The sequence below is a fragment of the Streptomyces sp. NPDC059852 genome, from assembly GCF_042731455.1.
GTDB lineage: Bacteria > Actinomycetota > Actinomycetes > Streptomycetales > Streptomycetaceae > Streptomyces.
Genome location: NZ_JBHWJK010000020.1, coordinates 55822 through 111036, shown reverse-complemented (window position 1 = coordinate 111036; position 55215 = coordinate 55822). Strand labels below are relative to the sequence as shown.

General features: G+C 74.3%; 54 protein-coding genes (1 of these 54 only partly in view). 35 read left to right on the top strand and 19 right to left on the bottom strand.

Features of this window, described 5'->3' with window-relative positions:
- Positions 1 to 85, bottom strand: partial view of a DUF6098 family protein gene (locus ACFV46_RS24380; protein WP_385499655.1) — the start only. Its footprint begins 392 nt before the window's first position; the window shows 85 of its 477 coding nt (coding positions 1-85); the start codon lies at positions 83 to 85; the stop codon falls past the left edge of the window.
- A gap of 161 nt (positions 86 to 246) precedes the next feature.
- Here ACFV46_RS24380 and ACFV46_RS24375 point away from each other — a divergent pair, with 161 nt between their 5' ends.
- The 3 genes from ACFV46_RS24375 (at position 247) to ACFV46_RS24365 (ending at position 4163) form a co-directional block, all read left to right on the top strand.
- A complete protein-coding gene (locus ACFV46_RS24375; protein WP_385499653.1) occupies positions 247 to 1299 on the top strand; it encodes a Ku protein in 1053 nt (350 codons plus the stop codon).
- Positions 1300 to 1446: 147 nt separating this feature from the next.
- Positions 1447 to 2442: an esterase/lipase family protein gene (locus ACFV46_RS24370; RefSeq protein ID WP_385499652.1), complete on the top strand. Its 996-nt coding sequence runs from the start codon at positions 1447 to 1449 to the stop codon at positions 2440 to 2442.
- 284 nt (positions 2443 to 2726) lie between these two features.
- A complete protein-coding gene (locus tag ACFV46_RS24365; RefSeq protein WP_385499650.1) occupies positions 2727 to 4163 on the top strand; it encodes an APC family permease in 1437 nt (478 codons plus the stop codon).
- A gap of 34 nt (positions 4164 to 4197) precedes the next feature.
- On the opposite strand, the gene ACFV46_RS24360 is transcribed toward ACFV46_RS24365, so the two are convergent.
- On the bottom strand, positions 4198 to 4887 hold the full coding sequence (locus tag ACFV46_RS24360; RefSeq protein ID WP_385499649.1) for a DUF4328 domain-containing protein: 690 nt from the start codon (positions 4885 to 4887) through the stop codon (positions 4198 to 4200).
- Positions 4888 to 5023: 136 nt separating this feature from the next.
- On the bottom strand, positions 5024 to 5938 hold the full coding sequence (locus ACFV46_RS24355; RefSeq protein WP_376728152.1) for a YhjD/YihY/BrkB family envelope integrity protein: 915 nt from the start codon (positions 5936 to 5938) through the stop codon (positions 5024 to 5026).
- Between the two features lie 134 nt (positions 5939 to 6072).
- On the opposite strand from ACFV46_RS24355, the gene ACFV46_RS24350 reads away from it, so the two are divergent.
- Positions 6073 to 6810, top strand: coding sequence for a GAP family protein (locus tag ACFV46_RS24350; protein WP_361933916.1), 738 nt, complete (start codon positions 6073 to 6075; stop codon positions 6808 to 6810).
- Between the two features lie 97 nt (positions 6811 to 6907).
- Positions 6908 to 8746 carry a glycoside hydrolase family 15 protein gene (locus ACFV46_RS24345; protein ID WP_385499647.1) on the top strand — a complete coding sequence of 613 codons (1839 nt, stop codon included), beginning with the start codon at positions 6908 to 6910 and terminating at the stop codon, positions 8744 to 8746.
- 16 nt (positions 8747 to 8762) lie between these two features.
- On the opposite strand, the gene ACFV46_RS24340 is transcribed toward ACFV46_RS24345, so the two are convergent.
- The 4 genes from ACFV46_RS24340 to ACFV46_RS24325 form a co-directional block, all read right to left on the bottom strand.
- Positions 8763 to 9602 carry an SDR family oxidoreductase gene (locus ACFV46_RS24340; RefSeq protein ID WP_385499646.1) on the bottom strand — a complete coding sequence of 280 codons (840 nt, stop codon included), beginning with the start codon at positions 9600 to 9602 and terminating at the stop codon, positions 8763 to 8765.
- Between the two features lie 353 nt (positions 9603 to 9955).
- Complete coding sequence (locus tag ACFV46_RS24335) at positions 9956 to 11275, bottom strand: chloride channel protein (protein WP_385499687.1); 1320 nt, start codon at positions 11273 to 11275, stop codon at positions 9956 to 9958.
- Between the two features lie 80 nt (positions 11276 to 11355).
- The gene (locus ACFV46_RS24330; protein ID WP_361933926.1) at positions 11356 to 11652 is read right to left on the bottom strand and encodes an SHOCT domain-containing protein; all 297 of its coding nucleotides are present in this window, start codon (positions 11650 to 11652) and stop codon (positions 11356 to 11358) included.
- 51 nt (positions 11653 to 11703) lie between these two features.
- Positions 11704 to 12168 carry a DUF6325 family protein gene (locus tag ACFV46_RS24325; protein WP_361933928.1) on the bottom strand — a complete coding sequence of 155 codons (465 nt, stop codon included), beginning with the start codon at positions 12166 to 12168 and terminating at the stop codon, positions 11704 to 11706.
- 226 nt (positions 12169 to 12394) lie between these two features.
- On the opposite strand from ACFV46_RS24325, the gene ACFV46_RS24320 reads away from it, so the two are divergent.
- Genes ACFV46_RS24320 through ACFV46_RS24310 form a run of 3 tightly spaced genes read left to right on the top strand, consistent with a single transcriptional unit; the run spans position 12395 to position 14013 of the window.
- Positions 12395 to 12634: a DUF2945 domain-containing protein gene (locus ACFV46_RS24320; RefSeq protein WP_361933931.1), complete on the top strand. Its 240-nt coding sequence runs from the start codon at positions 12395 to 12397 to the stop codon at positions 12632 to 12634.
- 10 nt (positions 12635 to 12644) lie between these two features.
- The gene (locus tag ACFV46_RS24315; protein ID WP_385499645.1) at positions 12645 to 13124 is read left to right on the top strand and encodes an MSMEG_6728 family protein; all 480 of its coding nucleotides are present in this window, start codon (positions 12645 to 12647) and stop codon (positions 13122 to 13124) included.
- 28 nt (positions 13125 to 13152) lie between these two features.
- Positions 13153 to 14013, top strand: coding sequence for an oxygenase MpaB family protein (locus ACFV46_RS24310; RefSeq protein WP_385499643.1), 861 nt, complete (start codon positions 13153 to 13155; stop codon positions 14011 to 14013).
- A gap of 166 nt (positions 14014 to 14179) precedes the next feature.
- On the opposite strand, the gene ACFV46_RS24305 is transcribed toward ACFV46_RS24310, so the two are convergent.
- Positions 14180 to 15070: a PfkB family carbohydrate kinase gene (locus tag ACFV46_RS24305; RefSeq protein WP_385499641.1), complete on the bottom strand. Its 891-nt coding sequence runs from the start codon at positions 15068 to 15070 to the stop codon at positions 14180 to 14182.
- Positions 15071 to 15271: 201 nt separating this feature from the next.
- Between ACFV46_RS24305 and ACFV46_RS24300 the strand changes: the two genes are divergently transcribed.
- The 6 genes from ACFV46_RS24300 (at position 15272) to ACFV46_RS24275 (ending at position 23394) form a co-directional block, all read left to right on the top strand.
- Entirely contained in the window at positions 15272 to 16990 is a 1719-nt protein-coding gene (locus ACFV46_RS24300; RefSeq protein ID WP_385499640.1) for a SpoIIE family protein phosphatase, read from the top strand.
- A gap of 104 nt (positions 16991 to 17094) precedes the next feature.
- Positions 17095 to 17811: a FadR/GntR family transcriptional regulator gene (locus ACFV46_RS24295; protein WP_385499639.1), complete on the top strand. Its 717-nt coding sequence runs from the start codon at positions 17095 to 17097 to the stop codon at positions 17809 to 17811.
- Positions 17808 to 19205 carry a hypothetical protein gene (locus ACFV46_RS24290; protein WP_385499638.1) on the top strand — a complete coding sequence of 466 codons (1398 nt, stop codon included), beginning with the start codon at positions 17808 to 17810 and terminating at the stop codon, positions 19203 to 19205. Before ACFV46_RS24295 ends, ACFV46_RS24290 begins: the two co-directional genes overlap by 4 nt.
- Positions 19202 to 21058, top strand: a complete 1857-nt coding sequence (locus ACFV46_RS24285) for a GMC family oxidoreductase N-terminal domain-containing protein (protein WP_385499636.1) — start codon at positions 19202 to 19204, stop codon at positions 21056 to 21058. Before ACFV46_RS24290 ends, ACFV46_RS24285 begins: the two co-directional genes overlap by 4 nt.
- 156 nt (positions 21059 to 21214) lie before the next feature.
- On the top strand, positions 21215 to 22420 hold the full coding sequence (locus tag ACFV46_RS24280; protein ID WP_385499635.1) for a glycoside hydrolase family 64 protein: 1206 nt from the start codon (positions 21215 to 21217) through the stop codon (positions 22418 to 22420).
- Positions 22421 to 22599: 179 nt separating this feature from the next.
- Entirely contained in the window at positions 22600 to 23394 is a 795-nt protein-coding gene (locus ACFV46_RS24275) for an SDR family NAD(P)-dependent oxidoreductase (RefSeq protein ID WP_385499632.1), read from the top strand.
- Positions 23395 to 23505: 111 nt separating this feature from the next.
- Here ACFV46_RS24275 and ACFV46_RS24270 read toward each other — a convergent pair whose 3' ends face one another.
- Entirely contained in the window at positions 23506 to 24015 is a 510-nt protein-coding gene (locus ACFV46_RS24270) for a CGNR zinc finger domain-containing protein (protein WP_385499631.1), read from the bottom strand.
- Positions 24016 to 24166: 151 nt separating this feature from the next.
- Between ACFV46_RS24270 and ACFV46_RS24265 the strand changes: the two genes are divergently transcribed.
- From ACFV46_RS24265 to ACFV46_RS24255, 3 genes are read left to right on the top strand one after another with little or no spacing between them, the layout of a single operon-like run.
- The gene (locus ACFV46_RS24265; protein ID WP_385499630.1) at positions 24167 to 25036 is read left to right on the top strand and encodes an alpha/beta fold hydrolase; all 870 of its coding nucleotides are present in this window, start codon (positions 24167 to 24169) and stop codon (positions 25034 to 25036) included.
- Positions 25037 to 25083: 47 nt separating this feature from the next.
- Complete coding sequence (locus ACFV46_RS24260) at positions 25084 to 25968, top strand: pyridoxamine 5'-phosphate oxidase family protein (RefSeq protein ID WP_385499629.1); 885 nt, start codon at positions 25084 to 25086, stop codon at positions 25966 to 25968.
- Positions 25969 to 26023: 55 nt separating this feature from the next.
- Positions 26024 to 27748 carry an MOSC domain-containing protein gene (locus tag ACFV46_RS24255; protein WP_385499627.1) on the top strand — a complete coding sequence of 575 codons (1725 nt, stop codon included), beginning with the start codon at positions 26024 to 26026 and terminating at the stop codon, positions 27746 to 27748.
- Between the two features lies 1 nt (position 27749).
- Here the strand turns inward: ACFV46_RS24255 and ACFV46_RS24250 are convergent, their stop codons facing one another.
- Positions 27750 to 28247 carry a MarR family transcriptional regulator gene (locus tag ACFV46_RS24250; protein WP_361933967.1) on the bottom strand — a complete coding sequence of 166 codons (498 nt, stop codon included), beginning with the start codon at positions 28245 to 28247 and terminating at the stop codon, positions 27750 to 27752.
- A gap of 74 nt (positions 28248 to 28321) precedes the next feature.
- On the opposite strand from ACFV46_RS24250, the gene ACFV46_RS24245 reads away from it, so the two are divergent.
- The 3 genes from ACFV46_RS24245 to ACFV46_RS24235 all read left to right on the top strand — a co-directional run bounded on the left by ACFV46_RS24245 (position 28322) and on the right by ACFV46_RS24235 (position 32235).
- Entirely contained in the window at positions 28322 to 30430 is a 2109-nt protein-coding gene (locus tag ACFV46_RS24245; RefSeq protein ID WP_385499626.1) for an MMPL family transporter, read from the top strand.
- A gap of 155 nt (positions 30431 to 30585) precedes the next feature.
- A complete protein-coding gene (locus ACFV46_RS24240; RefSeq protein ID WP_385499625.1) occupies positions 30586 to 31413 on the top strand; it encodes a class I SAM-dependent methyltransferase in 828 nt (275 codons plus the stop codon).
- A 39-nt stretch (positions 31414 to 31452) separates the two neighbouring features.
- Positions 31453 to 32235 (top strand): sulfite exporter TauE/SafE family protein, encoded by a 783-nt coding sequence (locus ACFV46_RS24235; protein WP_385499623.1) that lies wholly within the window; start codon positions 31453 to 31455, stop codon positions 32233 to 32235.
- 53 nt (positions 32236 to 32288) lie between these two features.
- Here the strand turns inward: ACFV46_RS24235 and ACFV46_RS24230 are convergent, their stop codons facing one another.
- The 4 genes from ACFV46_RS24230 to ACFV46_RS24215 all read right to left on the bottom strand — a co-directional run bounded on the left by ACFV46_RS24230 (position 32289) and on the right by ACFV46_RS24215 (position 35326).
- Positions 32289 to 33122: a DUF1684 domain-containing protein gene (locus ACFV46_RS24230; RefSeq protein ID WP_361933977.1), complete on the bottom strand. Its 834-nt coding sequence runs from the start codon at positions 33120 to 33122 to the stop codon at positions 32289 to 32291.
- Positions 33119 to 33271, bottom strand: coding sequence for a hypothetical protein (locus ACFV46_RS24225; protein WP_385499621.1), 153 nt, complete (start codon positions 33269 to 33271; stop codon positions 33119 to 33121). The genes ACFV46_RS24230 and ACFV46_RS24225 overlap by 4 nt, the downstream gene beginning before the upstream one ends.
- 346 nt (positions 33272 to 33617) lie before the next feature.
- On the bottom strand, positions 33618 to 34562 hold the full coding sequence (locus ACFV46_RS24220) for an amidohydrolase family protein (protein WP_376728173.1): 945 nt from the start codon (positions 34560 to 34562) through the stop codon (positions 33618 to 33620).
- Positions 34563 to 34621: 59 nt separating this feature from the next.
- Positions 34622 to 35326: a DNA alkylation repair protein gene (locus ACFV46_RS24215; protein ID WP_385499620.1), complete on the bottom strand. Its 705-nt coding sequence runs from the start codon at positions 35324 to 35326 to the stop codon at positions 34622 to 34624.
- 128 nt (positions 35327 to 35454) lie between these two features.
- Between ACFV46_RS24215 and ACFV46_RS24210 the strand changes: the two genes are divergently transcribed.
- Genes ACFV46_RS24210 through ACFV46_RS24195 form a run of 4 tightly spaced genes read left to right on the top strand, consistent with a single transcriptional unit; the run spans position 35455 to position 39023 of the window.
- A complete protein-coding gene (locus ACFV46_RS24210) occupies positions 35455 to 35958 on the top strand; it encodes an SRPBCC family protein (RefSeq protein ID WP_385499619.1) in 504 nt (167 codons plus the stop codon).
- Positions 35951 to 37570: a phytoene desaturase family protein gene (locus ACFV46_RS24205; protein ID WP_385499617.1), complete on the top strand. Its 1620-nt coding sequence runs from the start codon at positions 35951 to 35953 to the stop codon at positions 37568 to 37570. The genes ACFV46_RS24210 and ACFV46_RS24205 overlap by 8 nt, the downstream gene beginning before the upstream one ends.
- Before the next feature lie 53 nt (positions 37571 to 37623).
- Positions 37624 to 38085: a hypothetical protein gene (locus tag ACFV46_RS24200; RefSeq protein WP_385499616.1), complete on the top strand. Its 462-nt coding sequence runs from the start codon at positions 37624 to 37626 to the stop codon at positions 38083 to 38085.
- Positions 38086 to 38141: 56 nt separating this feature from the next.
- Entirely contained in the window at positions 38142 to 39023 is an 882-nt protein-coding gene (locus ACFV46_RS24195) for an SDR family oxidoreductase (RefSeq protein ID WP_385499615.1), read from the top strand.
- A gap of 27 nt (positions 39024 to 39050) precedes the next feature.
- On the opposite strand, the gene ACFV46_RS24190 is transcribed toward ACFV46_RS24195, so the two are convergent.
- Together ACFV46_RS24190 and ACFV46_RS24185 are read right to left on the bottom strand one after the other, a co-directional pair.
- Complete coding sequence (locus ACFV46_RS24190) at positions 39051 to 40178, bottom strand: hypothetical protein (protein ID WP_385499614.1); 1128 nt, start codon at positions 40176 to 40178, stop codon at positions 39051 to 39053.
- Between the two features lie 115 nt (positions 40179 to 40293).
- Positions 40294 to 40695 carry a VOC family protein gene (locus ACFV46_RS24185; RefSeq protein ID WP_385499612.1) on the bottom strand — a complete coding sequence of 134 codons (402 nt, stop codon included), beginning with the start codon at positions 40693 to 40695 and terminating at the stop codon, positions 40294 to 40296.
- Between the two features lie 95 nt (positions 40696 to 40790).
- Here ACFV46_RS24185 and ACFV46_RS24180 point away from each other — a divergent pair, with 95 nt between their 5' ends.
- Entirely contained in the window at positions 40791 to 41795 is a 1005-nt protein-coding gene (locus tag ACFV46_RS24180) for a helix-turn-helix transcriptional regulator (protein WP_385499610.1), read from the top strand.
- 279 nt (positions 41796 to 42074) lie between these two features.
- Here the strand turns inward: ACFV46_RS24180 and ACFV46_RS24175 are convergent, their stop codons facing one another.
- The 3 genes from ACFV46_RS24175 to ACFV46_RS24165 form a co-directional block, all read right to left on the bottom strand.
- The gene (locus tag ACFV46_RS24175) at positions 42075 to 42506 is read right to left on the bottom strand and encodes a hypothetical protein (protein WP_361937360.1); all 432 of its coding nucleotides are present in this window, start codon (positions 42504 to 42506) and stop codon (positions 42075 to 42077) included.
- Positions 42507 to 42534: 28 nt separating this feature from the next.
- Positions 42535 to 43374, bottom strand: a complete 840-nt coding sequence (locus ACFV46_RS24170; RefSeq protein ID WP_385499608.1) for a DUF1206 domain-containing protein — start codon at positions 43372 to 43374, stop codon at positions 42535 to 42537.
- 183 nt (positions 43375 to 43557) lie between these two features.
- Positions 43558 to 44202, bottom strand: coding sequence for a dihydrofolate reductase family protein (locus ACFV46_RS24165; RefSeq protein WP_361937364.1), 645 nt, complete (start codon positions 44200 to 44202; stop codon positions 43558 to 43560).
- 254 nt (positions 44203 to 44456) lie between these two features.
- On the opposite strand from ACFV46_RS24165, the gene ACFV46_RS24160 reads away from it, so the two are divergent.
- The 10 genes from ACFV46_RS24160 to ACFV46_RS24115 all read left to right on the top strand — a co-directional run bounded on the left by ACFV46_RS24160 (position 44457) and on the right by ACFV46_RS24115 (position 55187).
- A complete protein-coding gene (locus tag ACFV46_RS24160) occupies positions 44457 to 45368 on the top strand; it encodes an alpha/beta hydrolase (protein ID WP_385499607.1) in 912 nt (303 codons plus the stop codon).
- A 210-nt stretch (positions 45369 to 45578) separates the two neighbouring features.
- Entirely contained in the window at positions 45579 to 47102 is a 1524-nt protein-coding gene (locus ACFV46_RS24155; RefSeq protein ID WP_385499606.1) for a LuxR C-terminal-related transcriptional regulator, read from the top strand.
- Between the two features lie 216 nt (positions 47103 to 47318).
- The gene (locus ACFV46_RS24150) at positions 47319 to 48620 is read left to right on the top strand and encodes a helix-turn-helix domain-containing protein (RefSeq protein ID WP_361934212.1); all 1302 of its coding nucleotides are present in this window, start codon (positions 47319 to 47321) and stop codon (positions 48618 to 48620) included.
- 98 nt (positions 48621 to 48718) lie between these two features.
- A complete protein-coding gene (locus ACFV46_RS24145) occupies positions 48719 to 49285 on the top strand; it encodes an SHOCT domain-containing protein (RefSeq protein ID WP_385499604.1) in 567 nt (188 codons plus the stop codon).
- A 191-nt stretch (positions 49286 to 49476) separates the two neighbouring features.
- The gene (locus ACFV46_RS24140) at positions 49477 to 50295 is read left to right on the top strand and encodes an ABC transporter ATP-binding protein (protein ID WP_385499603.1); all 819 of its coding nucleotides are present in this window, start codon (positions 49477 to 49479) and stop codon (positions 50293 to 50295) included.
- Positions 50292 to 51092, top strand: coding sequence for an ABC transporter ATP-binding protein (locus ACFV46_RS24135; RefSeq protein WP_361934221.1), 801 nt, complete (start codon positions 50292 to 50294; stop codon positions 51090 to 51092). Before ACFV46_RS24140 ends, ACFV46_RS24135 begins: the two co-directional genes overlap by 4 nt.
- Positions 51089 to 51988 carry a branched-chain amino acid ABC transporter permease gene (locus ACFV46_RS24130; protein WP_376728184.1) on the top strand — a complete coding sequence of 300 codons (900 nt, stop codon included), beginning with the start codon at positions 51089 to 51091 and terminating at the stop codon, positions 51986 to 51988. Before ACFV46_RS24135 ends, ACFV46_RS24130 begins: the two co-directional genes overlap by 4 nt.
- A 22-nt stretch (positions 51989 to 52010) precedes the next feature.
- Positions 52011 to 53123, top strand: coding sequence for a branched-chain amino acid ABC transporter permease (locus tag ACFV46_RS24125; protein WP_385499685.1), 1113 nt, complete (start codon positions 52011 to 52013; stop codon positions 53121 to 53123).
- Positions 53120 to 54412: an ABC transporter substrate-binding protein gene (locus ACFV46_RS24120; protein ID WP_361934226.1), complete on the top strand. Its 1293-nt coding sequence runs from the start codon at positions 53120 to 53122 to the stop codon at positions 54410 to 54412. The genes ACFV46_RS24125 and ACFV46_RS24120 overlap by 4 nt, the downstream gene beginning before the upstream one ends.
- Before the next feature lie 97 nt (positions 54413 to 54509).
- The gene (locus tag ACFV46_RS24115) at positions 54510 to 55187 is read left to right on the top strand and encodes an adenosylcobinamide amidohydrolase (RefSeq protein WP_385499602.1); all 678 of its coding nucleotides are present in this window, start codon (positions 54510 to 54512) and stop codon (positions 55185 to 55187) included.
- Positions 55188 to 55215 lie beyond the last annotated feature (28 nt).

The window sequence follows — 55215 nt, the reverse complement described above, 5'->3', positions numbered from 1 at the left end:
GGGTGGCGACCAGCTCGGCCAGCTCGTCCAGCGTCCCGAAGGTCGTCATTCCCGAGGTGTCCGTGCCGGGTGTCGCTCGTGCCATGGACACCAGGTTTCCAGTCCCGGCGGGGTTCACCCCTCCCGGCGCGTCCGGGGCGCCGGGTTCCACCGGTCGGCCCCCGGCCGGTGCGGCTCGCCGCGCGCGTCCGCCGCACGGGTGCCAGCGTGGAGGGCGACAGCGGACGACGACGGAGCGGACTGGTCATGGCACGGGCGATCTGGACAGGTGTGATCACGTTCGGACTGGTCAGCGTGCCGGTCGGTCTCTACACCGCCACCCAGGACCACACGATCCACTTCCACCAGCTCCAGCGCGGCACCTCCGACCGCATCCGCAACCGCCGCGTGAACCAGCGCACCGGCGAGGAGGTGTCCGGCGACGACATCGTCAAGGGCTTCGAGGTCGCCGACGGCGAGTACGTCGTCGTCGAGCCGGACGAGCTGGACGAGATCGCGCCGGGCCGCAGCCGCGCCATCGAGATCTCCGACTTCGTCGACCTGGACGAGATCGAGCCGGTGTACTTCGCCCGCCCCTACTACCTCGCCCCGCGCGGCGAGGAGCACCTCAAGGTGTACGAACTCCTGCGCGCCGCCCTGGAGAGGGCCAACCGGGCCGGGGTCGCCACCTTCGTGATGCGGGGCAAGCAGTACCTCACCGCGCTGCGGGCCGAGGAGAAGGTGCTGATGCTCCAGACCCTGCACTGGGCGGACGAGGTGCGCGACCCCACCCGCGAGCTGCCGCAGCTCCCGGAGCGGCGGGCCGGCGGCGGCAAGGAACTCGACATGGCGCTCCAGCTGGTCGACGCCCTGAGCGGCCCGTGGGATCCGTCCCGCTACCACGACACGTACGAGGAGAAGGTGCGCGAGCTGGTCCGGGCCAAGGCGGAGGGACAGGAGATCGCCCCGGCCGAGGAACCGCCGACCGCCACCAACGTCGTCGACCTCATGGAGGTCCTCCAGGGCAGCATCGACCGCGCCCGCTCCGGCCGCAAGGAGCGCGGCGGAGAGCGGGACGGCGAGCGAGGCGGTGCACGGCGCGCCAGGAAGTCCCCGCCCCGGTCCGCTGCCAAGCCGAAGAGCTCGGCACGCAAGACCTCCGCCGCCCCGAAGAAGAGCGAACTGCGCGAGCTCAGCAAGGCCGAGCTGTACGAACGGGCCACCGAGCGGGAGATCCCCGGCCGGTCCCGGATGAGCCGCCAGGAGCTGATCGACGCCCTCGCCGGAGGCGGCCGCCGGCGCAAGAAGGCGGCGGCCTGACCCGAGCCCCCGGCACCGGCTGGGCCGCCCGGATGAAAAGCGCCTGCTCCATCGGAGGGTGCCGTGGGCGGCCCCGCCACCCGACGCCCCGGCGGCCCCCGATGATCTTCGCGTCGGCACTGGGCCGGCCAGGGACAAGGAGTGACGATGGCCGACCGGACGCTTTCCCGGAGCCGTGCGAACAGGCCGAACGGGCGCCGGGCCGCACTGTGCGCGTCGGCCGCACTGTCCCTGGCCCTGACGCTGACGGGCACGGCCACCGCGTCCACCGAGCCCGCGCCCGCGCCCCCCGCGCTCGACCTCGCCACGGCGGTGGCGTACGGGCTCGTCCACCCGGAGGCGGCTCCCGCCGGGGCCGACGACTGGACGTGCCGCCCCTCGCGGACGCATCCCCGTCCCGTCGTCCTCCTGCACGGCTCGGCGGCGAACGCCTACAACAACTGGAGCATGCTGGCGCCCTACCTGAAGAGCCTCGGGTACTGCGTCTTCGCCCCCAACTACGGCGGCACGCCCGGCAATCCGTTCAAGGCCACCGGCCCCGTGCCGACGTCGGCACGGCAGATCGCCCGGTACGTCGACCGCGTCCTGAAGGCCACCGGCGCCCGCAAGGTCGACCTCGTCGGGCACTCGCAGGGCGGCGGCCCCACCCCGCGCTGGTATCTGCGGTTCGAGGGCGGCACCGACCCGGCGCACCCCAAGCGCGGCAAGGTGCGCCGGCTGATCGCCCTGGCCCCGTCCAACCACGGCGGGAACCTCTCCGGCGTCGGCACGGTGACCGGCCGGCTGGGCCTCGACCCGGCCATGTCCACGCTGGTCGGCCAGGCGTGGTCGGACCAGATGGTGGGCTCAGAGGTGAACCGCAGGCTCGACCGGGACGGCGACACCCAGCCCGGCGTCTCCTACACCGTGGTCTCCACCCGGTACGACCTCTTCGCCACGCCCTACCGCAACAACTTCCTGACGGCCGGTCCGGGCGCCACCGTGCGCAACATCCTGATCCAGGACGTCTGCCCGCAGGACGTCTCGGACCATCTGTCGCTCGCCTACGACACCAACGCCGCGCAGCTCGTACGGAACGCCCTCGACCCGGCGCACGCCCGGCCCGTCCGATGCGGCCTCACCCTGCCCCTGCTGGGCGGCTGACCCCGGGGCCGTGTCACGGGCACTCACCCGGATGTACTAAGCTGCTCCCAGAGCCGGTCACCGCAACTCGCGGTCTCCGACCCTGCGTTGGTGGTCCAAGGAAAGACGCCCCGCTTCCTGCGGGGAGATGCAGGTGCAAGGCCTGCCCGGCGCTCCGAGACGAGGCCCGTCCGCATGACGCGGACGGGCCTCGGCGTTTCCCGTGACGCACATGCGGCGCATGGATCAGGGCAGTAGTCGTCATCAGTGAGGGCCCCGGCCACCACCACGACGAGGAGTACGCCATGACATCCACGGGACAGAAGGATTCACCCGCCATGGACGCGGACGGCGAGCCCGCGCTCAAACGGGTCATGGGTCCCGGTCTGCTGCTGCTGTTCATCGTCGGGGACATCCTGGGCACCGGCATCTACGCCCTGACGGGACAGGTCGCCGGGGAGGTCGGGGGAGCGGCCTGGCTGCCGTTCGTCATCGCGTTCACCGTGGCCCTGATCACCGCGTGCTCCTATCTGGAGCTGGTCACCAAGTACCCCGAGGCCGCGGGCGCCGCCCTGTACGTGCACAAGGCGTTCCGCAAGCACTTCCTGACGTTCCTGGTGTGCTTCGCCGTGATGTGCTCCGGCATCACCTCGGCGTCGGCGGCTTCCAGAGCCTTCGCGGCCAACCTGGTCACCGGGTTCGGCCTCGACGGCGGCGACGGACTGATCCTCGCCATCGCCCTCGGCTTCATGGGGCTGGTGCTGCTCGTCAACCTGCGGGGCGTCAGCGAAAGCCTCAAGGTCAACGTGTTCCTGACGGCCGTCGAGCTGTCGGGTCTGCTGCTCGTCGTCCTGATCAGCGGCTGGTTCATCGCCGGGGGGAACGCCGACTTCTCCCGCGTCGTCGCCTTCGAGACCGCCTCCGACAAGAACGTCTTCCTCGCCGTCAGCACCGCCACCTCGCTGGCGTTCTTCGCGATGGTCGGCTTCGAGGACTCGGTCAACATGGCGGAGGAGACCAGGGAACCGTCCCGCATCTTCCCCCGCATGATGTTCACCGGGCTCGGCGTCACCGGCCTGATCTACGTCCTGGTGTCCGTGTGCGCGGTCGCGGTCGTGCCCGTCGGCCGCCTCGCCGACAGCGAGACGCCGCTCGCCACCGTCGTGCAGACCGCGGCTCCCGACTTCCCCATCTCCGATCTGCTGCCGTTCATCTCCATGTTCGCCGTGGCCAACTCGGCGCTGATCAACATGATGATGGCGAGCCGGCTGCTGTACGGGATGAGCCGCAAGGGCGTCCTGCCGCCGTTCCTGGCCAAGGTGCACGCGGTGCGCCGCACCCCGCAGGCCGCGATCCTGTTCACCACGGTCATCGCCTTCGGCCTGATCACGTTCGTCTCGCTGAACCCGGACAGCCCGGTCGTCGCCCTGCTCGGCGGCACGACGTCGCTGCTGCTGCTCACCGTCTTCGCCGGTGTGCACGTGGCGGTCCTGGTGCTCCGCAAGGACAGGGTCGACACCCCGCACTTCCGGGCCGGCCGTGTGCTGCCCGTCGTGGGGGCGGTCGCCTGCCTGTACCTGGTGCTGCCGTGGTCGTCCGGACGCCCCGGCGACGAGTACCGCATCGCTGGCGTGCTGCTGCTGGTCGGCGTCGCCCTGTGGGCCGTCGCCTGGTTCACCCGCGACCGCACCTCCGCCCCCGCCCCCGCCCCCGACGACACGGAACACGAGACGCAGCCCTGACCACCGGCGGGCCGGGCGGGCACGCGCGCCCGGCTCAGCCCGCGAACGGTCCACGGGCCGCCTTGAACCGCTGCATCGCCGTCAGCCGGACCGCGACGTACGCGGCGGCCACCGCGGCACCGGCGTTCAGGAGATCGGCCGCGATGTACTGCGCCACGGCCTCCCGCACCTCGGTGACGCCGTCGCTGTCGGCGTACTCCGACGAGGCGTACCGGCCGAGCAGCGTCCCGCCGACGAACAGCCCCCACCACAGGTTCACCGGCCACAACGACGTCCGTCGCGACTCCCCCTCCTGCGGCAGGGGTGCCGCCGCGCCCCACATGTCGACGGCGACGCGATACGGCATCCAGAGGTTCGCCAGCGGGATCAGCCAGCCCCCGATGGCCCATCCCCGGCCGTTGCGGAAGGCGTCGGGCGCCAGCACGCCCAGGTCCCGTCGCATCAGGTAGAACCAGACGACGAAGACGACCATGCCGGGCAGGGTCACCATCCCCTGGAGGTCACCGGCCCGCTCGTACAGCGTGTACGCGCCGTCGAGCGCCCGCGCGGGGTCGGTCCCGGTCAGCGTGCGGATCCGGAGACCGGCGAAGACCGCGAACAGATCGGTCAGCGCGACGCCCGCCAACAGCACGCAGACAACCGCCATGAGCACCTGCGACGCGGGCCGCACGCCGCCGGGCAGACGGGTGCCCGGCGGCGGAAGCGGATCAGAGGAAACGGACATGACGACGACCCCCCACGGGCGACGAGTGGAAACGGCCCGCGGAAGATCGCGTGCGGAGGAACCATAGGCGAGGACGACCGCCCCGTCCACGCGGCCGACGGCGGCCGCGCACGGGCCGCCCGCCGCCCCGCGCGCGTCACTGCGGCGCGGATGCGTCGGGTGCCGTCGGGAGCGGACCCAACCGGCCGCGCAGGAACGGCTCCTGGGACAGGACGGCCCCCACGCTCAGGGCGATCGCCACGGCGACGCACACCACGATCAGCCAGGACAGCATGACGAAGACCGAGCCGACCGAACCGTAGTCGGCGAGCGCCCGGTTGAGCGCCCGCGGCATGTAGAAGTGCGCGGTCACCGACAGGCCGCTCACCGCGACCGCCGTGATGACGGCACCCGGCAGCAGCGGCTTCCACGGTACGGCGCCGCCCAGCAGCAGATGCTGCGTCCACCACCACAGCAGGGCTTGCATCAGCAGCACGATCGGGAACCCCAACGTCGCCCCGAGCCCGAACCCGTTCTGCAGCAGTCCCTGTACGACGAGCGCGGCCAGCCACAGCGCGATCCAGGCCAGCCACCGCCACGGCGCCACCTTCGTCCGCGAGCGCGGCATGACCCAGGCCCTGCGGCACAGCCGCTGCACGGCCCGGCTCACCGCGGTGGCCGACAACAGCACCATCAGACCGCCCACCACACCCGTCGCCTGGCGCAGATCCTCCGACGGCGGGTGGAACGTCTGCTCCACGTCGGTCTTGGCCTGCCCGGTCAGCCCGAACATCGTGGTGATGGACGTCGTCACCTGCTCCTGCACCGACTCCGGCGCGTACGCGCTCAGCACGAACAGCAGCGGCACGGCCGTCAGGAAGCACTGCGCGGCGATCCGGGTGGCCGAGTCGAAGACGTTCACCGACACCAGGCGGTCCACGATCCCGGTGATCACCGGGAACCGGCGCTCCAGCCGCGCGTGGACGGCCTTCGCCCACACGGTCGACGCCCGGGCACGCTCACGCCACCAGGCGGCGCGCAGCGGTGACGCCCGACGCCGGCGAGTCTTCATCGAGCCGCTCCTTCCCACGTACAGAGTGCGCGAGGACGCGGTACCCGGCACCCCGTCGGCCGCCCCGCGTGAGCGCTCGCGCGAAGATGCGGGCGGCCGACGCGCGTGCGTACGCTCGAGCCGTACCGTGCCCGATGGGATCGCCCATGGTCCTCGACCTGATGCTCGTCGCCCTCGCCATCACGCTCGATCCCCTCCCGCTGATGGCGTTCGTCCTCGTGGTGGCGTCGGCCAGGGGCGTACGCACCGGGCTCGCCTTCATCGCCGGATGGATGGCGTGCTTCGTCGCCGTCCTGGTCCTCGTCCTGACCCTGACCGGCGGCAGACCGCCGGAACCGCGCTCACCGCCGTCCACGGCCGGCCTCGCCGTCAAACTCGCCATCGGGGTCGCGCTGGTCGCCTACGGCGTGCGCAGGCACCTGCTGCGCCGCCGCGGCGGCGAGGCGGAGGTGGACGGGCGCCGTGACCGTACGGCCCGCACGCCCTCCGGCGAGGACGCCTCCGCACACCCGGGCGGCGGCTCGTCGTCGTTCCTCGGCTCCCGGCTGGAACGGGGCGCCGTCTGGCCCGCCGCCGTCCTCGCCGTACTGCTCCAGCCGTGGGGCCTGGTCGCCGCCGGAGCCGTGACCGTGGTGGACGCCGACGGCGACCACACCTCGACGTGGTTCGTCCTCGTCGCGTTCTGCCTCCTGGCCACCGCCAGTCTGCTCGTCGTCGAGACGTACATCGCGGTCCGCCCGGAACGGGCCCGGCGGCGGCTGCTGGCGATGCGCACCTGGATGGCGGACCACGCCCATCAGGCGATCGTCGCCGGCAGCGTCCTCATCGGCCTGTACCTGGTGGGGAAGAGCGTCTACGGGCTGGCCGGCTGACCGCGGCGCCCGGAGTCCCGCGCGCCGATCCGGGACCGCCGTCCTACCCTGAGGCGGAGGGGGAGACCGGGACCGGCACACCGGGAGGTCCGCCCCGATGGACGACTACCCCCTCATCGAGGACCACGGCCTGGTCGGGGACCTGCAGACCGCCGCCCTGGTGAGCACCGACGGCAGCGTCGACTGGTTCTGCGCCCCGCGCTTCGACTCGCCGAGCGTGTTCGGCGCCCTGCTGGACAAGGACAAGGGCGGGCACTGCACGGTCCGGCCCCGGCACGGCGCGTACGCGACCAAGCAGTTGTACCTCCCGGACACCGCGATCCTGGTGACCCGCTACATGACCGAGGCCGGCGCCGGCGAGATACACGACTTCATGCCCGTCACCGGCACCACCGTCACCGAACGGCACCGCCTGGTGCGGATGGTCCGCTGTGTACGGGGACGGATGACGTTCGAGGTGGAGATCGCCCCCCGGTTCGACTACGGACGCCGCCCGCACCGGCTGCACATCACCACGCACGGGGCCACGTTCACCGCCGACGACGGCACGCGTCTCACCGTGCACCCGATCCGGGAACCGCACGACGAGCGGCTGATGGACGTCCTCGCCGACCGGCGCGACGCCCTGCACTTCACGATGACGCTGGAGGCCGGCCAGGAGCGGGGACTGATCCTCGAATGGGGCGGCGACGGGACCGCGCGGACGGTACGGCTCGCCGAGTACGGGGAGATGTTCCAGGAGACCGTGCGGTACTGGCGGTCGTGGCTGCACCAGTCCCGCTACACCGGCCGCTGGCGCGAAACGGTGGAGCGGTCCGCGATCACCCTGAAACTGATGACGTTCGCGCCCACCGGAGCCGTCGTCGCCGCCCCCACCGCCGCGCTGCCCGAGCAACTGGGCGGCGAACGCAACTGGGACTACCGGTTCACCTGGATCCGGGACGCGTCCTTCTCCGTGTACGCCCTGCTGGGCCTGGGCTTCACCGAGGAGGCGCAGGCGTTCATCCAGTGGCTGACCGACCGGGTCAGAGAGCGTGCCGGAGGCCACGGCGCCACCGGCCCGCTGAACATCATGTACCGGGTCGACGGCTCCTCCGACCTCGACGAGCAGACCCTGGACCACTGGGCGGGCTACGCCGGTTCGGCGCCCGTGCGCATCGGCAACGGCGCCGCCGGGCAGCTCCAGCTCGACATCTACGGCGAGGCCCTCGACAGCATCTACTTCGCGCACCGGCACGGACACCCGATGGCCCACCACGGCTGGACCGCGCTCCTCACCGACCTGGACTGGCTGGTGGACCACTGGGACCAGGCGGAGGAGGGCCTGTGGGAGACGCGCGGCGGCCGCCAGGACTTCACCTACGGCCGGGTCATGTCCTGGGTGGCCTTCGACCGCGCGCTGCGGCTCGCCGAGGCCAACGGCCGCCCGGCCGACCCCGACCGCTGGCGCAGGGCGCGCGACGCCTGCTACGAGCAGGTGATGAACAAGGGCTGGAGCCGGTCCCGGCGGGCGTTCGTGCAGCACTACGGCAGCGACGTCCTCGACTCCTCGCTGCTGCGGATGGCGACGGTCGGCTTCATCACGCCCCAGGACCCGCTGTGGACGTCCACCCTCACCGCGATGGAGGACGAACTCGTCAGCGACAGCCTGGTCTACCGCTACAACCCCGAGGCGTCGCCGGACGGCCTGGCCGGCTCGGAGGGCACCTTCTCGCTGTGCACCTTCATGTACGTCGACGCCCTGGCCCGCGCGGGACGGACGGACCGGGCCCGGCTGGTGTTCGAGAAGATGATGGGGTACGCCAACCATCTGGGCCTGTACTCGGAGGAGATCGCGCCCACCGGGCGGCAGCTGGGGAACTTCCCGCAGGCGTTCACCCATCTGGCCCTCGTCGACGCGGCCCTCACCCTGGATGCGGCCCTCGACCGGAGGTGATCCGCCCGCCGGCCCGTCAGCCGCCGGTGGCGAACCCCGGGAACAGCGTCATCCCGCCGTCCACGAAGAGGGTGGCGCCCACGACGTAGTCGAACAGGTCGGACGCGAGGCCGACCGCGGCGTACGCGATGTCCTCCGGTTCGCCGATGCGCTCGTAGGGGATGAGCCGCTGCAACTCCGCGCGGGCCTCGGGGGTGTTCCAGGCGTCGCGGTTGATGGGCGTCCGGATCGCGCCCGGGGCGATGGCGTTCACGCGGATCTTCTTCGGCGCGAGCTCCTGGGCGAGCGTCCCCATCATCATCTGCACCCCGCCCTTGGACGCCGCGTAGTTGACGTGCCCGGCCCACGGGATGATCTGGTGCACCGAACTCATACAGATGATCTTCCCGGCGGCGCGGGACACCTCCGGGACGACGCCGCGCCGCAGGAACTCCTTGGTGACCTCCCTCGCGCACAGGAACTGCCCGGTGAGGTTGACGTCGATGACCTCGCGCCACTGGGCGAGGGTCATCTCGGTGAGCGGCGCGTCCCGCTGGAGACCGGCGTTGGCGACGAGGATGTCGACCGTGCCGAACTCCTCGATCATCCGGTTCGTCATGGTGACGACCTGGCCCTCGTCGGAGACGTCGGCCTCGTAGGCGGCCGCCCGCACGCCGTGGGACCGGATCTCCTCCGCCACGGCCTCGGCTTCCTCCGCCCCCGTCACGTAGTTGACGACGACATCCGCCCCGGCCTTCCCGAGCGCCACGGCCGTCGCCCGCCCGATCCCGGAGTTCGCGCCGGTGACCAGCGCCTTCTGCCCCTTGAGCAACTGCGGCGGAATGACGTCACGGGGCCTGCCCTGGGGGGAACTCACGATCACGGTCTCCTGCACTGCGCGGCCGGCTGCCCGGGCCCCAGCCCGGAGATCACCCGCCACCCAACCACCACGCCCCGCCGCTCCCCACGCGCCCGGGCCCGCGTTTGCGCCGACCGGCGCAGCGGGTTCGCCCACCTGGCGGCGGACGCCGGGTGCGTGCCGTGGATCTCGCGCGCACCGCCGGGAGTGGCCCCGGCACCTGTGGTGCGGGCGGGCTTCCAGGGTGCCGTGGGCTTCGCGGCGGCCACCCCGGGTCCGGGTCGCCCGGCGCCTGCCGTCGGATGCGAGGACGGCGGCTCCGGCGCGGTCGCCTCGGCCGCACGTCCGGGCCCCTGCCCACGCCGTCCGCCTCACGCGCCCCGGGGGCTGCCGCCCGCCTTCTGCGCAGCCGGGGCCTTCGCGGGCTTGCCGATGGGGGGGACCGTGCGGCCCGGGGGGAGGAGTTCCACCGTGACGAAGCCCACGACCGCTGCCAGGAGTACCACCGGTGTCATCTCCGCCCCGCCCATGAGCAGGACGACCAGGACCGCGCTGCTGACCGGCAGGCGCAGCGCGGCGCCACCCGCCGCCGCCATGCCGGCCGCCAGCCCGGGGACGACGCCCAGGCCGGGCAGGGGTGACAGCAGGACACCGGCCGCCGCTCCCAGGAACAGCGCCGGGAAGATCGGGCCGCCGCGCAGACTGCCCAGACACACGGCGTACGCGGCGCCCTTGCACAGCAGCACGGCGATCAGCGCGCCGACCCCCCACGCGTGCGGGTCCTGAGCCAGCTGGGCCAGCGTGGACTGGCCGGACGACGCCACGTCCGCCGGGTCCCGGTCGGTGACGAGGGTGTACACGGCACCGCACACACCGGCGGCCAGTGCGCAGACCACCGTACGGGGCACCGGCCGCCCGGCGACGAAGACCGCGGCGAGCCGCCCGATGTCCATGATCAGGTGCACGGCGACACCGACGGCGGCGGCCAGGGGGATGGCCCAGACGACGTCCCCGGCGTCGATGTGCGGGGTCGGCACGCCCAGGTGGAGCGTGAGGCTGCCGGTGGACAGGCCCGTCCAGCGGCCGAAGCCGGTGAACACGAGGGACCCGACGCCGCTGGACAGGAGCGCCGGCAGCATCACCGCGAACAGTCGCGGGCCGCCCACCCCGGCGACCTCTATCAGGATCACCGCGCCGATCAGCGGGTTGCCGAAGATCGCCGGCAGGGCCGCGGCCGCACCCGCCGCACCGAGCAGCGCCGCGCTCTGCGGGGTCGTCGGCGCCCGGGCCAGCCGCGCGAACAGCATGGCCAGGCCGCCGCCCAGCGCGATCAGCGGGGCCTCGGGGCCGAGCGTGGCGCCCAGCGGCAGGCTGGCGAACGCCGCCAGGATGACGCCCGGCAGGGTGGCCGCGGTCGTTCCGGGAGCGTGCAGCCCGGCCGCCGGCACATGCCCGCCCGCGCCCGGAAGATGACGGACCACCAGGCCGACGCAGACACCGGCGACCGCCAGCAGCGGCAGCGGCCACCACCACGGTGGCGTGTCCCAGCCCAGCGTGTCGGGCAGGTCGGCCCACAGCGCGTGCTCCAGCTGGTGCAGCCCGGCCAGGAAGAAGAACGCCAGCAGGGAGACCGGAACGCCGATCAGCGCGGAGAAGACGAGCGCCTTCAGATACGCCGGATCGCGGAGCATCTCGCGCAGCCGGTCCGCCTCCTCCGGCTGGGTCCGTCCGCCCTGCGGGGACGTCTCGCGCACGCCCTGCCCGTCGTGCGTCAAGCGAGGATCCGGCGCTTCTGGTCCTGGAACTCCTCCTCGGTGAGCACCCCTTGGGCCTTGAGGTCACCGAGCTGCTTCAACTGGTCGATCTTGGTGGTCATGTCGTCGGCGTTCGGCACCGGCTCGGCCGGGGCGGGCGCCGCGGGCGCGGCCTCCTGCCCGTAGGCGAACCGGCGCTCACGGTCCTGCTCGGCCCACCGGCCCGCCTGCCGGCGCGAGACCCGGTTGGACACCGCCGTGGCGGTGCCGGAGATGACGGCCGTGCGGGCGACCCCGCGAAGCAGTCCTGGCATGTCACTCGTCTCCCTGCTGAGGTGGGCCCGGCGCGATGGCCGCCGTCGCTGTCACCGTGCGCCGGCGGTCCCGCCCGCGGGTGCCGCCGCCTCGGCCGCGTCCAGCGACGCCACCAGGCTGTCCATGGGGATACGGCCGCTCGCCACGAGTTCGGCACCGCCGCGCCGCAGCGCGCGGGCCAGGGGAGCGGCCCACAGGTTCTCGTAGACCAGTACGGCGGCGGAGTTGCCCGCCTCGAGCGCGGCGCAGGCGTCCTGCAGGTCGCCCTGGTCCAGCAGTCCCGAGGACGCCCCCTCGAACATCGTCAGGTCGACCTCGTCACCGGTGTCGCGCAGTTCCATGGCCTCGACCGACCCGTCGGTGCCCTTGCGCACGAAGGCCAGGTCGAGGACGCGGATGATGCCCCGGTCGACCAGGTCGACGAGGAGGGGGAGCCCCTCACCCGTCATCCGGCTGCCGGGGAACTCGACGATCAGGTAGTCGACGGGCCCCATGTCCGCGATGTCCTGGTGCATGACCTCTCCTCACACGAACGGTTCGGGCCCGGCCGCGATCCCGGTGGCGGGGGCGTCCGCGCGACCGAGTCCGGCCCTGCAGTCATTGCAGCACTCGGCCCGCCCGCCTGCATCCGGGGCGCCGCCCGACGGTCGACGGGCCCGGCGGTGCGGGTTGGGCGGGTGCCGCGCGGGCACTCGGAGCGGGTCCCGACGTCTCCGGACCCGCAGGAAGTGAGGGATCACGGTGGCGAAGAACGCGAAGAACGCGAAGAAGTCCGACGACGGCCTCGCCAAGGGCGACGAGGTGACCTGGAAGAGTCACGGCGGCACCGCCGAGGGCACCGTCGAGCGGAAGATCACGCGCCGTACGGAGGCCGCCGGCCGTACCGTCGACGCCTCCGCCGAGGAACCGCAGTACGAGGTGCGCAGCGAGAAGTCCGGCAGGTCCGCCGTCCACAAGCCGTCCGCGCTGCGCAAGAAGTGAGCGGGGGAGTATGCAGACGTTCCTGCCGGACCCCGACTTCCACCGGACGGCGCTGCTGCTGGACCGGCGGCGGCTGGGCAAGCAGCGGGTCGAGGCGCTCCAGGTGCTGCGCGGCCTGACCGTGCCCGGCTACGGCTGGCGCCGTCATCCGGCCGTGCGCATGTGGACCGGATACGAGGAGGCCCTGGTGCGCTACGGCCTGGAGATCTGCCGGGTCTGGCGGGACCAGGGGCACCAGGACAGCTGCGCCGCCTCCCTGGTCTCCGGACTTGCCGCGCACCGGCCCGGCCCCGTCCGGGGGCAGGACGAACTGGCGGCGGCCGCCGAGCTGCCGCCGTGGCTCGGCGACGAGGCGTTCCACGAGAGCCACCGCTCGGCGCTGGTCCGCAAGGACCCCGAGGTGTACGCCGCGCTGTTCCCCGGTGTGGCCGACGACCTGCCGTACGTGTGGCCGGCCTCCGACCGGGAGCGCGCGTCCGCCGCCGGGTGATTCCGCGACGGAGGAAGGGAGGCGGGCCGTGCTGAGCGTGGTGCGTGACCATCTGGGACAGGCCCTGTTCCGCCGGGTCGCGGGCCCGGACGGGCCGGCGACCCGTGCCCGTATCCATCTGACCCCGGGGCCGCGCTGGTTCGGCCCCGACCGGCCGATCCGCGCGGTCCACGGCGACGCGTCGATGTTCATCGGCGGGCTCAGCGCGCTGCTGCTGCAGTCCCTGCACCCGCTGGCGATGGCGGCCGTGGCCGGGCACTCCGGCTACCGGGGAGACCCGTGGGGCCGCCTCCAGCGCACCAGCACCTTCCTCGCCGTGACGACGTACGGCACCGCCGAGGACGCCCAGCGGGCGGTCGACCAGGTCCGCGCCATCCACGAGCGCATCCGCGGCACGACCGCGGACGGCGAGCCGTACCACGCGGCCGACCCGCATCTGCTCGGCTGGGTGCACGCCGCCGAGACGGACAGCTTCCTCCGCGCCCACCAGCGCTTCGGCGCGCGCCCCCTGGACCCGGACGGCTACGACGGCTACGTAGCCGACGCCGCACGGGTGGCGCGGGCCCTCGGCGTGATCGACCCGCCGCGCGACCGCCGCGAGCTGGCGGCCCGCCTCGCCGCCTACCGGCCCGAGCTCCGGGCCACCCCCGAGGCCCGGGGGACCGCCCGCTTCCTGCTGCTCCAGCCCCCCGTGCCCCTCGCCGTCCGCCCGCTGTACGGCGGCCTGGCCGCGAACGCCGTGGCCCTGCTGCCCCCGTGGGCCCGCCGCCTGCTGGGGCTGCCCCGCATCCCGCTCGTCGAGGACATCGCGATCCGCCCCACCGGCCAGGCGCTCACCCGCACGATCCGCTGGATGATGCGCCCCCCGACGACCCCCGGCCCGGATTGAGCACGCGCGGTTCGGCCGTCCCGCATCCGGACCCGCGTCCCTGATGGGGTGCGGAAGAGTGCCGCCGGGCGCGCCGCCGCAGTCCGGCCCGTTCAACCCGGCGTGCCGGGTCGGCCCGTGGACGGGACGGCGCCCGGCACACCGGGCCGGGCCGGCCGTGCCCGGCTCACACCTCCCGCATCCAGGCCCGCGTCCCGAACGACGTGCAGGAGCGGGCGGCCAGGGTCGCCGCCGTACGGAGGGCTCCGGCGAAATCCGCGCCCGTCGGCGCGGCGTTCCGCGCCAGCGCGTGTGTCAGCGCGCCGTGCAGGACGTCGCCGGCGCCCAGGGTGTCGACCACGGGCACCTCGGGGACCTCCACCGTGCCGCCGCCGTCCGGTCCCGCCCACACCAGGGGGCGGGGTCCGTGGCTGACGGCCGCCCAGGTGACGCCCTGGTCCCGCAGGAACCGCAGGGTGTCCCCGGCGGCCCCGGGTGGCCGGAAGGACGCCGAGCACACGGCCACGTCGATGTACGGCAGCAGGTCCTCCGTCCCCGGCTTCCAGCTGCCTCCGTCGAGCACGGTCCGGCGCCCCGCCGCCCGTGCCGCACGCGCCGTGGCGAGCGCCAGGGCGGGGTGGTGGCCGTCGAACTGCACGATGTCGCAGGCGGCGACCAGGGCGCCGAGGTCCGGGGGCGGGGCGAGCCGGTGCGCGCGGGCGTTGGTGGAGGCGACGGCACGCTCCCCGGTGCCGGCGGTGACCAGCACCGAGGAGACGGCGGGCGGCTCGTCCCGGCCGGCGGCCAGATCGATCACGGCCACCCCCGCCCGGTCCAGGTCCGTTCGGACGGTCTCACCCAGCGGGTGCGAGCCGACCGCGGTGAGCAGCCGTGCCGCGCCCCCCAGATGGGCGAAGGCCACGGCCGCGTTCGCCGCCGGACCGCCGGCCACGACGAGCTGGTCCCGTGCCGTCAGCTTCTCGTCGGGGGCCGGCACCCGGTCCACGAGCTGCACGACGTCCAGTGTGCACAGTCCGACGAACAGCCCGCGCGGGCGGCCCCTCGTCCGCGGTCCCATCCTTGCTCCTCCCCGCCGGGGCGTGAGTACGGTGTGGCCATGGATCCTCCGGTCCCGAGGCCGGCCGCGCAAGGAAGGTAGGGGGAAGGTGCCTTTCGGCCGTCCGGGGGCACACGGAGGACACACCGGGGCGGGGCGTGGCTCGAAAGGGCGTGCGGGCCCGCGGCCGGGGAACCCGGATCGATCGCAGGGAGGCACGACGTGGAAGGGTCGCAGGACACGGAGACCCTGCGCCGCGAGGCCGTGGCGCCGGCGCCCGCCGCGCTGTCCCGCGCCCTGGACGCCCTCGGCGCCGGCGCCTACGTCGTCGACGAACGCGGCTGCATCATCGCGGTGAACGCCCGGGCGGAGCGCATGCTCGGCAGAAGCGCCGACGAACTCACCGGCTACGACGCCCATGACCTGCTGCACCGCGGCCCGCACGGCCAGCCGCTGCCGCACAGCCGGTGCGCCATGCGCCAGGCGTTCCACGATGGCCGGCCGGCCCAGGGCGCGGGCGAGTACTTCGCGCTGCCCGACGGTTCCGTCAGCCCCGTCGCCTGGATGATCATGCCGTACACGCTCGACGGCCAGGACGACCATCACACGCTGGTGGTCTTCCACCCTCGGGAGATCGCCGAGGAGCAGGACGCGTCGGCGGAGGCACCGGCCGCCACCCTCACCGAGCTGGAACGCCTGGCCCTGCTCGCCGAGGCCACCGCCCAGCTGACCTCGACCCTCGACACCGAGGAGACGCTGCGCCGGCTCGGCCATCTGGTCGTGCCCCGGCTCGCCGACTGGGTGATCGTCGACCTGATCACCGAGCGCGACGAGGTGTGGCGGGACGTCGTGGCCCACGCGGACGGCGCGACCCTCAAACGGCACGAGGACCTGGAAGGCCCCATGCCGCCCGTGCTGGCGGAGTCCCAGTGGCCGCTGTCGAGGGCCCTGCGCGGGGCGTCCTCCACCGTGACCGGACCCGAGACGTACCACCGTCAGCCCGACTCCGGGATCGCGGTCGAGCAGCGCCGCCTGTTCGACCGTACGGGCATGCACTCGGCGGCCATCGCCCCCATCCGCGGCACCCGCGAGGTGCTGGGAGCGCTGACGCTGGGCCGTGCCGAGGACCCGGTGGCCTTCACCACCGCCGACCTCCCGCTGGTCGAGGACATCGCGCGCCGCGCCGGGCTCGCCCTGGACAACGCCCGCCTGTACCAGCGCCAGCGCAAGGTCGCCGAGACCATGCAGAACCATCTGCTGCCGCAGATGCCGGGCGTGCCGGGCCTGGAGATGACGGCCCGCTATCTGCCCGCGCCGGACGCCTCGCAGGTCGGCGGCGACTGGTACGACGCGTTCCCGCTGTCCGACGGGGCCACCGCCCTGGCCATCGGCGACGTCGTCGGCCACGACCTGGAGGCGGCGTCCGGCATGGCGCAGGTGCGCAACATGCTGCGGGCCTACGCCTGGTCGCAGAACGAGCCACCCAGCCGGATCGTGACCCGGCTCGACGAGGCGATGGAGCACATCACCGACGTCGGCATGGCCACCATGATCTTCGCTCGCATCGAGGCGCTGGACGACGGCACCTGGCGGCTGTCCTGGACCAACGCGGGACATCCGCCGCCGCTGCTCATCGCCCGGGACGGCGTGGCCCGCTTCCTCGAGAGCGGGCACGGCGTGGCCCTGGGCACCGGCCTGCGCACCCGGCGGCCGGACGCGCAGGCCGTGCTGGAGCCGGGCTCCACCCTCGTGCTCTACACGGACGGCCTCGTCGAGGAGCACGGCCAGATCCTCGACGTGGGCCTGGACCGGTTGCGCCGGCACGCGGCCGCCTACGTGCACCGGCCGCTCTCCGTCCTCGCCGATCAGGTGCTGCGCCGCGTCCGCCCCGCCGACAACGACGACGACGTGGCCCTTCTCGCGCTGCGCGCCCCGGCCTGACCGCGGACTGCGAAGAGACGTGTGAGCACGTCTTGTTGACGCGCAGTCAACCACGGTGGTTCAGTGGCTCAGTCACTGAACCACACCCGGGCTGGGGGCCTCGAATGGGAGCACTGCCGCGCGAGACGGTCGTCGACGTACTGGAACAGCGCCTGCGCGAGCGGATCCTCGCCGGGCGCCATCCCGCCGGGAGCTATCTGCCCCCGGAGAGGGAACTCGCCGACGAGTACGGCGTCAACCGCACCACCCTCAAGCACGCGTTCGGCCGCCTGGTGCACGCGGGACTCCTGGAGACCCGCCACGGCGTGGGCACGCGGGTCCGTGACTTCCTGCGGCTGGGCGGGGCGGACCTGCTGCCGATGCTGGTGCGGCACAGCCCCGACTGGATCGGGGAGATCTTCGAAGTGCGGCGCAGCATCGGCGCGTTGATCGCCGAGCGCGCCGCCTCCCGTGCCACCGAGGCCCAGATCGCCGAACTGCGCCGCCTCGTCGCGGCCGTCGGGGAGGTCGACGGCGGCGAGGACGCGCAGCTCGCGGACGCCGAGGTGCACCGCGCCCTCGCCCGCGCCACCGGCAACCGGGTGTACGTCCTGCTGACCAACACCCTGTTCAACGCCTATCTGCCGGTCCGCTCCGCACTCGTGGGGCCCTTCCAGGACGCCCGGGCCGCCCACGACCGGCTGGCCCCCGTCGTCGAGGCCGTCGCCGCGCGCGACGAGAGCGCGGCCCACGCGGCCGCCGGAGCCTATCTGTCCACGACGGAACGCCTCATGCTCGAAGGACTGGCCTCCGCCGGCCGGGGCCGGGGCGGGGAGCGGTGAGCGCCCGCGGGACCGAGTTCCGGGAGACCCTGCTGGGGCGCGTACGCCTCGACGGCGAGGACCGCGAACGCCCCGTCCGGCTCGACCTCGTGGCCCGCGCCGGCACGGTGGTGCTGCCGCACCGCACCACCCGGGCCCGGCTCACGGGCCGCGTGCGGATCGCGGGGCGCGCCGACGACGCCGAAGCCACCGGGGAGCTGGAGATATCGCCGCTGGCCCGCCGCAGGATCCGCTACCGGATCACCTTCACCCTGGAGGGCCGGCGCCTCGAACTGGACGGCTGGAAGTCCCTCTCGCCGGCCCGGCCCGTCACCTCGATGACCGTCCTGCCGTACAGCCTCCTCGAGGACGGGCGGCCGGCCGGGCAGGGCACGCTCCGCTTCCCGCTCGGCACCGGACTGCTGCCGTTCCTCGCGAGCTTCCGCTTCCCCCGGGCCTCCGCGGACGACCCCGGACGGCACCTCGCGGCCCGCTGGGACGGGCGGCCGGGCCGCACCGAGGTCTGGTACACGACCCTCACCGACCCGGCGACCGGCACCGGGGTCTGGCTGCACCACGAAGTCGTCGCCCCCACGGACGGATCGGCCGCCTACGCGCACGGCTGGGCCGCCGTCTTCCCGCCGAACGGCCCGGTGCGGCACGCCCGGTTCGGGCCCGTCCCCGCGACCCACGGCTCCGAGGGCTTCACCGCCGACGGCGTCCGCGTCGCCCCCGGCACGCTGTCCGGCAGCGCCGGCCCGTTCACCTGGTCGCTCACCGAGACACCGCACGGCCCGCCGCTGCACACCTTCCCCCGCTGGTCCTGGCGCCACCCCTGGCTGCCCGCCAGCCACATGCTCCCGGCCGCCCGCTGCCGGTACACCGGCACCGTCCGCCACGACGACGGCGAAGAGCTGCGGCTGGACGGCGCGTTCGGCGCGAGCGCCCGTATCTACGGCCACGGCAACGCCGCCCGCTGGGCGTGGCTCCACGCCGACCTGGGCGGCGGCGACCTCCTGGAGATCGTCGCCGCCGTGTCCACCCGCCCCGGACTCGACCGGCTGCCCCCGCTCGTCTTCCTGCGGCTCCTGCGCGGCGGGCGGACCTGGCCGGGACGCGCCGAACGCACCGCCGTGGGCTGGGCGGGCGCCGGCCGGTTCACGGCCGACCTCGGCCTGCCCCGCTGGCGGGTGACCGGCCGGGCCGGACTGCGCCGTATCCGGGTGACGGTGACCCAGCCCGAGGAGCGGACCCTGGCCCTGGACTACACCGACCCCGACGGATCCGCCGCCGTCTGCCGCAACAGCGAGAGCGCCGACGCGGACATCCGCCTGGAACGCTGGTGGGGGCGGTGGCGGCCGGAGGCCCACTGGCGTCTGGTGGGCACGGCCCACGCGGAGGTCGGCGAGCGATGACGCCTCGTACGGACACCGCCCTGCCGGCCCTGACCGCCGCGTTCCTCGCGGACGACGGCACCACCGACTGGGTGCGGGGCGTGCCGCGCCGCCTGCGGACCCTGCTGGACGCGATGCCGCGCTCCGCCCGTACCGCCGTCCACGGCGCGGCCCTCGCCGTCGACGCGTACGCCCTGGCCCGCACCGGTCGCCGCCTCACCGCGCTGACCCCCGAGGAACGCGAGCGCCTGCTGGCCCGCCTCGCCGCGCACCGGACCGCCCTGCCGGTCCTCGACGCGCTCAAGGTGCCGGTGCTGCTCGCCGCCGGGACGGAACGGATGCTGCATCGCGGGGCCCCGTCCGCGCGGCCGGCCGCCGAGGACCCGCCGCTGGACTGCACGCCGTCCCCCGCCTGGCCCAGCCGGTCCACCGCCGACGCCGTCGTCGTCGGATCCGGCGCCGGCGGTGCCATGGCGGCGCGCACCCTGGCCCGCGCAGGACTGCGGGTCGTGGTCGTGGAGGAGGGCGACCACCACACCACCGCCTCGTTCGCGGACCGGACCCCGCTCGACCGCTTCACCGCGCTGTACCGGGACGCCGGGGCCACGATCGCGTACGGCGCCCCTCCGCTGGTCATCCCGACCGGGCGCGCCGTCGGAGGCACCACCGTCGTCAACTCCGGTACCTGCTACCGCACTCCGGACCACGTCCTCACCCGCTGGCGCACCACCCACGGCTTCGCCGCCGCCGACGGTCTCGCCACCCACCTCGACGAGGCGGAACGCACCCTGCGCGTCGCCCGGCAGCCGCTCGACGTCCTCGGCGAGAACGGCCGGCTCGCCCTGTCCGGCGCCGGGCGCCTCGGCTGGGCCGCGGGCCCCCTGCGGCGCAACGCGCCCGGCTGCCGGGGCTCCTGCCAGTGCGTCGTCGGCTGCCCCACCGGAGCGAAGCAGAGCGTGCAGCTCTCGGTGCTGCCCGACGCGTGCGCGGCCGGTGCCCGGATCGTCACGGCCGCCCGCGTCCGGCGCATCCTCACCGACCGCGACCGGCCGGGCGGCCCCCGGGCCGCGGGCGTCCTGGTGAGCCGCCCCGACGGCAGCGAACTGGAGATCCTCAGCCCTCTCGTGGTCGTGGCGGCCGGCGCCCTCGGGACCCCGCAACTCCTGCGCCGCTCGGGGCTGGGCGGCCATCCGGGCCTCGGACGGAACCTCAGCGTCCACCCCGCCATCAGCGTCGCGGGCCGCTTCGGCACCCCCGTCGGCGGCGGGCGGGCCGTCCTGCAGAGCGTCGCGGTGGAGGAACTGCACGGCGACGGCATCCTCATCGAGGCCACCGCCGCGCCCCCGGGCATGAGCTCCTTCGTGCTGCCGGGCGCCGGACGCGCCCTGCGCCACGCGCTGGAGGACACCGAACACCTCGCGACGCTCGGGGCGATGGTCGCCGACCGTCCCTCCGGCCGCGTCCTCGGCCGGCACGGCACCCTGCTCCGCTACGACCTGGCACCCCGCGACGCGGGCCGTCTGCTGCGCGCCCAACGGGCCATGGGCCGCCTGCTGTTCGCCGCCGGTGCCGAGGAGGTCCTGACCGGCGTCCCGCACGCCCCCCGTGCCCGCGACATGGCGGAACTGGAGGCCCTGCCGGCGGACGTGTCCGTACGCCGGCTGCACGTGTCCGCGTTCCACCCCACCGGCACGGCCGCGGCCGGCGCCGACGAGGACCGGGCACCGGCCGACCCGGAGGGGCGTCTGCGGGGGGTGCACGGCGTGCTGATCGCGGACGGGTCCGTCCTGCCCAGCTGCCCGGAGGTGAACCCGCAGCTCAGCATCATGGCCGCCGCCCTGGCCGTCACGGACCGCTGGGTGAAGGGGATGTGACGGCGTGTCAGGAGGGTGGGGCGGCCGGTCACCGGCCGCCCCGCCTCTCTTTTTCCCGGCAGTCGATAGTGGTTGAGTCGTTGACAGGTCCATACCAGGGCGGGACGCTGAGAGCGCTCTCAGATCGTCGATCCCCCACTCGAACGGAGACGGAGCATGGGGAAGACACTCGAACGCCGGATCGCGGCCGCGGGCCTGTCCCTCGCCACGATCCTCGGCGGCACGCTGCTGGCGACCGGGACGGGCGCACCCGCCCACGCCGCCGTCCCGGCGACCATCCCGCTGAAGATCACCAACAACTCGGCACGCGGTGACCAGGTGTACGTCTACAACCTCGGCACCGAACTCTCCACCGGACGGCAGGGCTGGGCCGACGCGAACGGCACCTTCCACCCCTGGCCGGCCGGCGGGAACCCGCCGACCCCCGCGCCGGACGCCTCCATCCCGGGTCCCGCCGCCGGACAGTCCACGACCATCCGGATGCCGAAGTTCTCCGGCCGCGTGTACTTCTCGTACGGGCGGAAGCTGGAGTTCAGGCTGACCACCGGCGGACTCGTCCAGCCCGCCGTGCAGAACCCCAGCGACCCGAACCGCGACATCCTGTTCAACTGGTCCGAGTACACGCTCAACGACGGCGGCCTGTGGCTCAACAGCACCCAGGTCGACATGTTCTCCGCGCCGTACTCGGTCGGGGTGCAGCGCCCCGACGGCAGCACCGCGAGCGCCGGCAAGCTGAAGGCGGGCGGCTACAACGCCGTCCTGAACAGGCTCAGGAACCAGCCCGGCGGCTGGGGCAACCTGATCCAGACCCGCTCCGACGGCACCGTGCTGCGCGCACTGTCCCCGCTGTACGGCCTGGAGACCGGCGCGCTGCCCGCCTCGGTGCTGGACGACTACATCAACCGGGTCTGGCAGAAGTACACCTCGGCCACGCTGACGGTGACACCGTTCAAGGACCAGCCGAACACCAAGTACTTCGGCCGGGTCTCGGGCGGCGTCCTGCGCTTCACCAACAGCGCCGGCGCGGTCGTCACCCAGTTCGAGAAGCCGGACGCCTCCTCCGTCTTCGGCTGTCACCGCAAGCTCGACGCGCCCAACGACCAGGTGCGCGGCCCGATCTCGCGCACCCTGTGTGCCGGATTCCACCGCTCCACCCTGCTGGTCAACCCGAACCAGCCGGACGCCTCCGCGGACGCGTTCTACAAGGACGGCGTCACCGACCACTACGCACGGGTGATCCACTCCCAGATGGCCGACGGCAAGGCCTACGCGTTCGCCTTCGACGACGTCGGCAACCACGAGTCGCTCGTCCACGAAGGAGACCCGCGCCAGGCCACGATCACCCTCGAACCCTTCAACTGACCCCCCACCGAACACACACCACCGGCCGCCGGGAGCCCGTCCCCCGGCGGCCGGCGGCGTGACGCCTGCCCCACTGCTTGCGGGCGCGTGATAGAGGCAATCGCATCTTGAGGGCGTACGCAACGAACGTCGCGGGGTACCCGAAGTCCGACGAACGGACACGGGAAAGGGCTGTAGGCATGCAGATCGATCTCACGGGCCGCACCGCGCTGGTGACCGGTTCCACCCAGGGCATCGGCGCGGCGATCGCCGTCGGGCTGGCCCGCTCGGGGGCGCGGGTGGGCGTCAACGGCCGTAGCCCGGACCGTGTGGAGCGCGCTGTGGCCGAGTTCGGCAGCCGGGCGCCCGGCGCGCGGCTGGTCCCGGTCGTGGCGGACGTGACCACGCAGGAGGGCGTCGACCAGGTGGCCGAACTCCTGCCCGAGGTGGACATCCTCGTCAACAATCTCGGCATCTTCGGCTCCGCCGACCCCCTGGAGATCAGCGACGAGGAGTGGCGGCGCTACTTCGACGTCAACGTGCTGTCGGCCGTACGGCTGATCCGCCGGTACCTGCCCGGCATGGTCGAGCGCGGCTGGGGGCGGGTGCAGAACATCGCCAGCGACTCGGCCGTCGTGATCCCGGCCGAGATGATCCACTACGGCATGTCCAAGACGGCCCTGCTCGCGGTGAGCCGCGGATTCGCCAAGCAGGCCGCCGGTACCGGGGTCACCGTGAACTCCGTCCTCGCCGGCCCCACCCACACGGGCGGCGTGGAGGACTTCGTCTACGAGCTGGTCGACAAGGACCTGCCCTGGGACGAGGCGCAGCGGGCCTTCATGCGTGAGCACCGGCCGCAGAGCCTGCTGCAGCGCCTGATCGAACCCGAGGAGATCGCCCACATGGTCGTCTACCTCGCCTCCGACCAGGCGTCGGCCACGACGGGCGGCGCGGTGCGGGTCGACGGCGGCTACGTCGACGCGATCCTGCCGTGACGGCCGCGTGGTGAGCGGTGCGGGTCGCCCGCGCCGCCGGCTGCGGGCGCTGTGCGGGCTCCGGCCCCGTTCCCGCCGACCGCGGTGGGGGCGGGGCCTTTCGTCGGTGGGTCAGTCCGGTCGGTGGGCGGCCGCCTGGCGGGTGCGTTCGTAGTGGCGTCTGGCCTTCATGCGGTTGCCGCACAGGGCCATCGAGCACCAGCGCCCTTTGTTCGTCCTGCTGCGGTCCAGGAGGAAGCGCCGGCACTCCTCGTTGGCGCAGGGGCGCAGCCGGCCGGGCATGGTCTCCTGGATCGCGCCCCACGTCAGGACCGCCTCCACCGCCAGCCGCCGGTCGGCGGGCGGCCTCGGTTCCCAGGTCACGCCGTCCGCGTCGACGCGCGGACGCGAGGTGACGTCCTCCAGCAGCGGGCCGAGGGCGGTGGCGGGGGCGTCGCCGCGGACGACCCGCTGGAGCAGGTCGCGCGCGATGACGAGATGCCGGCGCTCGGCGGCGGTGCCGCTGCCTCCGTGCTCCCGCTGCCAGGCGCGGGCGGCCTCGGGGTCGGCGAGCAGGTCCTCCGGGGTGCCGTCGACCACCGGGGTGCTGTTGAGGAGCTCCACCAGCGTGTCCTGCTCCATGCGTCCGTCTCCTCGCCTCTCCGTTCGCCCTGCGCAGGCTACCGCCTGCCTCCACCCTTCGATTCTAACCCCTAAAAGTATGTTGACAGGTTAGGTCGGCCGTGGTCGACTGTGTGTATAACCAGACAACGGCTCTAGAGGGGTTAGGATCATGGAGTACGCAGTGCACCACCGCACCGCCACCGTGGACGGCCTGGAGGTCTTCTACCGGGAGGCCGGCGACCCCGGAGCCCCCACCGTCGTCCTGCTGCACGGCTTCCCGACCAGCTCGCACATGTTCCGCGGCCTGATCCCGGCGCTCGCCGACCGCTACCACGTCATCGCCCCGGACCACATCGGGTTCGGCCGGTCCGCGTCGCCGGCCCTCCAGGACTTCCCGTACACCTTCGACGCGCTCACCGACATCACCGAAGGGCTGCTGCGGCAACTGGGCGTCGAGCGGTTCGCGATGTACGTGATGGACTACGGCGCCCCCATCGGCTGGCGCCTCGCCCTGCGCGGCCCGGGCCGGATCACCGCGATCGTCACCCAGAACGGCAACGCCTACGAGGAGGGGCTCGTCCCGGAGTTCTGGAAGGACGTCTTCGCCTACGGCGAGCACCCCGGCCCCGACACCGAGGCGCCCATGCGGACCGCCCTCACCCTGGAGGGCGTGCGCTGGCAGTACCTCACCGGTGTCCCGGACCCGAGCCTCGTCAGCCCCGACACCTGGACCCACGACCAGGCCCTGCTGGACCGCCCGGGCAACGACCGGATCCAGCTGAGGCTGTTCCGGGACTACCCCACGAACGTCGCCCTCTACCCGAAGGTCCACCAGTACTTCCGCGACACGCAGGTCCCGCTGCTCGCCGTCTGGGGGGCCAACGACCCGATCTTCGGTCCGGCGGGCGCGGAGGCGTTCCGGCAGGACCTGCCCGACGCCGAGGTCCGTCTGCTGGACACCGGGCACTTCGCGCTGGAGTCGCACCTGGGAGCCATCGCCGGGGCCGTGCGCGACTTCCTCGGCCGCGCCCTGGTCTGACCTTTCGCACCGTACCGGCGGCACAACAAGGAGAGGAGGCGGTCCGTATGAACGCGTCGGGCTTCCATGAGGGGGAGCGCGCCGTCCAGGCGCGGGCGGGGGTCGCGGACGAGGCGGCCCGGCTGCACGGCATGCTGCGGCCGCCGTGGCTGGGCGGCGGGCTGCGGGCGGCCCTCGCCGCGCGGACCTTCGCCGTCCTCACCGCACGCGACCGGGACGGGGTGCTGTGGATCTCCCCCCTCACCGGGGAGCCGGGCTTCCTGGACGGGGACGGCACCACCCTCACCGTGGCCGCCGCACCCCCGGCCGGTGACCCGCTGCACGCCCTGCCCGTCCCGCAGCCGGCCGGTCTGCTCGCGATCGACCTCGGTCTCCGGCGCCGCATCCGGGTCAACGGCCGGCTGACGGACGGCACGGACGGCGTGCTGACCATCGAGGCCGAGCAGGCGTTCGGCAACTGCCCCGCCCACATCCGCCCCCGCCTCCTCGCCCCGGACACCACCGCCCCGGCGCGCGCCCCGGCCCCCGGGGCCGTCCGGGCCGCGCTCGACGACCGGGACCGCGAGCTGATCGAGGGCGCCGACACCTTCTTCCTCGGCACGACCCACCCCGACCGGGGCACCGACGCCTCCCACAAGGGCGGTGCGCCCGGCTTCGTACGCGTCGAGGACGGGGAACTCCGGTGGCCCGACTACGCCGGGAACAACCTCTTCACCAGCCTCGGCAACCTCACCGTCGACCCGGCCGCTGCCCTGCTGTTCCTCGACTTCACGACCGGCCGCACCCTGCACCTCGGCGGTGAGGCGACCGTGGAGTGGCTCGACCCGGGGGCCGCCGGGGACGAGGGCGGCACCGGGCGCCGGGTCCGGTTCCGGCCCCGGCGGGTGCGCGGCGGCCTCGTCCCGCTGCGTGAGACCGCTCCCGCCCTGTGATCGAGATGAGCCCGGGCGCCGGACCGTCTTGACTGGTACCGGAAGGAGCGTCCGGATGCCCTCACTGCTGTCGGTCAACGTGGGACTGCCCAAGGACGTGCCCTGGCAGGGCCGGACCGTCCACACGGGCGTGTGGAAGCACTCCGTGCCCGGCCCGGTCATGGCCCGGCGGCTGAACCTCGACGGCGACGGCCAGGGGGACACCCAGGGCCACGGCGGGGAGCAGCGCGCGGTGCTCGTCTACCAGATCGACTCCTACCGGTACTGGCAGCGGCACCTCGGACGGGACGACTTCGTCCCCGGGCAGTTCGGGGAGAACCTCACCGTCGACGGCCTGCCCGACGACGAGGTGTGCATCGGCGACCGGTACCGGATCGGCGAGGCGGAGTTCGAGGTCACCCAGCCCCGGGTGACCTGCTACCGCGTGGGCCTGCGGATGGGCGTGCCCGAGATGCCCGCGCTGCTCGTCGCCCACCACCGGCCCGGCTTCTACATGCGGGTCGTGCGCGAGGGGCCGATCCGGGCCGGCGACCCGATCGTCCGGACCCGGACCGGCCCCGGCGCGCTGACCGTCGCCGACACGGACGCCCTGCTCTACCTCCCCGGCCGGGACCCGGCCCTGCTGCGGCGGGCGCTCGCCATCCCCGCGCTCAGCCCCGGCTGGCAGGGTTCCTTCCGCGACCTGCTGGCCGCGCGGGACGGGGAGTCCGCCGCCGACGGGCCCGCCTGGGAGGGCTTCCGGACCTTGCGGGTGTCCGCCGTGACCGCCGAGACGGACACGGTCGTCTCCCTCCACCTGACGTCGACCGACGGGACACCGCTGCCCGGCGCCCGCGCCGGCCAGTACCTCACCGTGCGGGTCCCGGGCACCGCACAGCCGGCGCCGCTCCGCAGCTACTCGCTCTCCGCGGTCCCCGGCGCCGGCGGCTACCGCATCAGCGTCAAACACGAACCGCACGGCACCGCCAGCGGCTACCTGACGACCGCACTGCGGCCGGGAGCCGTCCTCGACGTCGCGGCGCCGCGCGGCGACTTCGTCCTGGACGGCGGTAGCGAACCGGTGCTCCTCGTCTCCGCCGGGATCGGCGTCACCCCGGTCCTGGGCATGCTGCACGAACTCGCCGCCCGTTCCCCGGACCGGGACGTCTGGTGGCTGCACGGCGCCCGGGGCCCCCGCGAGCATCCCCTGGCCGCCGAGGCCCACGCCGTGCTGGGCTCCCTGCCGCACGCCCACGAGCACGTCTTCTACAGCGCGGCCACCCCTGAGGAGCGAGACAGGGCCCACGCGGCCCCCGGACGCCTCACGCCGGACGCCGTCCGTGCCCTGGGCGTGCCGCCGGAGGCGAGCGCGTACGTCTGCGGGCCGGCCTCCTTCATGGCGGACATGCGGCAGGCGCTCACCGACGCCGGTCTCGACCCCGCCCGCGTCCGCACCGAGCTGTTCGCGGCCCTGCCGCCCCTCACCCCCGGCCTGACCGGGACCGAGGCGCCGGCCCCGCACCCGCCGCCCGGCCCGCCCGGCACCGGACCGCGGGTCACCTTCGCCCGCAGCGGTGTGACGGCGCCGTTCCCCGACGGGGTGCACAGCCTGCTCGACCTCGCCGACGCCTGCGACGTACCGGCCCGCTGGAGCTGCCGCACCGGGGTGTGCCACACCTGTGTCACCCCGGTCCTGTCGGGCGAGGTCGGCTACGCGCCCGAACCCCTCGAGCCGCCGGCGGCCGGACAGGCCCTCATCTGCTGCTCCCGGCCGCGCACCGACGTCGTCCTGGACATGTGAGTCAGGCGGGATCGGCCCGCAGCAGGACGAGCTCGGCGTTCAGCTCGCGCAGGAACCGCACGACGACGGCCAGCTCGTCGGGGGAGAAGCGGCTCAGGGCCGTGCCGGTGCGCTCCGCGAGCGGACGGAAGTAGTCCCGGGCGAGGGCCTTGGCGGGCTCGGCGTAGTGCAGGTGCACCACCCGGCGGTCGCCCGCCGCCCGGACGCGGTGGATGTGCCCCGCCCGCTCCAGACGGTCGAGGCAGGCCGTGACGGCACCGGACGTGAGGTTCAGCTGGCGGCGGAGCCGCCCGGGGGTCATCGGACCGGCATCCGGGTCGGCGTCGAGGATGGCGATGAGCGCCTGCATGTCGGTCAGGTGCAGTCCCTGCGCCTGGGCGAACTCCTGCGCGATGCGGTTGAACTCGCTGTTCATCCCGCGCAGAAGAACGGCGAACGACTGCAACCCTGTCGGGTCGTCCGCCGGAACAGGGGGGGAGGGCACCTCGGGACCGCGCATGAGTGCAGTATAGGATCACTCAATGAGTGAGATACTTTTCCATTGAGTTAACTTGACTACCGCATGGGATGCTCATGAGAACCGCACCGCGCCGGGCCCGGTGGCTCGTCCCCGTCGTCCTGCTGCTCGTCTGGCTGGGCGTCGGCGGCGCGCTCGGACCGTACGCGGGCAAGCTGGGCGAGGTCGCCACCAACGACCAGGCCGCCTTCCTGCCCCAGAGCGCCGAGTCCACCCAGGTGCTGAAGGCGCGCGAGGCCTTCGACCAGTCCGAGACGCTGCCCGCCGTCGTCGTCTGGACGGCGGACGGCGAGCGGATCTCCAAGGCCGAGCAGGCCGAGGCCACCCGGGCCGTCGCCGCGCTCGCGGGCGAGCCCGGCATCGTGGGCCGGCCCTCGCCCGCGCTGCCCTCCGGCGACGGTGAGGCGCTGCAGGCCGTCGTCCAGCTCAGGCCCGACCTCGGCGACGACCTGGAGCCCACCCTCGACTCCGTCCGCGACGCCGCAGGCAGCGTGTCCGGCACGACGGCGCAGATCGCCGGACCGGCCGCCGGCCAGGCCGACCTGTCGGACGCCTTCGCGGGCATCGACGGGCTGCTCCTCGGCGTGGCCCTGGGCGCCGTGCTGGTGATCCTGCTGCTCGTCTACCGCAGCGTGCTGCTGCCGCTGCTGATCATCCTGGGCTCGGTCTTCGCCCTCGCGCTCGCCTGCGCGGTCGTCTACGTCCTGGCCGACCACGACGTCGTGCGCGTCGACGGACAGGTGCAGGGCATCCTCTCCATCCTGGTGATCGGCGCCGCCACCGACTACGCCCTCCTGCTGGCCGCCCGCTTCCGGGAGGAACTGGCCCGCGGCGGTGACCGGGCCGCCGCCGCGCTCGCCGCGGTGCGCCGCTCCTTCGGCGCCATCACCGCCAGCGCGGCCACCGTCGCGCTCGGCCTCCTCGCACTGCTCGCCGGCGACCTCACCAACAACCGCGCGCTCGGACCGGTCGGCGCCATCGGCATCGTGTGCGCCGTCCTGTCCACGCTCACCTTCCTGCCGGCCGTACTGGCCCTCCTCGGGCGCGCCGCCTACTGGCCGTCGACGCCGCAGCCGCCCGAGGAGTCGGCGCAGGGCCGCGGCGTGTGGCGCCGGGTCGCCGCCACGGTGTCCGGCAGGCCCCGCCGTACCTGGGTGGTGACCGCCCTGGTCCTCGCCGTCTTCGCGGTCTTCTCGCCCCAGCTGTCCTCCAAGGGGGTGCCGCTCGACGAGATCTTCGTCGACGACGCCCCGTCGGTGTCCGCCCAGCGCACGCTCGGCGAGCACTTCCCCGGCGGCTCCGGCAACCCGGCCGTCATCATCGCCTCGGCCGACCGCGTCGACGAGGTGACCGCCGCGGCCGAGGACACCGAGGGCGTGGCGTCCGCCGCAGCCGTCTCGAAGTCCGGCCGGCCCGGCGGCGGGGACCCCCTCGTCGTCGACGGACGCGTCCGCGTCGACGCCACGCTGAAGGCCGCCGCCGACAGCGACGCCGCCAAGGCGGCCATCGAGCGGCTGCGCGCCGAGGTGCACGCGATCCCCGGCGCCGACGCCCTGGTCGGCGGCTACACGGCGCAGCAGTACGACACCCAGGAGACCGCCGCCCGCGACCGTACGGTCATCGTGCCGGTCGTGCTCGCGATCATCCTGCTGATCCTGATGCTCCTGCTGCGCTCCCTGCTCGTCCCGGTGCTGCTCGTCGCGACCGTCGCCCTGAACTTCCTGGCGACGCTCGGGGCGTCCACGCTCGTCTTCGAGCACCTGCTCGGCTTCAGCGGCACGGACGCCTCGGTCCCGCTGTACGGCTTCGTCTTCCTGGTCGCCCTCGGCGTGGACTACAACATCTTCCTGATGTCCCGGGTCCGCGAGGAGGCGCTGCTGCACGGCCACCGGGAGGGCGTGCTGCGCGGCCTGACCACCACCGGAGGCGTGATCACCTCCGCGGGCGTGGTGCTCGCCGCGACCTTCGCGGCCCTCATGGTGATCCCGCTCGCGTTCCTCGTGCAGATCGCGTTCATCGTCGCCTTCGGGGTCCTGCTGGACACGCTCGTGGTCCGCTCCCTGCTGGTCCCCGCGCTGATGATCGACATCGGGCGGCGGGCGTGGTGGCCCAGCTCCCTGGCCCGCGCGCCCGAACCGGTGGAAGCGGTCAAGGAGACGGTGTGACAGAGGGCGGGGGCTCCTCCGGACAGCCGGGGAGCCCCCGGACACACGCGCGCCGCGCCCTGATGTCTTGCGCCCCGCGCATACCCGGGGCCCAGCGGCTTGCGCGTCCCGGCACGCGGACCGTTCCCGGCACCTCCCGCACCTAGCGTGAGGCCATGAGCCACACCCACCACCACACCGGCGACCAGGCGGAGATCCTCGACCTGGACGCGGACGTCATGTCCCGGCACACCGCGTCCATCGCCGCATGGCTGCCCGTCGAGGCCGCCCCCCGGCACATCCTCGACCTCGGCTGCGGCACCGGAGCCGGCACCCTGACCCTGCTGGAACGCTTCCCCGCGGCCCGTGTCACGGCCGTCGACGCCTCCGCCACCCACCTGGACCGGCTGCGCGAGCACGCCGCCGCGGCCGGGGCGACCGGCCGTGTCCGCCTCGTCCAGGCCGACCTCGACACCCCGCCGTGGCCCAGCCTGGACACCCCCGACCTCGTGTGGGCCTCCGCCTCGCTGCACCACCTCGCCGACCCCGACCGCGCCCTGCGCAGGGTGCGTGAACTGCTCGCCCCGGGAGGGCTGTTCGCCGTCGTCGAACTGGCGGGCTTCCCCCGGTTCCTGCCACCGGACGCCCCGGCGGACGCGCCCAGCCTGGAGGAGCGGTGCCATGCGGCGCGGGACCACCGGCACGCGGCCGACGTCCCCCACCGCGGGGCCGACTGGGGCGGCAAGCTCACGCAGGCCGGCTTCACCGTCGCCGGACAGCGCACCGTCGACGTGGAGATCGGCCCGCCCGCCCCCGACGCCGTACGCCGCTACGCCCTCGCGAGCTGGACCCGGATGCGCGGCAACGCCGCCGCCACGCTGGACGCCCGGGACCTGGCCGCGTTCGACGCCCTCCTCGACCCCGGCAGTCCCGACGGCCTGCTCCACCGGCCCGACCTGACGCTGCGCACCCGCCGCCAGGTGTGGGCGGCTCGGCGCCCCTGAATCACGGGTACAGTTCCCCGGCCGCGGAAAGGAGCCGGGATGAACGGGCCGACGGAACTGTACGGTCTCGCCGCCGGTCTGGTGATCGCGCTCGTCACCGCGCCGGTCGGGGTGTCGGGCGCCGTGTTCCTGCTGCCCGTGCAGCTCAGCGTGTTCGGCGTGCCCAGCCCGGCGGTCACGCCCACCAATCTGCTCTACAACGTGGTCGCGGGCCCCGGCGCCCTTCTGCGGCACCTGCGGGAGGGCACCCTCGCCGGTCCCCTGGTACGGCTGCTGGTGCTGGGCACCCTCCCCGGCGTGGTGATCGGTGCCGTCGTCCGGGTCTTCGCCGTCCCCGGCGCCACCGCGTTCCGGCTCCTGGTGGCCGGGCTGCTCACACCGCTGGGCCTGTGGCTCATCGCACGCACCCTGCGACCCGCCCGGGCACCCCGGCGCGCGGAGCCGTCGCCGCGCGCCGTCGTCGCGCTGGCCCTGGCGGTCGGCATCGTCGGCGGGGTCTACGGCATCGGCGGCGGCTCCCTGCTCGGACCGATCCTCGTGGGGCGCGGCATGCGGGTCGCCGTGGTCGCCCCGGCCGCCCTCGCGTCCACGTTCGCCACCTCGGTGGTCGGCGCCGCGGCCTTCGCCGTGCTGGCGCTGACCGGCTCGGGCGATGTCGCCCCCGACTGGTCCCTCGGCCTGGCCTGCGGTGTCGGCGGGCTGATGGGCGGCTACCTCGGCGCCCACCTCCAGCCCCGGCTGCCGGAGCGGGCGCTGCGGCTGCTCCTCGGCGCCCTGGCCGCCGGCGTCGGGGGCCTCTACGTGGTGCGCGGCCTGGGCTGAGCGGACGTGCGCCGGCCCGGCGCGCACGACGAGCACGCGCCGGACCGGCCGGGTCACTCCGCGATCGGCTTCGTCCGCTCGTACGGGATCTGCTCGCCCGCCTCGACCGGCACCGGCAGCCGGTTCTCGGCGGGCGGCAACGGGCAGGTCGCCAGATCGGTGTAGGCGCACGGCAGATTGGTGGCGCGGTTGAAGTCGAGGGTCACCGTGCCGTCGGCGGCCGGCGCGTCGATGCCCAGGGAGCGGTTGGCGGCGTACGTGGTGACCCCGGACGTCGCGTCGGTGAACAGCACCTGGAGGCTGCCCGGTGTGTGGCCGTTGAACGCGGTCAGGCGCAGCGGCGTGCCGTCGAGTCGGAAGCTGATCTCGCCCGGCGCGTCGTACACGTGCTGGAGCCCTTCGACGGCCGCGCCCACCGTGGTCGGCCGGGGCTCCGCGAACGGCGTGTACGTTCCGGTGACCACCCAGCGCGGATGGGGCGCGTACGCCGGTGTCCCGGTGAAGCGCGTGCGCAGCGGGTTCTCCGGGTGCCGGGGCCGGATCAGGTCCTGTCCGCCGCGCTTGGCGACCTCGATCACGGCGTCGCCCCACACGGCCTCGACGCCGCCGCGCTCCGGGATCACGCCGAAGCCGTGCCGTCCGCGCACGGGCGTGCCGTCGACGACGAGTTCCTCCCCGTCGGCGAGTTCGACGCCCACCCCGTCGCCGTCCGTCCACCAGGCGCCCGGCGCGTCGGGGAAGCGCCGAGGCTCGGTGTCCAGCCAGTGCAGCCCGGTGATGGCGAGGAAGCCGTGCTCCCGGGCGAGCGAGGCGTCCTTGTTCCGGTGCCACTCCTCCCACGCGGAGGTGAAGGCGGCGAGGTCGGTCAGGGTGTCCTGGGCGGTCATGCGTGCTCCTGGGGGAGTGGTGACGGGGCCGGAAGGGTGGCGGTGTGCGGGAGGGCGGGGGCGTCGGGCAGCAACGCGCGGACGAGGCCGGTGACTTGGTCCGTCTGGATGAGGAACCCCTCGTGCCCGATGGCGTGCGTCTGGCTCATGGCTCTCCCTGGGTGCGGGTGTGGCGGTGCCTGGAACGGAGGAAGGGGAAGGTGAGGAGACCGCGGGCCGGCACGACCGCGCCCGGGGCCGGGCAGGGGTCGGCGATCGGCGTGGCGCTGTGGGAAAGGGGTTCGAACGTCGGAGGACGAGGTCAGCTCACGACGGAACAGGCCGTGGTGGTGACACGCACGTAGTCGACGTGGCGGCGGGTCACGAGCACGGTCATGGAGCCAGGTAACCACACGGGGGCGTGTCCCCACCAGTCACCCGCGACGAACCGCGGCAGGCACGACCCGGGGCGTCCACCGCCCGTACGGCTCACCGGACGCGGAACAGCCCCCCGACTCAGGGGAGGTCGAACAGCTTCGCGGCGTTGTCGTGGCACACGGCCCGCAGCCAGTCCTCCCCGAGCCCCAGCCGTTCCAGCACCCGGAGCTGATGCGCGTACGGGTAGGGGATGTTGGGGAAGTCGGAGCCGAGCAGCACCCGGTCGCCGAGCGCGGCGAGGCGGGGGAGCGCCCGGCGCGGGAACGGCATCAGGTCCTCGGTGAAGTCGGTGAACGCCATCGTGGTGTCCAGGCGCACCTGCGGGTACCGCTCGGCGAGAGCGAGGAAGTCCTCGTACTCCGGCATGCCCAGATGGGCGACGATCAGCCGCAGTCGGGGATGACGGGCGAGCACCCGCCCGATCGGGCCGGGCCCGGTGTGCCTGCCGGGCGCGGGACCCGAACCGCAGTGGACCACGACGGGGACGGCGGCCTCCGCGAGCAGTCCCCATGCCGCGTCCAGCAGTTCGTCCGCCGGGTCGTACGCCCCCACCTGGACATGCGCCTTGAACACACGGGCGCCCGCCTCGACGGCCTCCCGCACGTACGTCTCCACGCCGGGCTCGGGGAACAGGGTCGCGGTGTGGAGGCAGTCGGGGGTGCGGCGGGCGAAGTCGACGGCCCAGCCGTTCAGCCAGCGGGCCATGCCGGGCTTGTGCGGGTACAGCATCGCGGTGAAGGCCCGCACCCCGAAGTCCCGCAGCACGCCCGCGCGTTCGCTCTCCCCGGCCCGGTAGGTGATCGGCCACTCGACGCCACCGGTGAGCGGCCCCAGCGCGTCGAAGTACGCCCACACCTTGTGCAGCACGCGCTCCGGCATGAAGTGCGTGTGGACGTCGATCAGACCGGGCAGCCCGAGCTCCTCCCAGAAGCGGCGGACCTCCCGCACCTCGGCGTCGCGGCCCGCCGCGGCGGGCGCGGCGGAGCCGGAGCGGGGCGTCTGCGGCGGGCGGTGGCCGGTCATGCCGTTCACGATCACCCCTGACGCCCGGGCCGGTCCACTCCCGTCCCCTGTGCGGAAGATCACGCCGGAGGCGGCGGCTCTGCCTGCGCGCGCCGGCGCACCATCTCGTCGATCCACACCGGGGCGAACGGCGACGTGCAGCCGGGGGGCGTCGGATAGTCCTTCAGGACCTCCAGCCGCTCCCCGACGGCGATCGCCCGCGCCCGGTGGTCGGGGTGCTCGATGCCGATCTGCGCCAGGCAGTGGTTCATCGCCCACTGCAGACGCGGCGGGGCGCCCTTCATCTCCGCCTCGATCGTGTCGAGCAGCCCCGGCAGGTCCAGGCCGTCCGGCCGCTTCGCCACCCGCTCGGTGGTCAGCGCCCAACCGGCGCTCGCGACCACGGGGTCCGGGTCGGCGGACCAGGCGACGCGCAGCTCCTCGGCGTACGGGCTCCTGCGCACCACATAGGTCACGAGCCAGTCGTGCACCTTGGGCGTGCGAGCCTCCCGCAGCATGCCGTCCAGCTCGGCCCGTCCGAACGCCTTCGGACGGCAGATCAGCAGGGCCAGCAGCCGCGCCGCCGAGTCCCCCGTCGCCCAGAGGTCCCGAGCGAGGTCGTGCTGTGTCTTGAGCCGCTTGGCGATCGCGCGCAGCTTGCCCAGGTTCACGCCGTGGTCGTCGCCGTGCCGCTCGTTCACCGCGCGCGCCCTGGGGTCCTCCAGCGCGGCCAGCTCCGCCCTCACCTCGGCCACCGTCGTACCGGTCCCCGCCGCCTCCGTCATCACGGCCTCCCGTAGAGAACGCCCTCGTCTGCGCGGGCAGCATACGGCGCCGGTTGGACCTCCGGAGTGCGGGAACCCGGGGCGGCGGAGTGGGCCGCCGACGCGGTCCTGGGATCTGGGAGGTCTCCGTGGCCGTACGCCATCGTCTGATACACGTCGGGCCCAGTGCCGTCTGGGACGTCCTCGAGGACGGCAGCCGGTACGCGGAGTGGGTCGTGGGCACCGCACAGTCCGAACCCGTCCGCGGAACGTGGCCGCAGGAGGGCGCGGCGATCCGCTACGAGATCAGGATCGGCCCGGCCCGCCTGGCCAACGAGACGGTCGTCCGCCGGTACGAGGAGGGCCGCCTGCTGGAGCTGGAGGCCAAGGCGGGCCCGCTGGGCACGGCCCGCATCTCGATCGAGGTCCGCCCGTGGGGTGAGAAGACCCTGGTCATCGTGGACGAGCACCCCCTCCAGGGAGCCGGCGGCATGCTGCACAACGCCGGCTTCGAGGCGCTGATCCAGCTCCGGCACCGCACCATGCTGGCCCGCCTCGCGCGGATCTGCGAGGGCGAGGCGGCCCCGGACGAGCGGCCGGACCGGCAGGACACCGTCGGCCCGGCGGAGGCGTACGGAGCCGGGCATGCCTGACGCCGTGGTGATCGGCGCCGGCCCCAACGGGCTGGTCGCCGCCAACGTCCTCGCCGACGCCGGATGGCAGGTGGAGGTGCTGGAGGAACAGCCGGAACCCGGCGGCGCCGTCCGCCACGACCGGGGGGTGGACCCCGACTTCGTCAACGACCTCTTCAGCTCGTTCTACCCGCTCGCCGCCGCGTCGCCGGTGGTGGCCGGGCTGCACCTGGAGAACCACGGACTGCGCTGGAGCCACGCGCCCAGTGTCGTCGCCCACCCCCTCACGGACGGCAGCTGCGCCCTGCTGGACCGCGACGTCGACGTCACGGCCGCCTCCCTGGAGGCGTTCGCACCGGGCGACGGGGACGCCTGGCGGCGCCTGCACGACATCTGGGAGCGGCTGCGGGCCGACCTGCTGGACACCCTGTTCACCCCGTTCCCGCCCGTGCGCGCGGGAGCGCGGCTCGCCCTGCGCCTGCGGGCCGCGGGCGGACTGCGCATGGCCCGCAGCCTGGTCCTGCCGGTGCGTCGCCTCGGTGAGGAGGAGTTCCGCGGCCAGGGCGGCCGGCTGCTGCTCGCCGGCAACGCCCTGCACGCCGACCTCGCCCCGGAGTCGGCGGGCAGCGGCGGCTTCGGCTGGCTGATGACGATGCTGGGGCAGACGTACGGCTTCCCCGTGCCGGCCGGCGGGTCCGGCGCGCTGACCGACGCCCTCGTGCGACGGCTGCGCTCACTCGGCGGCGAGGTGCGCTGCGGGCAGCGTGTGGAGCGGGTCGTCGTCCGCGGCGGACGCGCCGTCGGCGTACGGACCGCGACCGGCGACACCGTGGCGGCCCGCCGGGCCGTCCTGGCCGACCTGTCCGTTCCCGCCCTCTACGGCGACCTCGTCGAACCCGAGCATCTGCCCCCGCAGGTGCTGGACGACCTGCGGCGCTTCCAGTGGGACTTCGCCACCTTCAAGGTGGACTGGGCGCTCGACGGGCCGGTGCCCTGGCAGGCCGAGCAGGCGGCCCGCGCCGGCACCGTGCACCTGGCCGACGGCGTGGACGAGCTCACCCGCTTCGCCGCGCAGATCGCCATGCGCCAGGTCCCGGACCGGCCGTTCCTGCTCTTCGGCCAGATGACCACCTCCGACGCCTCCCGGTCCCCGGAGGGCACCGAGTCCGCCTGGGCGTACACCCACGTGCCCCACGACATCCGCGCCGACGCCGGCGACGAGAACATCACCGGCATCTGGAACGCCAAGGACCAGGAGCTCATGGCCGACCGGATGGAACGCCAGGTGGAACGCTTCGCGCCCGGCTTCCGCCGGCTGATCCGCGCCCGCCGCGTCCTCGCGCCCCCGACCCTGCAGGCCCTGAACGGAAACCTGATGGGCGGCGCCATCAACGGCGGCACCACCGCCATGCACCAGCAGCTCTTCTTCCGGCCCCTGCCCGGGACCGGGCGCCCGGAGACCCCCGTCCCCGGACTCTTCCTGGCCTCCTCCGGGGCGCACCCGGGCGGCGGAGTGCACGGCGCGCCCGGCGCGAACGCCGCACGCGCCGCCCTGCATCGCAACCGGCCGCCCGGACTGGCCCGCGCCCAGCGCTACCTGAGCGGCCGCGACCGCACCGGCACGCGACGATGACCCCACCCCACCCCGCACCCACCGCCGACCACACGACGCCGTCGAGGAGACCGATGACCGCGCACGACGACGCCCCCACCACCCGCGACCGCATCCGGCCCCGCCCCGCCGGAGTCGACGACAAGACCGTCGAGGCCCTCGGGGCGCTCTCCAAGGCCCTGGAGACCACCGAGCGGGCCCGCGGCCGCCTCTACGACTTCCACCAGCTGACCGGGACCGCCGACCTGCAGCTCGACCGCGCCGTCGAGCTGCTGCGCGAGGCCGGCCATCCCGAGTGGGCCGAGAGGGTCCGCGAGGAGATCCTCGGCCGCAACGTCATCCCCGGGCACTGGACGTTCCAGATCGTCGAGGCCTACAACGCCACCTACTACCGGCCGTTCCAGCGGCTGGAGGCCGGCGCGCTGCAGGAGCTGGCCGACGGCACGGACCACCTGTTCGAGGCGGAGATGAAGGAGGAGCGCCGGACCCCCGGCCACCCCCACCACACGCCGCTGCCGCCGACCGAGGAGACCTGACGGCGGCCGCCACCAGGGCAACGCCCTGTCGTCGCGACCGAGAGGAGGGACCGCCCGTGCGCAGCAGCCCGCTCGCCGACCGGACGGTCGTCGTCACCGGAGCCGCCCGCGGCCTGGGCGCCGCCATGGCCCGGCGCATCGCCGGACGCGGCGCCCGCCTGGCCCTGCTGGGCCACGAGAAACCCGAGCTGGAGGCGCTGGCCGAGGAGCTGCCCGGACCGGCGCTGGCCGTCGAGGCCGACATCACCGACCCCGACGCCCTCGCGGACGCCGCCGCACGCGTACGGGCCGGCCTCGGCCCCGTGTCCGCCCTGGTGGCCAACGCCGGGATCGCCGAGGGCGGGCCCTTCCCGTCCTCCGACCCCGCCGACTGGGCCCGGGTCGTCGAGGTCAACCTCACCGGCAGCGCCCACACGGCACGCGCCTTCCTGCCGGACCTGTTCGACACCCGGGGGTTCCTCCTCCAGGTCGCCTCGCTCGCCGCGATCGGCGCCGCGCCCCTGATGAGCGCCTACTGCGCCTCCAAGGCGGGTGTCGAGGCCTTCGCGCACGCCCTGCGCGCAGAGGTGGCGCACCGCGGGGTCGGCGTGGGCGTCGCCTACCTCAACTGGACCGACACCGACATGATCCGCGACGCGGACCGGTACGCCGTCCTGCGCGAACTGCGCGGCCACATGCCGCCGCCCGCACGCCGGGTGTACCCGGTGGACCAGGTCGCCGCCCGCCTGGTGAGCGGCCTCGAACGCCGCCGTACGGCCGTCTACGCCCCGGCGTGGCTGCGACTGACCCAGCCGGTGCGCGCGGCGATGCCCCCGGTCGTCCTGCGCGTGGCCCGCCGTGCCATGCCGCGGCTGGAGGCGGAGATCCCCTTCGACCAGACCGGCCTTCTGGGCGCGGGCGGCCAGGCCGACCGGACGGCGACGGCCGGGGGAGGCTGAGCGAGGCCTCCAGGCGCCCGGTGCGCGTCAGGCGGCCGGTACCGGCTGCGGAGCCGGTGTGGTGTGCTCGCTCGTCAGGCGGAGGGTCGCGCAGGCCGCCGTGCCGGCCAGGGTGCCGAAGGTGAGCGCGGCCGGGACGTGGGCGCCGAGAGTGGCCAGGAAGTGGGTCGGGCCCCAGACGTCCAGCGTGTCGTCGAGCGGGATGCGCAGCACCTGGCCCGTCAGCAGCGCGAGCACCGTCGCGCAAACCCCGCCGACCGCCATCGCGGGAAAGGTGACCCGTGTCAGCAGGCCCGGCAGCAGCCGCAGGGCCCACCACGCCACCGCCAGCATCAGCACGTCGACGAGGCGGTACACCAGCCAGTCGCCGAACCCCGTCGTCCCCGGGCCCGTCCAGCCGCCCAGGATCAGCCACTGACGCAGCAGATCGCCGGGCTCGGACAACCGTCCCGAGCCGCCGAACACGGTGTGGATCCGGGCCGCCACCCGGTCGTAGGACAGGATCAGCAGGGACACGGCGACCACGGCGGTGCCGAGGGACGCGGCCAGGCGGGCGGGGCGGGCCGGCACCGCGGACCGGGGCGGCGTCTCCCCGTCCCTGGCGACCGCTCGCCCCACCAGCACCGTGAGCCCGGCGGTCAGCAGGGCCACGAGCACCGCCACCGGTCCGCTGGACTCGATCCCGGCGGCCAGCTGCGGCAGGAACCGGTAGCTGCCCCGCCCGCCCGAGGCGATCAGCCACGGGGTGGAGACGGCGACCGCCAGCGTCCCGGCCACCGGCCCCCACGCCCACAGCGCGAGCAGGGTGCCGGGCGTCCGCCCGTGCGAGGGCGGCATCCTGCGCAGCAGGAGCAGCGCGCCCGCCCCGTAGAGGACGAAGAGCGCCACGAACCGGATCTGCATCCCGGTGCGCCGCAGATCGGAGTACCCCGGGGTCCCGCTCACCCCCGTGCCGTCACCGGCGGAGGTCAGCACCGATGGGTCGTAGGCCCAGGGTGCCAGCCAGCGCCGCAGCTCCAGGACGGACTCGATGCCGAGCGCGCGGGTGGCGCCCTGGAGCTGGAGGGCGTGGGCGCTCGCCCCGGCCCACCACAGCAGCAAGGTGATCAGTACGGCCCCGGTCAGTGCCGGTATCGCCGCACGCCGGTATGTCATGTCGTCCCCCGTCCGTCCTGCGCCGGCCGTCGATGGCGGGCAGCGGAAGGATAGTGGGAGTCGATCTTCGGGCGCGGACCCGTGGCCGAAAGGCGACCGCGCCGGCCGACCGGGATCAGCCCCGCCCGAACTTCTCCCTGGCCGCCGGGGTGACCGGGGTGAAGAGGTTCACGAGCGTGCCGTCGGGGTCGCGGAACAGCAGGGAGCGGTTGCCCCACGGCATCGTGGTGGGCCCGCTGACCACGTCGTGTACGACGCCCGTCAGGTTCTCGTGCACGCGGTCCACGTCGTCGACGAGGAACTCGATGATCACGCTGTGGTTGTCCGCCGGGCGCGCGGACCCCGGGGCGAACAGCGGGACCGTGCCGGTGCCGGCGATCGCGAGCGTCGCCCCCGGCGTCCTGAGCTCGGCGAACTCCTCGGTGGCCCAGCTCGCGGCCACCCCCAGGACGTGCTCGTAGAACGCGACGAGGCGTGCCACGTCGGCGGTGATCATGCGGACGGAGACGAACTGCATGGGGCTCTCCCAGGTCGTGCCAAACGGCTTGCACGGCCGAGGCTAGGAGAGATACAGGACAGAATCGGTCCTGTATACGCGGTAGATTCCGGCGTATGCCCCGACCCACCGCCCGTGTACTGACCCTCCTGGAGCTGCTGCAGTCCGGCGGCACCCGCACGGTGGCCGAGCTGGCCGGAAGACTCGGCGTCGACGGGCGCACCGTGCGGCGGTACGTGGACCGGCTGATCGAGCTGGACGTCCCCGTCGAGTCGGTGCGCGGGCGCTACGGCGGCTACCGGCTCGGCCCCGGCTACCGGCTTCCCCCGCTCATGCTCGGCGACGAGGAGGCGCTCGCCGTGCTGCTCGGCCTGGTCGCCGGGCGCCGGGCGGGGCTGACCGGACCCCAGGACACCGCCGCCGAGACGGCGTCGGCGAAGATCCGGCGCGTGCTGCCCCGGCACCTCGCCCGCCGGCTCGACAGCCTCCTGGAATCCCTCGCCTTCACCGAAGGACCCGAAGGACCCGAGGAGCACGACACCCCGGACGCCGGTGTGCTGCTCACCCTCGCCGACGCCGTGCGCCACCGCCGTCCCGTCGCCGTCCGGTACACCGACCGCGAGGGGCGCCGCAGCGACCGCACCCTGCACGCGTACGGGATCGTCGCGCACGCGGGCCGGTGGTACGTCACCGGCCGGGACACCGGGATCGACGAGGACCGTACGCTCCGGCTCGATCGCATCGCGGACGCGCGGGCCCTGCCCGGCTCGTTCCCGCCCCAGGAGGGACCTGGTCCGGCGGAGCGCGTCGTGTCGGGGTTCGCCACGGCCGGATACCGGCACGAGGTGACCCTGCGGATCCAGGCGACGGCGGGCGAGATCCGCGCGCACCTGCCGGCCAGTGTCGCCGTGCTGGAGGACCCTGGCGGCACGGAGGGCCAGGACGCGACCGACGGGCCGTGGCTGCGGGTGGAGCTGCGGGCCGAGCGGCTGGAGTGGCTGCCTCCCGTGCTCGCCGCCCTCGACCGGCCCTTCGTCGTCGAGCGCCCCGCCGCCCTGCGCGACCTCGTCACGGCGCTCGCCGACCGCCTCGCCGCCTCCGCCCGCCGCACCTCCCCCTAGGGGGTGTCTTGTCGATCAGACCGGGCTCCCGGCGTCTGGCACCGCGCCTCGCCGCGTTGTCGTCGGTCTCCCCCACGCTCGAACGAGCTCCCGCGGGGGCACCCCCACCGCACCGCATCGACTCCCTCCTCCGCCTTGCGATGCACGGCGCCGGACGCCGCTCGCTGATCCGGCCTGATCGACAAGACATCCCCTAGGGGCCGGCGTCCTGAGCGGGCATGCCGAAAGGGTGCCCGGGGAGCCGTGGCTCCGGGGGCACCCCGCGGTGGTCGCTCCGGTTCAGAAGTCGGTGGAGAGCCCGCTGACCTCGGCGATGCCGCGCAGCTCCTCCGTCTCCTTGTGCCGTTCCTTGATGTAGTCGGCGATCTCGCCGAGGCGGATCGGGTCGGAAGCGGTCATGGCGTCGGTGACGATGCGAACCGGACCGGTCTCGTCGACGTCGATCTCGACCACCTCGTTGTCCATGCGGCCGGTGACCGCGGTGGCGATCACGAGGGCGGCCTCCTCACGGACCTCTTGGGGCAGGTCGTCGGCCCCGGAGTCGAGCGCGAGGTCGAGGCTGGACAGGCGCTCCTCCTCGATCGCCTGGAGCACGGGCTCCACCAGGCGTCGCAGGAGGCGGTAGTCCTCCGTGTCCATCCGAATGCGCAGGAGGTCCAGGTACACGTCCACGGGCCGGCCGTCGCCTTGCGGAATCTCGAATTCGCTCATTCGCCCCGTGTTTCCCGCGCGGCGCGGCTCACACACGACGCCAGCGGGCGAGTGCGAAGGAGAACAACCCGAACAGCACCAGCCCCGCCGCCACGCACACCAGCAGCCAGGGCCCGAGCGGCGTGTCGGCGAGGCTCCGCAGCGTGTCGTCCAGGCCCTTCGCCCGGTCCGGCTCGTACTCGACGGCCGCACGGACCGCGAAGACGCCGGCCACGGCGAACACCAGGCCGCGGGCCGCCCCGCCTCCCACGCCGGTGATGTCGACCAGCCGCCGGGTGCGGCGGCTCATCCGGCCCAGCTGGAGCTTGTCGTGGTACTTGCGCAGCACCGCCCGCACCCCGATCCAGCCACCGGCGACCACGACGCCGATCCCGGCCGCGGCGACCAGCCACTGACCGCCGGGCAGCTCCAGCGCCCGGGCCGTGACGTCCCGCGACTGCTTGTCGCTCGACCCGCCGCCGCTCTGGTGCCGGGTGGCGGCGAAGTACAGCACGGAGTAGGCGACGAAGACGTAGAACCCGCAGCGGGCCGCGGCCAGCAGCCGCTTGCGCGGGCTGCGCCCGTCCTCGCCGAGGGAGCCGAAGACGGCCTCGCTCAGCCGCCACAGCGCCATCCCGACCAGCCCGATGCCCAGCGCCCACAGCAGGACCGCGCCGAACGGCCGCTGCGACAGCTCGGCCAGGGCACCTCCGCGGTCGGCCTGCCGGCCGGTGTCGCCGAACGCGACCTGCAGGGCCAGCGCCCCGACCAGCAGATAGATCACCCCTCGCGCGGCCAGCCCCGCTCGTGCCGCCCCCCGCGTGACCGAACCCCGCGCGGCCCGCCGGGCCCGCAGCCGTCCGGTCGACGCCATCGCACTCGTGTTCATGTAGACCTCCCGGACATGCGGATGCCCCGGCGGGGCCACCGCACACGCGGCGCTTCCACCGGGGGCCGTCCGGGGCGTGACCGGCGGGAACACGGGTGCCGGGAGGGGATCGTGGGCCAGAAGGGGACTGCGGCCGGTGGACCTGCGGCCGGTCCGGTCGAACGCCCGTCGGTCGGTCGAACGTCAGCTGGTCCGGTCGAACGTGAGATGCGTGACGCCGCTCGACGTCGTGACGGTGTCGACGGCGTAGTCCTTCTCCAGGCCCTCGAGGCCGTCCCAGAGGCGGACGCCCCGGCCCAGCACGATCGGCACGACCACCACGTGCAGATGGTCGATCAGCCGGGCGGCGAGGAAGTCCCGGACCACGGTGGGGCCCCCGCCGATCCGCACGTCCTGGCCGCCCGCGGCCTCCCGTGCCGTCTCCAGCGCGGCGGCCGGGGAGGTGTCGAGGAAGTGGAACGTGGTGCCGCCCTCCATGGCGATCGGCGGCCGGGTGTGCCGGGTCAGGACGAACGTCGGGGTGTGGAACGGCGGATTGGGCCCCCACCACCCCTTCCAGTCCGGGTCCTCGTGCCAGCCCGGATAGCCGTACTTGCCGGCGCCCATGATCTCGGCGCCGATCCCGGGTTCGAACTGCCGGACGAACGCGTCGTCGGCGCCCCCGGTCCCGCCCTTCTCACCGGTTCTCCCGCGCCACCAGCGGGTGGCGAACATCCACTCGTGCAGCCGTTCCCCCGCGTGACCGAAGGGCGCCTCGCGGCTGAGGCCCTCGCCCGTGGCGAAGCCGTCGAGCGAGACCGAGAAGTCGTGCACACGGGCGAGTGACATGGGGTGGCTCCCTGCTTCCGTGGCCGGAGGTTCCACGCCCCAGCTTGGCCGTTCCCCGGCCGCCGCGCAGCGGAACGGCGCACGGCGGGTCGTGTGCGCCACGAGACCGGTGACATTGCCGGTCCGCACGGGCCGCGCGGTCCCCGACAGTGACACGGCCACCCACGGCGGGCCCCGCCGCGGGCGCGCGGCCGACTCCCCATGGCCCGCGTGCCCGTGGTGCCGGCCACCCGCCACGACAGAGAGGACGACCCGTGCGACTGCATCCCCACAGCACCGCCCCCGCGAGGCGCCGGACCGGACGCCTGGCCGGCGCCGCCGCGGCCCTCGCCGCGCTCGTCGGACTCGGGACCCTCGGCGGTCCGGGCGCCCACGCCGCCGACAACCCGTACGAGCGCGGCCCGGCGCCGACCACCTCCAGCATCGAGGCCCTGCGCGGCCCCTACGCCGTGTCGCAGACCTCCGTCTCCTCGCTCGCGGTCACCGGATTCGGCGGCGGCACCATCTACTACCCGACGTCGACCAGCGACGGCACCTTCGGCGCCGTGGCCGTCTCCCCGGGCTTCACCGCGTACGAGTCGTCGATCGCCTGGCTGGGGCCGCGGCTGGCCTCGCAGGGCTTCGTGGTGTTCACCATCGACACGCTCACCACGGTCGACCAGCCCGACTCGCGGGGCCGCCAGCTCCTGGCCGCACTGGACTACCTGACCGAACGCAGTTCGGTGCGCGGGCGGATCGACGCGAGCCGCCTCGGCGTCATGGGCCACTCCATGGGCGGCGGCGGCAGTCTGGAGGCCGCCAAGACCCGTCCGTCGCTCCAGGCGGCGATCCCGCTGACCCCGTGGAACCTCGACAAGACGTGGCCCGAACTCACCACGCCGACCCTCATCTTCGGCGCCGACGGCGACACCGTCGCCCCGGTCGCCACCCACGCCGAGCCGTTCTACAACGGCCTGTCCTCGAGCCTCGACCGGGCGTACCTGGAGCTGAACGGGGCGACCCACTTCACGCCCAACACGTCGAACACGACGATCGCGAAGTACAGCATCTCCTGGCTCAAGCGGTTCATCGACAACGACACCCGCTACGAGCAGTTCCTGTGCCCGCTGCCCCGGCCCAGTCTGACCATCGAGGAGTACCGGGGCAACTGCCCCCACACCTCCTGAGGTTCCGCACCAGGCGGGCGGTGGACGCGCGTACGGCGTCCACCGCCCCGTTGTGCCCGGGCACGGTCCCCGGCGCGCACGGCTGGGCGCCGGCACAGTCCCGCCGCCCCTCCTCCCTCGTCAACCCGCAGGTGGCGCCGCCTGTTCGGCCTCCTCCCCGCACGGACGCGGGCCTTCCGCGTCGCTTTACGCGCCCGTAACATCACGGGAATGACCACAGACAGGAGCAGCACGCGGACGGCTCCCCCCGAGCGGGGCCGGACCCGCGAGGAGGGCGCCGGGTCGGTCGTGGTCGACCGAGGGCGCCTCGAACTCGCCCGGGGCAGACGTCAGTTGTCCGACGGGCCGGTGGACGACGCCCGGGAGAGCCTGCTGCTGGCCGCGTCCCTGCTCGCCGCCGACGCCCCCGAACTGGCCGAGGCCGCCCGGATGTCCGCGGCCGAGGCCGCCTGGGCGGCGGGCGACATCGCGGCCTGCCTGGGCGCGCTCGACGGCGAGGACGCGGCGGACGCCCCCTCCGGACCGGGGTGGGCCCGGGACGCCTTCCTCCAGGACCACCGCGACGGCATGCGCGCGCTGCTGGCCCGGCGCCCCGAGCACGCCGTCGGCCCGCTGCGCCGGGTGCTGGACCGTGCCCGCACCGACGACCGGCCCGAACGCCTGCTGCGGGCGGCGTCCGCGGCCCTGCTCCTCGGGGACCTGCGGGAGGCCCGCGCCGCCGGCGCCCGCGCGCTGGCCGCGGCCCGCAACGCGGACTGCGCCGCGTCGGAGGCGCGCGCCCTGGAGTACCTCGCCTACGGCGAACTGCGGGCCGGCCGGCACGCGCAGGCCCGCGCCCACGCCGAGGAGGGCGTACGGGCCGCGCTGGCGGCCGGGCACCGCAACACCGCGGCCAGCCACCACGCCATGCTCGCCCTGGCCGCCTCGATCGAAGGGGACACGGGCGCGGTCGAGGGATACGCGGCGACCGCCCTCGCCGTCGCCCGCCGGCACGGCCTGGCGCAGGCGGCCACCCTCGCCGAATGGGCCGTGGCACGCGCCGATCTGGCCCGGGGCCGCCCTCTGGACGCCGCCGACCGGCTCGGCCCGCTCGTCGGACAGGGCGCCCGGCGCGGGCACTTCGCCGTGTGGATGCTCGCCGTGCCGTGTTTCGTGGAGGCCGCGGTGCTCGCCGGGCACCCCGAGGACGCGCGGACGGTCGTCGGCGACCTCGCGCTGTGGGCGGCCTTCGGCGCCGACCCCCACGCCCCGGCACAGCTCGCCCGCTGCCGGGCCCTGCTCGCGTCCGGCGACCGGGCCGACGCCCTCTACCTGCGGGCACTCGCCCTGCACGACGAGGCGGGCGGCGACTTCGAGCGCGCCCGCACCGAGCTGCTGTACGGCCGCTGGCTGCGCCGGCGCCGGCGTCTGCGCGAGGCCCGCGGCCGTCTCGGGGCCGCCCTGGTCGGGTTCGAGCGCTGCGGCGCCGCCGCCTGGGCCGACCAGACCCGCGCCGAACTGCGCGCCAACGGCGCCGCGTCCAGGACCGAGCAGGCCGCCGGCCTGGCCCGGCTCACCCCGCAGCAGCTGCGCGTCGCCCGGTACGTGGCCGAGGGCGCCACCAACCGCGAGGTGGCCCAGCGCCTCGCCGTCAGCACCCGCACCGTCGACTACCACCTGCGCAACGTCTTCGCCGCGCTCGGCGTCCGCTCCCGCATCGAACTGGCGCTCATGGTCGGCCAGGAGGACCGGTGAGCCGCGCCCGGACGGGGGCCGGTGAGGCCGGCCGCGCCCCACCCCGGCCGAAGAATACGGCTGCACACCCCTAGGGACCGACCGGACGGTATGCCATCCTTCGGTGCAGGACGATTCGGGTGGCGACCGCCCACGGGCAGCGCACCCCGCCGGACACCGCTGAGCCGGCCTGGCGCCGGAGCCCTGCCGGGAAGCCGAGGCTGGGGGAGGACCGCGATGCATCCTGCCGTACGCACACGCGCCACGATCCGCACCGGGCCGGTGCCCGTCCCGCGCCGGCGGGCCCCGCGCCTGCGGTCGCTGATCGACGCCGACGCGCTGCGCGTCCTGCACCGGGCGGCCCGCGTCCTGCTCGACGACCTCCCGGCGCTCACCGACCGGCTCCTGACCGCCCTCGGCGAGCAGGAACCCGCGTACCGCACCGCCCTGGCGCACGACCACGGCGCCACCTGGGAGGAGGCCCACCGCTCCCTGCGGCACAGCGTGACCTCGCTGCTCGACCCGCGCGGCACCCGGGACGCCGCGCACCGCTGCACCTGGCGGATCGGGGTCGCCCGAGCCGAGCAGGGGCTGCCGCTGGACGCCCTGCTGCACGCGTTCCGGCTCGGCGGCTCCCTGGTCTGGCAGCGGCTGGTGGAGGAGACCTCCCGCTCGGCGCCCGAGGACGTTCGGCTCCTCGTGCACGTCGCCACCGACGTGTGGGACTTCGTCGACGAGCACAGCGGCATCGTCGCCGAGGCATACCGGCAGACCGAACGGCAGCTCGCCTGGCGGCGCGAGAACCGGGTACGGCTCCTCGCGGCCGCCCTCCTCGACGGCACGAGCCGCATCGCCGACCTGCCGGAGACCGCCGAGGGCCTGCGCCTGCCGGAGCAGGGCCGCTACGTCGTCGTCGCGGTCGCGGGCGGCCGGCCCCAACTGCCGGCGGGCGTCCGCGCCACCGCCGTACCACCCGGTGCGAGCGTGTACTGGCACTCAGGAGGGGAAGTGGACCACGGCATCGTCCTGGTCGGCGACGAGGGGAACGACGGCGACGACGCGGACGGCCGCGACCCCGTCGAGGCGCTGGGCCTGACCGCCGACGGCGTGCCCGGGCGGCGCGTCGGCATCGGCGGCACCGTGAACGGCCTGGCCGCCGTCGGCGACGCCCGACGCCTCGCCGACCTCGCGCTCGGCATCTGCCCGCCCGGCGGCGGCACGATCCGGCTCACCGAGCATCTGCCCGAGGCCCTCGTGGTCTCCTGCCCCGAGCTGGGCGCCACCCTCACCGAACAGGTCCTCGGCCCGCTGCTGCGCCTGGACCCGGCCGACCGGGACGTCCTGCTGGACACCCTGACGGCCTGGTTCGACTGCGACGGCTCCGCCCAGCGGGCCGGGGAGCGGCTGTACTGCCACCGCAACACCGTCCTGAACCGGCTGCGCCGCTGCGAACAGCTCACCGGCCGCTCCCTGGCCCGCCCGCTCGACGTGGTCGAGATCAGCCTCGCCCTGACGGCCCGGCGTCTGCTGCGCGGCTGACCGGCCGCCCCCGCCCCGGCCGCCGTACGAAGATGCGCGGCCGGGCGCCGGATGGTGCACTCGGGTGAGGAGGCGGGGGCCGGTCGGCTGGAGGCGCCATGGCTGACAGGGGACACCGGTGCGGGCGCCTCCCGCCCGCACCGCGGCCCTGGCCGCGCGGCGGCGTACGGACCCGGATCAACGCCGTGGCCTTCCGCGTCGCCTCCCTCGGCGTGCGGCACGCGGTACGGCGGCTGCCCGAGGTGCTGAGTGAGGACGAGACCGTGGAGATGCTCGCCACGGGCTCCCACGGCCGCGGCACCGGCGTCCTCGTCATGACGGACCGGCGCCTCGTCCTCTACGCCCACGGCACGCTGACGCGGACCGTGGAGGAGTTCCCGTACGAACGGATCAGCTCCGTGCAGTGGACCGGCGGCCTGCTCACGGGCACGCTGCGCGTCGTCGCGGCGGGCGGCGGGACCGAGCTCCGGCAGGTGCCCACGGACCAGGGCACGGCCCTCGCCGACCTGCTGGGCCACCGCCTCGCCGCCGATCCTCCGCCCGCGCCGGACTCCGCCGGCCACGTCGCCGCCCGCCTCGCCACCCTGGACGAGCTGCGCGCGTCCGGCGCGATCACCGACCAGGAGTACCGGGACCGCAGGACGGAGATCCTCAGGAGCCTGTAGGGGCGGCGGCGAGTCCGGACTCCCGGCCCGCGAAGACCTGGTGGGCACCCGCACAACCCCGGGCCACCCCCGTTGGGACCGCGCAGCGACCTGGGGCGCGGGCCTGTACCGGCCGGTCACCGACGTGCTGTCGTGGGCTGCCCCTCCCCCCGACGCACCCGTGCCCCGCGGCACGGATCCGAGGAGACGTGATGCCCGAAGCACCACCGGACGACGAGCCCGCCCTGCGCGTCGACGCCCTCGACGTGACCTACGGACGGGCCGTGTCCGTCCTGCGTTCCGTGTCCCTGACCGTCCCGCACGGCTCGGTCGTCGCCCTGCTCGGCGCCAACGGGGCCGGCAAGACGACCCTGCTGCGCGCGGTGTCCGGCACCCTGCGTCTGCACCGCGGCGCCGTCACGGCCGGCCGGATCCGCTACGGAACGACGGAACTCGACGGACGCGACCCGGTGGCCGCCGTGCGCGCCGGGGTCGTCCAGGTCCCCGAGGGCCGCCGCGTCTTCGCCGGGCTCACCGTCGACGAGAACCTGCGCACCGGCGGTCTCGGCCTGGGGCGGCGCAGACCGGCGCAGGTCGACGAGGCCCGCGACCGGGTCTTCGCCCTCTTCCCGCGGCTCGCCGAACGCACCCGGCAGGCCGCGGGACTGCTCTCCGGCGGCGAACAGCAGATGCTCGCCATCGGCCGCGCCCTGATGGCCGCCCCGCGTCTGCTCCTGCTGGACGAGCCCTCCCTGGGGCTCGCCCCGCAGATGGTGTACCGGATCGCCGAGGTCGTCCGCGAGATCCACGCGCAGGGCACCGCCGTCCTGCTGGTCGAGCAGAACGCGGGCATGGCCCTGTCCCTCGCCGACACCGCGCACGTCCTGGAGGTCGGCGAGGTCCGGCTGTCCGGGCCCGCCGACGAACTCGCCCGCACCGACGCCGTACGCCGGCTGTACCTGGGGGAGACGCCGGAGGCCGGCGGCACCGGCGGGGCGACGAAGACCACCGAGGGGCAGGGAGCCGCGTGACCGTCCGCACCACCGCACCGCCCGAACTGGCCGTCACGGACGTGACCGTCCGCTTCGCCGGTCTCACCGCCCTGGACACGGTGTCCTTCACCGTCGCCCCCGGCACCGTCCACGCGCTCATCGGCCCCAACGGAGCCGGGAAGTCCACCTGCTTCAACGTCCTCTCGGGACTGTGCCGCCCGGCGTCCGGCACCGTACGCCTCGGTGACGCCGACCTGACCCGGCTCGCCCCGCACCGCATCGCCGCCCTCGGCGTGGCCCGCACCTTCCAGAACATCGTCACCACCCAGGGCACCGTCGCCGACAACCTGATGCTCGGCCGGCACGCCCTGTCCCGGGCCGGGTTCGCGGCCAGCGCGCTGCGCCTGCCCCACGCCCGCCGCGAACAGCGCGAGCACCTCGCACGGGCCCGCGAGATCGCCGAACTCACCGGCCTCGCCGAGCACTTCGAAAGCCCCGTCGCCCTGCTGTCCTACGGCGACCGCAAACGCGTGGAGTTCGCGCGCGCCCTGTGCCTGGAACCGAGCGTCCTGCTGCTGGACGAGCCGGTCGCCGGGATGAACGCGGCCGAACGCGCCCGCGCCGTCGAGGTCGTGCACACCGTGCGCGCCGAACTCGGCCTGTCCGTGGTGCTGGTGGAGCACGACATGGGCCTGGTGATGCGGCTCGCCGACGAGGTCACCGTTCTCGACTTCGGCCGGGTCATCGCCCACGGAACCCCCGACGAGGTCCGCGGCGACCCCGAGGTGCTGCGCGCCTACCTCGGCACCGGAGCCGACGAGGAGGACGCCGCATGACCACCTTCCTGGACACCCTCTTCAACGGCCTCGCCCTGGGCGCGGTCTACGCCCTCGTCGCCCTCGGGTTCGTCATCATCTTCAAGGCGTCCGGCGTCATGAACTTCGCGCACGGCTCGCTGCTGCTGCTCGGCGGCTACCTCACCGCCGTGCTCCACGACGACCTCGGCTTCGCCGCCGCCCTCGCCGTGTCCGTCCTGGTCACCGCGGCCGTGGCCGGCGCCATGGACCGCTTCCTGCTCCAGGCCGGCGGGGGAGCCGACCCGCACACCGCCCACGTCCAGACCATCGTCACCATCGGCGTCGACATCGTCATCCTCACCGACCTGTCCCGGCGCATCGGCGGCGACCTGCTCTCGCTCGGCGACCCCTGGGGCGACTCCGTCAGCGCGCTGGGCCCGGTCACCGTGGCGGACAGCCGGATCGCCGCCATCGTCGTCTCGGCCCTCGTCATCGCCGGCGTCTTCGCCCTCTTCCGGTACACCTCCTGGGGCCTGTCGCTGCGGGCCGCCGCCGAGGACGTCGAGGCCGCCTCGCTCATGGGCGTACGGCTGGTGCGGGTGCGCACCCTGGCCTGGTGCCTGGCCGGCGCGCTCGCCGCCCTCGCGGCCGTCTTCCTCGCCGCGTTCCCCGCCCCCGGCCTGGAACGCACGACCGGGCAGATCGCCCTGAAGGCGTTCCCCGCGGCGATCCTCGGCGGCATGGCGTCCCCGCCGGGCGCCCTCGCGGGCAGCCTGCTGATCGGGCTCACCGAGGCGCTCGTCGCCGGCTACCAGTCCGAACTGCACGTCCTCGGTGAGGGGTTCGGCGACGTCGCCCCCTACGCGGTGATGGTGCTCGTGCTGCTCGTCCGGCCCACCGGGCTGTTCGGCGGAAAGGCGGCGGTCCGTGTCTGAACGACCCTCCCACGCCCACGCGTTGCGCCTTGGCGGCGCCCTCGCCGCCGTCGCCGTCCTGTGCGCACTTCCCTTCTACCTCGACGTGTTCTGGCTGCGCATCGGCCTGTTCTCGATGGCCGCGGCCGTCGGCGCGGTGGGCCTCGGCCTGCTGTCCGGCACCGCCGGTCAACTCTCCCTCGGCCACGCCTTCTTCCTCGCCGTCGGCGCCTACGGCTATGTGTGGCTGGCCGGTGAGCCCGGTCCGGGGCTCCCGACCTCCGTGGCCGCCGTGCTGGCGGTCCTGCTGGCCGGGGCGGCGGGCGGGCTGTTCAGCCCCGTCGCCGGCCGGGTGCGCGGCGTCTACCTGGGCGTCGCCACGCTGGCGCTGGTCTTCCTCGGCCACCACGTCCTGCTCACCGCGGACTCCGTCACCGGCGGTTTCAACGGCCGTTCGGTGCCGCCGCTGGAACTGGGCGGCTTCTCCTTCTCCGCCGACTCCGAACTGACGGTGCTGGGTGTGCCGTTCGGGGCCGAGGAACGCCTGTGGTACCTGGGGCTCGCCCTGTTCGCGGTCACCTGGTACACCGCCCGGGGACTGCTGCGCGGCCGCCCCGGACGCGCCCTGGTCGCGCTGCGCGACAGCGAGACCGCCGCCGCCGTGATGGGGGTGGACGTCGCCCGTCATCGCGCGGCCGCCTTCGTGGTGTCGTCGATGTACGCGGGCCTCGCCGGGGTGCTCCTCGCCCTGGCCTTCCGCCGGGTCGTGCCCGACTACTTCGGCCTCGTCCTGTCCATCGACTACCTGGCCATGATCGTCATCGGCGGGCTCGGCTCGGTCGCGGGCGCCACCGCGGGCGCCGTCTTCGTCACGGCGCTGCCCCTGCTGATGACGCGCTACGCCGACCAGCTCCCGCTCGTCGCGGCCCCCGGCACCACCGACGGCACGGTCGGCCCCACCGAGGCCGCCCGCTACCTCTACGGCGCCGCGATCGTGCTGATCCTCCTCTTCGCCCCCGACGGACTGCACGGCCTGGCCCGCCGCCTGCGCACCCGTCTGCGCCGCACCCGCGGCGCGCCCGCGCCCGCTTCCGGCGCCACCGTGTCCACCCCGTCCCCCGCGTCCGCCGTACGAGCCAAGGAGCCGACCCCGTGAAGCCCACGCACCACCCCGCGCACCCCGCCGCCCCCCGCACCAGGACCCTGTTGGCCGCGGCCCTCGCCGCCCTGCTGCTCGCCGGCACCGGATGCAGCTCCAAGGCCGACTCGTCCAAGAACGCCGGGGAGGGCGCCGGAGGCATCAAGACCGGCCCCGGCGTCACCGACAAGACCATCAGGCTCGGCGCGCTGACCGACCTCACCGGGCCGTACGCGACCCTCGGCAAGAGCATCGTGCAGGCCCAGCAGATGTGGGCCGACGAGGTCAACGCCGACGGCGGCATCTGCGACCGGCGCGTGGAGATCGTCGTCAAGGACCACGGCTACGACGTCCAGAAGGCGGTCACCGCCTACGCCGACCTCTCCTCCGACGTCGTCGCCCTGCCCCAGGTCATCGGCTCGCCGGTGATGGCCGCGCTGCTCGACGACATCGAACGCGACAAGGTGCTGACCTTCCCGCAGGCCTGGGCCGCCTCCCTGCTCGACAAGGAGTCCGTGCAGGTCCTGGGCACCACCTACGACATCGACATGATCGCCGCCGTCGACTATCTGACCCGGACGAAGAAGGTGGCGAAGGGCGACACCATCGGCCACGTCTACTTCGAGGGCGACTACGGCGCCAACGCGCTCGAAGGCTCCGAGTGGGCCGCGAAGCAGGCGGGCGTCAAGGTCGCCGGGCAGAAGATCAAGGCGACCGACACCGACCTGTCCGCCCAGGTCTCGGCGCTGCGGAAGGAGGGCGTCAAGGCGATCCTCATCAGCGCCGGGCCCGCCCAGACCGCCTCGCTGGTCGGTGTCGCGGCCTCACGGGGCTTGAAGGTGCCCGTCGTCAGCAGCGCCCCCGGCTACGCCCCGCAGCTGATGAAGACACCGGCCGCGCCGGCCCTCGCCGCCCTGCTGCACATCGTCAGCGCGGCACCCGCGGTCAGCTCCGACCTGCCAGGGGTGCGCGAGATGGTCGCCGCCTACCAGAAGAAGTACCGGGGCTCCCTGCTGGACGCCGGGGTGCTGTCCGGCTACAACGCCGCCCGGATCATGGGCGACGACCTGAAGAAGGCCTGCGAGAAGGGCAGTCTGGCCCGCGCGGACGTGGTCGCGGCGCACCGCGCGCAGTCCGCGGTCGACGTCGGCCTCGGCACCGCCCAGAACTTCTCCGACAAGGCACGGCCGGCCAGCACCGAGACCTATGTGCTCAAGCCCGACGCCAAGGCGGTCGGCGCGGTGGTGAACGAGGAGGAGGCGCACACCGCGCCCGGGGTGAAGGAGTACCTGGCCTCCCGGGGCTGACGACACGCCGGACCGTCCCCGTACGGGACGGGCGGACCCGAACGGCCCCCGCCCGTCCCGTACGATCAGCCGATCCCAGCGCAAGGAGAGGTTCCCGGTGACCGCCGTCGTACCCCCGTCCCGTCCCGCGCCCTCGCCCACGGCGATGGAGCAGCTGACCCGCACGGAGGACGGCGAGTCGCTGGGCTCCCTGCTGTGGCGGGCGGGGGAGGGCTGGCGGATGATCAGCAACGCCGTCCTGGGCGGCGGCATCGGCGAACGCGCCTGGGTCCTCAACGCCCAGGTCGCCCACGGCTACCGGCGCACCGACCCGGACCGGCACCTCGCCGGACTCGCCCGGGACGCGGGCGCGCACGGGCCGGGTGTCGGCCTGATGACGGCCGCGGACGTCCGGGCGTACGGCAGCGGGCACGACGGCGGGGTCACGGCCGTGGCCACCGCGGGCCTCGGCGTGCGGGGCTGGGCGGCGGACTGGACGGAGGCCGCCCCGACGGCCGTGCGCCCCGGGACCGTGAACATCGTGGTCGCCGTGCCCGTGGCCCTGACCGACGCGGCGCTGGTCAACACGGTCATGACCGCGACCGAGGCCAAGGTGCAGGCGCTGGTCGACGCCGGTCTCGACTGCTCCGGCACTCCCACGGACGCCGTGTGCGTGGCCGTCCGCCGCCCGCGTGCCGGCGAGGAGACGCACGCCTTCGGCGGGCCCCGCTCGCTGTGGGGGTCCCGCGTGGCACGCGCCGTCCATCAGGCCGTCGGCGCGGCCGCCCGCGCCTAGGGTCTTTCGTTTGGATCATGCCGGGCTC

Excerpts from the sequence above, each read along its gene's own strand:
- ACFV46_RS24175 (WP_361937360.1), bottom strand. The coding sequence starts at position 42,506 with ATGAGCGAATTCGAGATTCCGCAAGGCGACGGCCGGCCCGTGGACGTG.
- ACFV46_RS24220 (WP_376728173.1), bottom strand. The coding sequence starts at position 34,562 with ATGACCGGCCACCGCCCGCCGCAGACGCCCCGCTCCGGCTCCGCCGCG.
- ACFV46_RS24265 (WP_385499630.1), top strand. The coding sequence starts at position 24,167 with ATGGAGTACGCAGTGCACCACCGCACCGCCACCGTGGACGGCCTGGAG.
- ACFV46_RS24375 (WP_385499653.1), top strand. The coding sequence starts at position 247 with ATGGCACGGGCGATCTGGACAGGTGTGATCACGTTCGGACTGGTCAGC.
- ACFV46_RS24280 (WP_385499635.1), top strand. The coding sequence starts at position 21,215 with ATGGGGAAGACACTCGAACGCCGGATCGCGGCCGCGGGCCTGTCCCTC.
- ACFV46_RS24330 (WP_361933926.1), bottom strand. The coding sequence starts at position 11,652 with ATGCCAGGACTGCTTCGCGGGGTCGCCCGCACGGCCGTCATCTCCGGC.
- ACFV46_RS24190 (WP_385499614.1), bottom strand. The coding sequence starts at position 40,178 with ATGACATACCGGCGTGCGGCGATACCGGCACTGACCGGGGCCGTACTG.
- ACFV46_RS24230 (WP_361933977.1), bottom strand. The coding sequence starts at position 33,122 with ATGACCGCCCAGGACACCCTGACCGACCTCGCCGCCTTCACCTCCGCG.
- ACFV46_RS24145 (WP_385499604.1), top strand. The coding sequence starts at position 48,719 with ATGGCTGACAGGGGACACCGGTGCGGGCGCCTCCCGCCCGCACCGCGG.
- ACFV46_RS24165 (WP_361937364.1), bottom strand. The coding sequence starts at position 44,202 with ATGTCACTCGCCCGTGTGCACGACTTCTCGGTCTCGCTCGACGGCTTC.
- ACFV46_RS24205 (WP_385499617.1), top strand. The coding sequence starts at position 35,951 with ATGCCTGACGCCGTGGTGATCGGCGCCGGCCCCAACGGGCTGGTCGCC.
- ACFV46_RS24325 (WP_361933928.1), bottom strand. The coding sequence starts at position 12,168 with ATGCACCAGGACATCGCGGACATGGGGCCCGTCGACTACCTGATCGTC.
- ACFV46_RS24355 (WP_376728152.1), bottom strand. The coding sequence starts at position 5,938 with ATGAAGACTCGCCGGCGTCGGGCGTCACCGCTGCGCGCCGCCTGGTGG.
- ACFV46_RS24170 (WP_385499608.1), bottom strand. The coding sequence starts at position 43,374 with ATGAACACGAGTGCGATGGCGTCGACCGGACGGCTGCGGGCCCGGCGG.
- ACFV46_RS24335 (WP_385499687.1), bottom strand. The coding sequence starts at position 11,275 with ATGCTCCGCGATCCGGCGTATCTGAAGGCGCTCGTCTTCTCCGCGCTG.
- ACFV46_RS24130 (WP_376728184.1), top strand. The coding sequence starts at position 51,089 with ATGACCACCTTCCTGGACACCCTCTTCAACGGCCTCGCCCTGGGCGCG.
- ACFV46_RS24370 (WP_385499652.1), top strand. The coding sequence starts at position 1,447 with ATGGCCGACCGGACGCTTTCCCGGAGCCGTGCGAACAGGCCGAACGGG.
- ACFV46_RS24255 (WP_385499627.1), top strand. The coding sequence starts at position 26,024 with ATGCCCTCACTGCTGTCGGTCAACGTGGGACTGCCCAAGGACGTGCCC.
- ACFV46_RS24150 (WP_361934212.1), top strand. The coding sequence starts at position 47,319 with ATGCATCCTGCCGTACGCACACGCGCCACGATCCGCACCGGGCCGGTG.
- ACFV46_RS24270 (WP_385499631.1), bottom strand. The coding sequence starts at position 24,015 with ATGGAGCAGGACACGCTGGTGGAGCTCCTCAACAGCACCCCGGTGGTC.
- ACFV46_RS24180 (WP_385499610.1), top strand. The coding sequence starts at position 40,791 with ATGCCCCGACCCACCGCCCGTGTACTGACCCTCCTGGAGCTGCTGCAG.
- ACFV46_RS24200 (WP_385499616.1), top strand. The coding sequence starts at position 37,624 with ATGACCGCGCACGACGACGCCCCCACCACCCGCGACCGCATCCGGCCC.
- ACFV46_RS24295 (WP_385499639.1), top strand. The coding sequence starts at position 17,095 with ATGGGAGCACTGCCGCGCGAGACGGTCGTCGACGTACTGGAACAGCGC.
- ACFV46_RS24285 (WP_385499636.1), top strand. The coding sequence starts at position 19,202 with ATGACGCCTCGTACGGACACCGCCCTGCCGGCCCTGACCGCCGCGTTC.
- ACFV46_RS24250 (WP_361933967.1), bottom strand. The coding sequence starts at position 28,247 with ATGCGCGGTCCCGAGGTGCCCTCCCCCCCTGTTCCGGCGGACGACCCG.
- ACFV46_RS24215 (WP_385499620.1), bottom strand. The coding sequence starts at position 35,326 with ATGACGGAGGCGGCGGGGACCGGTACGACGGTGGCCGAGGTGAGGGCG.
- ACFV46_RS24185 (WP_385499612.1), bottom strand. The coding sequence starts at position 40,695 with ATGCAGTTCGTCTCCGTCCGCATGATCACCGCCGACGTGGCACGCCTC.
- ACFV46_RS24245 (WP_385499626.1), top strand. The coding sequence starts at position 28,322 with ATGAGAACCGCACCGCGCCGGGCCCGGTGGCTCGTCCCCGTCGTCCTG.
- ACFV46_RS24235 (WP_385499623.1), top strand. The coding sequence starts at position 31,453 with ATGAACGGGCCGACGGAACTGTACGGTCTCGCCGCCGGTCTGGTGATC.
- ACFV46_RS24260 (WP_385499629.1), top strand. The coding sequence starts at position 25,084 with ATGAACGCGTCGGGCTTCCATGAGGGGGAGCGCGCCGTCCAGGCGCGG.
- ACFV46_RS24360 (WP_385499649.1), bottom strand. The coding sequence starts at position 4,887 with ATGTCCGTTTCCTCTGATCCGCTTCCGCCGCCGGGCACCCGTCTGCCC.
- ACFV46_RS24365 (WP_385499650.1), top strand. The coding sequence starts at position 2,727 with ATGACATCCACGGGACAGAAGGATTCACCCGCCATGGACGCGGACGGC.
- ACFV46_RS24140 (WP_385499603.1), top strand. The coding sequence starts at position 49,477 with ATGCCCGAAGCACCACCGGACGACGAGCCCGCCCTGCGCGTCGACGCC.
- ACFV46_RS24305 (WP_385499641.1), bottom strand. The coding sequence starts at position 15,070 with ATGGGACCGCGGACGAGGGGCCGCCCGCGCGGGCTGTTCGTCGGACTG.
- ACFV46_RS24225 (WP_385499621.1), bottom strand. The coding sequence starts at position 33,271 with ATGAGCCAGACGCACGCCATCGGGCACGAGGGGTTCCTCATCCAGACG.
- ACFV46_RS24240 (WP_385499625.1), top strand. The coding sequence starts at position 30,586 with ATGAGCCACACCCACCACCACACCGGCGACCAGGCGGAGATCCTCGAC.
- ACFV46_RS24315 (WP_385499645.1), top strand. The coding sequence starts at position 12,645 with ATGCAGACGTTCCTGCCGGACCCCGACTTCCACCGGACGGCGCTGCTG.
- ACFV46_RS24350 (WP_361933916.1), top strand. The coding sequence starts at position 6,073 with ATGGGATCGCCCATGGTCCTCGACCTGATGCTCGTCGCCCTCGCCATC.
- ACFV46_RS24275 (WP_385499632.1), top strand. The coding sequence starts at position 22,600 with ATGCAGATCGATCTCACGGGCCGCACCGCGCTGGTGACCGGTTCCACC.
- ACFV46_RS24345 (WP_385499647.1), top strand. The coding sequence starts at position 6,908 with ATGGACGACTACCCCCTCATCGAGGACCACGGCCTGGTCGGGGACCTG.
- ACFV46_RS24155 (WP_385499606.1), top strand. The coding sequence starts at position 45,579 with ATGACCACAGACAGGAGCAGCACGCGGACGGCTCCCCCCGAGCGGGGC.